Source organism: Corynebacterium vitaeruminis DSM 20294, assembly GCF_000550805.1.
GTDB classification, from domain to species: Bacteria; Actinomycetota; Actinomycetes; order Mycobacteriales; family Mycobacteriaceae; genus Corynebacterium; species Corynebacterium vitaeruminis.
In genome coordinates, this window is record NZ_CP004353.1 from 2,169,180 (window position 1) to 2,225,513 (window position 56,334).

Sequence of the window (56,334 nt, forward strand, 5' to 3'; positions counted from 1 at the left end):
GACGATCTTCTGCCCCTCGAACGGGCCCGAGCGCGGGACCCACGGCAGGCGGACGTTCTGCGCCTTGATGGTGATGCCGCGCTCGCGCTCGATGTCCATGTTGTCCAAGTACTGATCGCGCATGTCGCGCTCGTCGACGACCTTGGACAGCTGCAGGATGCGGTCCGCCAGGGTGGACTTGCCGTGGTCGATGTGGGCGATGATGCAGAAGTTACGGATCTGGGTGGTGTCCGTGAAGGTCGTCTCCGCGAAGTTCTTGGGGGCCATGCTCGCCATGAAAGTTCCTCAACACGCCTTTCTATTAGGAGTCCGTCTCACAGTACCGCATTCAGGCAGGAAACGGCACATGGCTCCGACGAAACCGTTGGCGCTGCTCAGCTAGCGGTCGAGGCCCCGATGAGATCTTGGCCCAGGTACTCGTCCGGGGAGGTGACGCCTGGCAACGCGAAGAAGTAGCCGCCGCCGTACGGGCGGATGTAGTCGGCGAGCGGTTCCCCCTCCAGCCGCTTCTGCACGGTGATGAACTGCCGCTCCACATCCTGCTGGAAGCAGACGAAAACGAGGCCCAGGTCTAAGGTGCCGTTTGCACGCACCCCGTTGTCGTAGTTGTAGGCGCGGCGGAGCATGAGCTGGTCGGCGGTCTCATCGGTGCGCGGGTTTGCGAGTCTGATGTGCGCGTCCGTGGGAATAACGTCGCCAGAGGCGTCATCGGAGTAGTCCGGCGCGGTCGACTCATCACCGCCGGACAGCGGGCCGCCCGTTGCTCGGTCGCGCCCAAAGATTTGCTCCTGCTCCGCGACCGAGATGCGGTCCCAGAACTCCGTGAACATCGAGATAAGCCGCACGACCATGTAGCTTCCGCCACGCGCCCAGTCCGGCTCGTCATCGCCGACCCACACCAGCCCGTCGTAGTCGCTGTCTGCGGGGTTGACGATGCCGTCCTTGAACCCCAGGTGGTTGCGCTGGGTGCCGCTGGGACGCGGGTCGTTTTGATAGCCGCTCTGGCGCCAACGGACCGAGACGAGTCCGCGCGAATTGCGGAGGATGTCGCGCAGCGCATGCAGGGTGGTATCCCGCTGGTCGGCGCAGATTTGCAGCAGGACATCGCCGTGGCACTGCTCAGGTTCGAGCGAGTCGTCGGCAAAGGGTTCCATCGCGTGGAGGCGTGCAGGCTTCGCTGCGGCCAGCCCGAAGCGATGATCGAAGACGCTCGCGCCGAGCGCGACGGTGATGCTGAGGTTGTCCGCGCTCGGCTCCGGCCCCAGCTCACCCGAGTCGTTGGCGGGAAAGGCGATCCCGTCGACTGCCGTCGGGCCGCCAGCACAAAGCAGCCGTGCGCGATCGGTGACGGCTCGCAGGAACTTCTCCAGCTGGTCTATCCCCGCGCCTTGCAGGTCGAGAGCGCAGTGCACGCTGTGCTTTTGCGGCGGCGTGACGATGCCCTGCTGGTGCTCGCCTTCGAAGGGCGCAACGCTTGTCGACGACCCGGCCGCCGCATCGGTTGCAGTACCAGTGGCGATCGCGGTGGTCCTTCCCGCCGCGCCCTTGACGCTGGCGGCGGCCGTCGCCGTCGCAGCGAGGGCGCCGAGGAACGTCCGGCGTGAATACTTGGCGTGCGCCATCGTTACATTCTCCTGATAACCGTCATCGTCGCCACCACGGCTAGCTCTTGGTTGAGCTCGGCGATCTGGCTCGATACCTTTTCTCGGTCGACTTGGTCCCACTGCGCAAACGCAACCCTCCCGCCGTAGGTCGAGTCCATGTCTCGTGCGGTTGCGCGAACGAGGTCCATTTGCGCACGGATGGCGGCGGTGTCGAGCCCACGCGCGGAGACCACCGGGTCGGTCTCGTCCAGCATCTGTTGTTCCGAATCAACGTCCGCAATGATCGCGGTCGGAAGGCTATGAGAGCCGAAGTCCCGCAGGTCCTGCAGGTCGAAGCGCTCGAGCTCCTCGATAACCTCGTGGGTGCGCAAGCCGTAGTCGGCCGAGGGCAGCGCGAAGCTGCCGCTTTCTAACGTGTCCGCAATTTCGTGCACCCCCGCGTTGAGGGTTTCGGCGTGCGTGGCGATCTCGGTCATCGGCTCGTCGTTCCACAGCCCCCACTCGACGCGGTGGTATCCCTCGACTTCGGGCGCGTCCTGCCCCGGAACCGTGCTACCGAAGTCGGCCAGGAAGGTGCCTGGCCACGAACCATTTGAGTCGTCGAAGGCGCGGTACGCGCCGTAGGCAGCAAGCCATGCCTGCCGTGCCTGCACGCGATCACCGCTGCGCACAGCGGAGAGCAGGGCGTCGTCAAGCGTTACCCACCGCGGCATCACCTGCCTTTGTTTGGCCGCGTGCGCGACGGAGGCGCTTGCCACCTCAGATTCGGTGACCGGCTTGATCGTAGGGGCATCGGCGACGCTCGAGCCGCTGACCTGGAAGGTCCCTCCGGCGATCGAGGAGGTGTTGCGGAACACGCACACGAGGTGGAAGGACCCGTCCTGCAGCTTCGGCGACCACGCCCGCCGGGCGGAGGAGCCGACCCGCTCGATGACCTGGTAGGCGTTGCCTTGGTCGTCGGCGACGTAGACCGCGACCACCGTGCCGCTGGTGTTGGCGACGGTCCACCGCGCCTGCGATCCGGTGACGTCAGCGGGCGTGGGGCAGGAATAGGTGTCGCGAACGGCGACGACCTCGCCGTCGTCTGTGGTGCCGCTTTCCGATCCTGCCTCCTGCGGCGCCGACGCACAACCACTGAGCACGAGGGCGAAGGCTGCGAGGAGGGGAAGAAGGCGGTGCATGGAGGGTTTTCTACCTAGGCTGAAAGGAGGGACAAGAAGGGCGGGGGCTACTTGGCGGAGCTGCTCTTCCTCCGGCTTGCCAACCACGCGATGACCCCGAGAACCACCACGACGCCGATGCCGACGCCTGCCCACAGACCCTTGCTGGAGGAGCCGGAGGTTTCAGCCTGGCTGCTCGCGCTGAGCATGACCTGCGGGGAGGTCCCCTGTTCCGTCACGGTGGGGTCGTTCATGCCGTCGGCGACGCTCTTTAGTCCCGTCGTCGCGCGGGAGGAATCATCGACCTTCTTGACTTCCTCGTAGGAGGAAGCAACCGTTCCGTCGGTCTCGTTGAGGAACACCTTCGGTGCGGTAGCGCCCGCCGCGAAATCGAACATGTTGTTGAGGACCCCGGCGCGGTCGTCGAAGGAGTTGCCGCCGAGGCGGCCCAGGTTCCAGTTGTCCTGGATGAACTTGGTGATGGAGGTCTGCTCCGTGTAGGTGCTGTCGACGTAGTTGACCTTGGAGTACGGCGAGATCACCAGGAGCGGCTGGCGGGTGCCCGGGCCGCACTGGCCGTTTGAGCCGCCCGCGACCCCCACGCTCTGCGCCGCCGAGGTGCAGATTTCCGCGTCGACCGGCGAGCCGGTCTCCTCATCGATCGTGGTGTCGTTGGATCCGTTGAGGATCTTCGGCGCTTGGTGGTCGTACCATCCGTCGGAGTCGTCGTAGGCGATGATAACGGCGGTGGAGTCCCACTCCTTCGAGTTCTGAAGCTCGTTGATGTAGTGGGTCATGAAGGCCTGCTCGTCATAGGGGTTCGAATAGCCGGCGTGGCCGTCCTGGTAATTGGCAGCCTTGAGGAAGCTCACCGCGGGGAGGTTTCCATTCTTCAGGGCGGTATCGAAGTCCGAGAGGTCGTACTGGTGGTTCGCCTGATCCGTCTGGCCGATCATAGAGTCGCTGCTCGGCGCGAGATGGTGCGGGTTGGCTGTAGAAGCGTAATACTGGAACGGCTCGTGGTGCGGGTTGTAATCGGCCTGGGTCTGCCCGGTGAGCGTCTTGTGCGCCGAGCCGCAGCGCGCGCGGGAGGAGTCGGTGGCCTGCTCCGTCGGTCGGAATCCGCCCTGGAACCATCCCCAGGTCACACCGTTTTCGTTCATCTGGTCGCCGATGTTCTTGTCGCTCAGCGCCGCCACCTTGTTGGTGGACGCGGACGAAGCGTTGGAGCAGTCGTCGTAGAGCGGATCGGGGTCACCGACCACGGTGGCGGTCTTCCCGTCGGCAGGCACCCCCGCGAGGGCGGATGACTTCCCCGGCTCAATAGTCGCTTGCTCGCCGGTGGCCGGATCGTGCATGGTGGCGTTGGCGACGGTTCCGGCGACGAGGTTGAGCGCGCCGGGGGTGGATGGCCCGAAGATCGTCGAGAAGCTGTTGTCGTTCATCGAGAAGTTCTGCGAGTAGTTCCACATCCCCGTCACGGTGTTTCCGTCGTAGTAGCCCATCGTCAGCCCCGGTGCCGCAAAGTAGCCGTTGGAAGACTTGTCCACGTCGGTGGACACGGTCTCGGGGAACTTGTCCATCGCGCCGTTGTTGGCGGCCTCCTGCTCGGCGGAGTACTCGTGGTTCTGGTCCGTGGTGGCGGCCTGGCCCGGGGTGAGGCGGAAGGGCTTGACCGAGTTCGGGTTCGCGTCTCCGAGCAGGTTGGCGGTTTCCAGGTTATTCACCTTCGGGGTGTCGGCCTTCGCGGTGAAACTCGGCGCGGGGGCGTTGCTTCCCTGCATGGTCTCTCCCGCAGTGTTGGCCGCGTTGGGGTAGGTGGCGAAGTAGTGGTCGAAGGAGATGTTCTCCGAGTAGATGACGACCACGTGCTTGATAGGTGTTGCGGTGGAATCCTCGGCCGAGGCAGCACCGGCTCCGGCGAGCATCGACGCCGCGCAGGTGGCGGCCGCCGCGCACAGCGAGAGTCCCTTACGGGAGGGGGAATGGGAGGACATGACTGTCTGGCACCTTTTCTCTTGGGGGAAGTGGCAAAAGCGTAGGTGGGCTTCGCAGCGGTTTCAGCCAAGGCATCGAGGATCATTCCGGTGTCCAACCGAATGTGGATGCGGAGTCGGCACGCTTTTCGATGAGCATCTAACTCCTCGAGCCGGAATCTCTCAATGTTGTTTTCACACTCCGGGTCCCGTTTCACATGCACACATCACCGCTGGTTAATACATCTTTTTCGATTCATCGCAAACTGCCCTTTTTGCGGAATTCACCAAGATTTCAGCCCGCGATCCCCGCACCGCCACTCGTTCGCCATGCCGCGTTCAATCGTCGTTTACGCAAGGCCCTGGGTACGACTTCTCAGCGGCCTCCCGTCGCCGACTACCGCCCCACGAGAACCATCCGCCGCCCAACCTTGGATGCTTTTGAAACTCGTTTCACAACGCCCCAGCTCCCGGGGCCACCGTGTCCCACGACACTCCGAAAACAAAGGTTCGCCTTAGGTAATATTATCGCGTAGAGTGCAGATAGAATTTGTGAGTATCTTAAGAAACTAGGCACAACGAGGGATCCCGCCGCCACTTGACGCGAAAAACCCCGCGTCACCAGCGGCGGGACCTGGGACGAAGATGAGTCACTGGTAAGTCATCATGGGCAGCACACAACGCGAGCGGATCAACCTGCGCGGGAAGATCGCCAAGCTCGTCACCGACCGGATTAACAAACACAAAAACCCGCTGGACGACGGACTCGCCCACTTGAACGACCGCCTCGGTCTCAAGGAGGCCCACCACCTCGTGCGCACGCGCCTGGATAGCCCCGAGTGCCACGTCGCCCCCTCGGCGGACTGCGCGCGCAGCATCTTCTACGCCCCCGACATGGACGGCCAGGTCGACCCCGGCGAGGTCGTGTGGTTCTGGGCGCCGCCGATGAACGCCGAGTCCACCCCCATGGAGCGCGCGCTCGTGGTCATCGGCCGCCACGGTTCCGACGTCCTGGGGCTCATCACCTCCCCCAACCCCGTGCACAAGAAGGAAGACTCCTGGCTCGACATCGGCGCCGGCCCCTGGGACGAGACAGGCCGCCAGTCCTGGGTGCGGTTGGACAAGGTCATCAAGCTGCCCGAGACCTCCATCCGCCGCCAGGGCGCGGTCATCCCCCAGTCCCGCTTCGAGCGCATCGCCAACCGCCTGCGCGCCGACTACGGCTGGGCCTAGCCCCTCCACCTTCACCTAAGTCCGACGCTGAGCCCCTGCAGACGATGCAGGGGCGTTTTGGTTTCCCCTCGGCGGAGCTGGTAGGGTGTTACCTCGTTGTCAATTCACGTTCACCGGCAACGACGTCTTTTCCCCTCATCGGTCAGGACCTTGGGATCGATAGGAAAGAGACCGACGAGATCGGCTCCTCACACCAGTCATCTCCGGGAAGTCATCGCCTGTGGCATTAGTAAGAGATAAGAGGCATCTGACATGGCAAACATCAAGTCCCAGAAGAAGCGCATTCTGACCAACGAGAAGGCTCGTCTGCGCAACCAGGCCGTCCGCTCCGCAGTCCGCACCGAGATCCGCAAGTTCCGTGCTGCCGTTGCTGCTGGCGACAAGGCCGCTGCTGAGGCTCAGCTCCGCGTTGCTTCCCGCGCGCTGGACAAGTCCGTTTCCAAGGGCGTGTTCCACCGCAACAACGCTGCTAACAAGAAGTCCAACATGGCCCGCGCGCTGAACAAGCTCGCTTAAAGCACTGTTGCTTCGCTCAAGGCGCCCGCCGTTTTTCGGTGGGCGCCTTTTGCTTGTCGACGCCTTCGGCACCGAAGGACGTCGACAAGCTAAGGCAGCATGGCCTCGAACCGCCCCCGATACATCTCGGGCATGCAGCGTGCCTCCACCACCCGTCGCGCGGCCTGCTTGTCGCCGGTGTTGGCGGCGAAGAGGGTGAACATGTCGACGTCGTGGTCGGGGCGGCCGACGAGCTCGATCGGATCGCCCGCGCGGATGACCCCGGGCTTGGCGACGCGGAAGTACGCGCCGCAGTGGCCGTGCCCGATGAAGGCCTTCAGCCACCCGGCCTCGCGCATCCACGCGCCGAACGTGCGGCACGGCTGGCGCGAGGTGGACACCTCCAGCTCGGCGGTGCCCACCCGCACTCGCTGGTTGATGAGCAGCGCCGCTAGGTCGATCCCCTCGGTGGTGAGGTTCTCTCCGAAGCTGCCGGGCGCGAGCTCGCGGCCCAGACGGTCTTGCCAGTAGTCGAGCTGCTCGCGGGAGAACGCGTACACGGCCTTCTGGGCGCCGCCGTGGTGCTTTACATCGCCGACGGTATCGCCCACCACCCCTGAGCCATCGCCGTAGTTGGGGCCCGGAGCGAACACCTCCAGCGAGTCGACCGGGCGCTTATCGATGCCGCTTTGGCGCTGCGAACCACCCGGGTCGAGCTGCGGGCGGCCGAGGTTCGTGGACAGGATGATCGCGTTCATGGGCACCCATTCTAGGCCCCGCTCCCCTGCCGCCTACGACGCAGCCTACACAAACTCCCGCACGCCGCTTAGGACAAGGAGCGTGCCCGCCACGAGGAAGAACACACCCGCGGCCAGGTCGATCCACTGCGACATCGCGAGGAAGCGCGAGCGCAGTCGCTCCGTGCTGATCGACAGCGACAACAGCCCGAAGCCGAAGATGTTGGAGGCCACCATCGCGGCGACGACCTCCACCCCGGTGAGCACGCTCGGCGAGGCCGGCAGCATCGGCGCGATGATCGCCGACAGGTAGATGACGACCTTGGGGTTCGACAGGTTGGTGGCCAGCCCGTGCCGGTAGCAGGTGGCGGGCGTGCCGAGCACGTCGACCGCATCCGCGCCCGCGACCGGCTGGCCCCACTGCGCCCGCGCCGCCTGCAGCATCCGCACGCCCATGTAGAAGATCCACCCGCCGCCTGCGACCTGGATGGCGCCGAGCAGCGCCGGGTAGGCCGTGAGCAGGGCAGCCGCGCCCATCACCGTGAGACTTACCCACACGAACAGCCCCGTCGCGATGCCGAACACGGCGGCGAGCGCGTGCCGCCGCGAGCGGGTCGCAAGCCTCGTCACGAGGAAGATGTCCGGGCCCGGGGTCATCATCCCCAGCAGGTTGATCCCCATGAGCGCCAGCAGCTGGCTAACGCCCACGAAGCGCCTCCAGTCGCGCGGCGAGCTCCTCCTGGCCGAACATGCGCGCGCACTCGATGGCGGTCGGGTGCCCGGCGTCGGGGTCGGCGCCCGCCGCAATCAGCTTGTCGACGACCTCCGGTTCCTTCTTGAAAATCGCGCCGGCAAGCGGCGACTGACCGCGATCGTTGAGGCGATTGACGTCGGCGCCCCGGGCGATGAGCACGTCGAGGGCCGCGACATTGCCCGAGTACGCGGCGAGCATGAGGAAGGTGTTGCCGTCCTGGTTCATGAGGTCGACGTTGACGCCCTGGTCGATGTAGGCGGCCAGCTCCGTCCCGTCGCTCGAGCGGGCGAGGTCGAAGAGCTTGCTGGCCAGCTGAGCTACGTCGTCGGGTGTTGCCATGGTGAATCTCCTTGTTGCTATCGTGCGAGCTCGGCGACGCGGCGTACCGCGTCCTCGATGGCGAACTTGTCGTCGCCGCCGGTCTGACCCTTGACGGCCGCGTCGAGGTCGGCCATGAGGATGACGGCACGGCTGACGGCGTCGCCGTTCCAGCGCCTGGCCACCTTCGCGGCCTTCTCCACCGCGAACGGCGGCATGCCGAGCGGTCCCGCCAGCGCCTGGGCGTTGATGCGGCCGCGGCTGGAATACAGCCGCGCGATGGCCGAGACCTTCATGCTCAGCGCCGCCGACAGCGCGACCGGGCTGATGCCGAGCTGGAGCGCGCGCCTCGTGGAGGCCACTGCGCGTTGGAGCTGCCCGGAGCAGGCGAGGTCGGCGATGTCGAAGCCCGAGACCTCGGCCACGCCGACGTAGTAGCGGCGCACGTCCTCGGCGGTGACGTTGCCGCCGGTGTCGGCGACGAGCTGGGCCACCGCGCTGGCGAGCTCGCGCAGGTCAGAGCCCACGCCCTCGAGCAGCGCGTTGACGACGTCCGGGGTGGGGCGCACGCCGTTGCGCTTGAACTCGGCCATCACCCACTGCGGGCGCTCGCTCGGGCGCATCTTGGGCACCTCGTGGACCTGGCAGAGCTTCTTGAGCTTGTCCACCACGGCCTTGGTGCGCCCGCCGCCCTTGTGGACGATGATCATGTAGATGCCGGGGCCGGGATCCTTGGCTGCGTTGACGACCAGGTCGATCGGTTCCTTGCCCGCGTCCTCGGCGTGGTTGAACACCACGATGCGGTCCTCGCCGAACAGCGAGGGCGAGAGCAGGTCGATGAGCTCAGGGCCCGTGACCTCGCCCGCGCGCAGGGTGCTTACCACGAGGTTCTCGCCCTCGGGGGACTGCTGCCGGATGGCGTCGACAAGGCCGAGGCGCGCGCGTTCGGCGAGGAACTCCTCCTCGCCGAGGATCAGGTGCGTCTGCGCTAGCGGTGAACTCATGTAGTCCATCGTGCCACACGCCGCGCGGGGTCACGCGGCTAGGCCACGGCGAAAACAAGCGCCAGCCCCGCGATGGCGGCGGCCAGCCTGGGGCGGGCGTCGACAAGCAACGCAACCACCCAACAGCTAAGCAAGACCACGAACCCCACGCCGACGGCGTCGTGGGGAACGGGGACGCTCGCCTGGGGCAGGCGCGCACCCCAGCGCGCGACGAGGCCGACGAAGCCGACGAGCGGGCTGGAAAGCCCGATGGCGATCTGTTCGAGGCCGCCGGGCAGGGCCGTGAGCACCAGCCCCACGAGGCCAATGACCGTGATCGGGGCGACGACGGGCGCCACCAGCACGTTCGCCGCAACACCCACGACGGAGACCTTGCCCGCCACCAGCGCGACCAGCGGCATGGTGGATACCTCCGCGGCGATCGCAACGGCCACCGCCTTGGTCAGTACGTCCGGCCAGGAAAGCTCGGCGAGCCCGCGGTGAAAAAACGGGGTCAGCGCGACGATCCCCGCCGTGGCCGCCACCGACAGCGCGAAGCCGAAGCTTGCGGCCAGGTCGCTGTCGTAGAGCACGAGCCCGATGACCGCGAGGCACAGCGCGTGGATCGGTGGGGCCTTCGTCGACGAGGCCATGGCGACGAGGCTGATCGCGCCGGTCGCCGACGCCCGCAGGATAGACGGCTCGAACCCCACGACCGCAACGAAGCCGACAAGCGCCAGACCCGCACCGGCAAGCCGCACCCGCGGCCCCGCGCCCAGGGCTGCGAGCACTACCACCGCGGCCGTGGTGACGATGGCGACGTTGCCGCCCGACACCGCGCTCAAGTGTGCCAGCCCCGTCGCGAGGTAGGCCTCCTTGTCCTGCGCCGACTGACCGCTGGTATCCCCCATCACCATCGCCGGCAAGAGCCCCGCGCCCGGCTGCCCGAGCAGCTCCGCCGCTTTGTCCGTAAACTCCGCCTTCAGCTCCCCCACCCAGCCTGCCCAACCCGCGGCCACGCGGTGCGCGTCGACGTGGTTCGCGACATAGAGCTTGCCGACGACCGAAGGCGCGTCGGCCTCTACTACCCCGCCCGAGACCACGACCTGGTCGCCCACCCGCACGCCCGCCAGGCCGTCGTCGCGGGAGAACACCGGCAGCGTCCCCGGGCTCCCCTCGACGCGGGTCCGCAGCACCCACCCGGAGCCGGTCTTCGTTGGTGGGCCCGCCGCGCGGGCGAGGATCCGGTCGGGCCACCGGATGGCGTCGGCAAGCGCGATGCGACGCTGCGCCACCGCCGTCGCGAGCGCGCCGAGAACCGCCACGAGGACGGCCTGCCCGCGGGCGCGGAAGAGAACGACCGCGGCGACGGCGCAGGTCAGCGCGCCCCACTGCCAGCCCCTGCCCCACACCACCGCCAGCGTCGCCGCCCACACCGCAAGCGCTGCGGGAAGCAGGCGCAGGTCCTTCACACCGTGACCTCCTCTTTGATAGCCGCGAGCTTGGCCGGGCCGATGCCCTGGATGTCGAGCAGCTGCTCGACCGAGCTAAACGAGCCGATCGCTTCCCGGTGCGCCACGATCGCCTCCGCGGTTTTCGGGCCGATCCCCTTGAGCGCCGTAAGCTGCTCGGCGGTGGCCTGGTTGAGGTTGAGCTTGCCCTCGCCGGGCGGGGCCTGGGCCACGGGCTCGCCGGGGAAGGGAACCCGGATCTGCGCGCCGTCGCTGAGCCGCTCAGCCAGGTTCAGCCCGCCCAGCTGGGGCGCGGTGAGGTCGATGCCTTCGCTCGCGGCGAGCAGGGCGTCGGCCACCCGCGCGCCAGGGGTGAGCGTGTGCAGGCCGGGAGTGGGGACATCGCCCACGACCGCCACCACCGGCGAGGCGAGGGTGCTCGGCTCCGCCTGCCCCGCGACGCCGACCTCCGCGGGCGCGACGACTTCTTCTGGACCGCCCGCGAAGAAATAGGCGACCCCCGCCAGGAGCGCGACGAACCCCGCGACCGCCACCTGCGCCCTGCTCAGCCGCAGCCGCGGGCGCTCGAGGCGGACGTGCATGAGGTCCTCCTCGCCCGTCGGCCGGGTAAGCTCCCCGATCCGCCCCGCGACGCCTTCTTTGATGTTTGCTGCGCCTAGTTTCTTGCCCATGTCCGACATGCTAAATCCCTCGCCACTTGTGGCAAGGGATGAAGGCCAAATCCTGTGGATAACTCGCGCGACCTGCGGAAACTAAGCTGTGGATAACTACTTAACCCCAACTTTCGTCTAGGTTGCGGCCTCCGGCGGCGGCGAGCTGAACACGGCCGAGACCCCCAGCGCGCCGGGGCCGCAGTGGATCGCGAGGGTCTCCTCCATGTCGGTGATCATGATGGAGGTGCGCTCGGCCAGCGCCTCCTGGAGCTGCTCCTCGAGCGCGCGGGCGGCCTCCTTGGCGTCGTACTGCTGAATGGCGATGAACGCCGGCTCGCCCTGGGCGCGGGCGCTGATGAGCTCGGTGAGCTTGGCCAGCGCCTTCGACTGCGTGCGGGTCTTTACGGCCAGCTCGATGCGGCCGCTATTTAGGTGCATGATCGGCTTGGTGGCAAGCGCCGTCGACAGCAGCGCCGTCGCCGCGGAGATGCGCCCGGACTTGCGCAGCTCGTCGATGCGGTGCAGGTAGAGCCAGGTCTCAGAGCGCAGAAGCGTGTCCTGGGCGAGGTCGACGCACTCGTCGAGGCCAGCCCCGTCGAGCGCCAGCCTAGCTGCCGCCATCGCCGCGGCACCCACCGCCATGCCGACGGAGTTGGTGTCGATGACCTGCACGGTCCCGTCGAACACACCCGCCGCGGTCACCGCGGCCGACCACGTCGAGGACAGCTCCTTCGACAGGTGCAGCGCCACCACCCCGTCGTCGGCGCCGCGCTCCAGCTGGCGGGCGTACGCCGCGGTCAGCTCGAGGGCGGACAGCCCGGAGGTGGACTGGTGGTCCCCCTCCTCGGAGACCAGGTGCAGGTCGACGACCGTGATGTCTAATTCCTTGACCACGTCCTCGGGCAGCCCCGAGGACGAGTCCGTGACGATTCGTACCGGCATGGGCCCCTACCTTCCTAGGGCCACACCCATGTTCCACCCGTCGAGGTACCACTGGGCACCGGCGACGTTGGAGGCGTCGAACATGGCAGAAGGCGGCACCTCGTCGCCCTGGCAGTCGGCGTCGTTGGAACCGACGAAGAACCGCGGGCGCGCCGTCAGCTGCGCCCAACAGGTGTTCCCCAGCCCGGAGAACATCGGGTACTGCCACACGCTCAGGTCGAGCAGGCTGGAGGTCAAGGCGCTGATCGTCCCGCCGTGGGCCACGACCAGCACGGTCGTGTTGTCCCACTCGTCGAAGGAGTGCATGAGCTCGTCGATGACCGAGCGCGCACGTCCCGCGACCTGCACCCGCGACTCGCCCTCCGGCGGGGCCCACGTGGCGTCGTGGCGCCAGGCGGCACGCGCCCCGGGGTACTCGGTGTCGACCTCCTGGTGGGTCTTGGCCTGCCACACGCCCAGGTTGGTTTCGCGCAGGCGGGGATCGATCTCGGGTTCGATCCCGACCGCGCGGCCGATGATCTCCGCGGTCACGCGCGCACGCGAGAGGTCGGAGCACAGGATCTTGCCGATCGGCTGGGTGGCCAGGTAGTCCGCCGCCATCTGCGCCTGCTCCACGCCGACCGCCGACAGCTCGGTGTCAAGGTGTCCTTGCATGCGTCGGGTGGCGTTGTAGTCGGTCTGTCCGTGGCGCAGCAACATTAAGCGGCGAGTCATGGCTTAGAGCTCGTCCTCCTCGGGCTCGGGCTCGGCGAGCGGGATCTCGTCGAGCGACTCGACAGCGCGGACATCGACGTCCTCGTCCCACTCGCCGGGGCGCTGCATCGTCTCCACGCCCTCCACCTCGAGCAGCGGGCAGTCGCGGTAGAGGCGGTCGAGGCCGTAGAAGTCGCGCTCGGTGTTGCGCTGGACGTGGATGACGAGCATGCCGTAGTCGAGCAGCACCCAGCGGTTCTCGCGGTTGCCCTCGCGGCGCTTCGGCTCCTCGCCGACGGCGGTGAGCTGGTCCTCGATCTCCTCGACGATGGCGCGCACCTGGCGCTCGTTGTCGGCGGAGGCGAGCACGAAGACCTCGGAGATCGCCATGACGTCGGAGACATCCAGCACGGCGATGTTGCTCGCCTGCTTTTCGTCGGCAGCCAGAGCAGCGATTTCAGCCAGCCGGATGGTGTCCTGAGATGCAGTCACAAATATGTCCTTATATGGGATCGATAGACAGACAAATAATACAGATTAAAGGCCATTTTCCCACGAATGGCGACGGGTTGCCTAACCGACGTGGGCAACATCGCCCAAATCGGGATCGGGGTCGCGCGCCTCGTCCACCCCACCCGGGTGGTACAGCCGCCGCTTGGCGATGTACTGCACGACCCCATCCGGCACGAGGTACCACACCGGCAGCCCCTCGCGGGCGCGCCGGCGGCAGCCGGTCGAGGAGATCGCCATCGCGGGGATCTCGATGAGCTCGACCTTCTCTCGCCGGTCGGCGGGCAGGAAGTCCTCGGTGAGCTCGTAGCCGGGCCGGGTCACGCCGACGAAGGTGGCCAGGTCCAGGACCTTCTCCCAGTCGCGCCAGCTTAAGATGCTCGACAGCGCGTCGGCGCCGGTGATGAAGAACAGCTCCGAGTCGGGGAACTGCCGCCGCAGGTCGACGAGCGTGTCGATCGTGTACGTCTCGCCGGGGCGGTCGATGTCGACGCGCGAGACCGTAAACCGCGGATTCGAGGCGGTGGCGATGACCGTCATGAGGTAGCGGTCCTCAGCAGAGGAGACCTCGCGGTCGGACTTCTGCCACGGGTTGCCGGTGGGCACGAACACCACGAGGTCGAGCGAGAAGCGCGCGGCCACCTCGCTCGCCGCCACGAGGTGACCGTGGTGGATCGGGTCGAAGGTGCCACCCATGATCCCCACGCGGCGCGGGGCTACAGTATTCATAGCCAAAAAGCCTAGCTTGTTGGCCACTTTGAGCGCCAACTTATTGCAGTTGCTTGTCGACGCCTACGGCCACCGACCTACGGGCGCGTCTGCCCCTGACCCTGCAGGATCCACTTGGTGGTGGTCAGCTCGGGCAGCGCCATGGGGCCGCGGGCGTGCAGCTTCTGCGTGGAGATGCCGATCTCCGCGCCCATGCCGTACTGCTCGCCGTCGGTAAACGCCGTGGAGGCGTTGATCATGACGGCGGCCGCGTCGACCTCGTCTGCGAAGCGCTGCGCGGTGGCGATTTTGCCGGTGGCGATCGCCTCGGTGTGCCCGGTGGTGTAGCGGCGGATGTGTGCCAGCGCCCCGTCGATGCCGTCGACAACCTTGGCGGCGATGTCGAAGGAGAGGTACTCGTCGGCCCAGTCCTGCTCCTCGGCCTGGACGACCTCGCTCGCGCCGAAGGCCTCGAGCTCGGCGACCTCCCCGTGGACGGTCACCCCGGCCTCCTGCAGGGCCTCGATGATCGCGAGCTTGTCGGAGTCCGCCAACGCAGCGTCAATAAGCACGGTCTCGGTGGCGTTGCACACCGAGCAGCGGCGCGTCTTGCCGTTGAGCAGCATGGCGATGCCCTGGCCTAGGTCCGCGACGTCGCGGTCGATGTAGAAGTGGCAGTTGCCGGTGCCGGTCTCGATGGTGGGCACGGTGGCACCCGTGACCACGGCCTCGATGAGCCCCGCGCCGCCGCGGGGGATGACCACGTCGACGAACCCGCGGGCGGTGATGAGGTCCTGGACGCTGTCGTGGCTATCGCAGGGAAGCAGCTGCACGGCCTCGGCGGGCAGGCCGTGGGCGGTGACCACGCGTTGCAAGATCTCGACGAGCTTCTCGTTCGAGGTGCGCGCCGACTTCGAGCCGCGCAGCAGCGCGACGTTGCCCGCCTTGAGCGCGAGCCCGAAGGCGTCGACGGTGACGTTGGGGCGCGCCTCATACACCATGCCCATCACGCCTAGGGGCACGCGCACCTGGCGCATCTGGATGCCGTTGGGCATGACGTGGCCCGCGACGACGACGCCGACGGGGTCGGCAAGGCCTGCCACCTGGCGCAGGCCGCCCGCGATCCCCTCGATGCGCCCCTCGTCGAGCTTGAGGCGGTCGATGAGCGACTCGCTCATGCCGCGGGCGCGGCCGGCGTCGATGTCGGCCTGGTTGGCGGCGATAATCTCCGCGGTGGCGCCCACGAGGGTCGCCGCCGCGTCCAGCAGGATCTCGTTTTTCTTATCGCTGGTGAGCTTGGCTAAAACGGGGGCCACGTCCTTGGCCGCGCGGGCCTTGGCCAAGACCTCCTCGCGCTCGGCCGCGCGCTCCGGGGAAAGTTCGCTAAATTGTTGATCAATCTTCATAACCCCCGAGTATAACCACCGGGGGTACCCGATCTACTCCCCGACCCAACCCCTAGGCGCGGGTGGCATAGTCGGAGAGGTAGTCGGCGTGCACCACCGGGCGCTGCATCCCCTCGGGCAGCTCGTCGCTGTGCTTGCCGAGCATCCCCTGCAGCACGTTCGAGTCGTAGTTGACCTCGCCGCGGCCGACGATCTGGCCGTCGGGATCGAGGATCTCCACGATCTCACCCGCGTGGAAGTCGCCGTCGATCTCCGTAATCCCCACCGCCAGCAGCGAGTGCCCGCTCGTGGTCACGGCCTTGACCGCGCCCGCGTCAATCCGCAGGCTACCCGTGGTGTCCGCCGCGTACAGCGCCCAGAACTTCCACGCAGACAGCCCGTTTTCCTTCGGGTGGAAGACCGTTCCCACGCTGGCGTCGTCAAGCGCCGCGCTGATGTTGCTTGCCGACGTCAACAGCACCGGAACCCCACCCCGCGACGCGAGCCTCGCGGAAGAGATCTTCGACCCCATCCCGCCGGTGCCCACGACGCCGCCGTCGCCGGCGACGACGCCCTTTAAGTCATTGCCGTCGCGGACCTGGGAGATAAACCGCGCGCCCGGCTCTGCGGGGTTCTTGTCGTAGAGCCCGTCGACGTCGGAGAGCAGGATGAGCGCGTCCGCGCCGACGAGGTTGGCGACGATCGCCGCCAGCCGGTCGTTGTCCCCGAAGCGCACCTCGGTGGTCGCGACCGTGTCGTTTTCGTTGATGATCGGCACCGCGCCCAGCTGGCGCAAGCGCTCGAGGGTGCGCTGGGCGTTGCGGGCACGCTCGCGCACGCCCGCGTCCGAGGCGGTGAGCAGCACCTGCGCGGTGACCACGCCGTAGTGCTTGAAGGACTCGCTCCACGTGTGCGCCAAGTGCACCTGCCCCACCGCCGCCGTGGCCTGCTTGGAGGCCAGGTCGGTCGGGCGCTTGTACAGCCCCAGCGGGCCCATGCCCGCGGCCACCGCGCCCGAGGAGACGACGATGAGGTCGCAGCCGCGCTCGATGCGCGCGTGCAGCGCGTCGACGATGCGGTTGATGCGCTGCGGGTCAACCCGGAAGTTCTTGCCCGTCAACGACGAGGACCCGATCTTGACCACGATCCGCCGCGCCTTCGAGATGTACTGGCGCAGCTCCTCCTCGGGCATGAACTGGCGGGCGGGGGCGGCAGGCGTTGCGGTCATAGACAGTTATCTTACAAGCGCGACCGCGCGCCACCCGCCGTAGGCGTCGGCAAGCGGCTAGCCCTGCCAGCGATCCTTGTTCGCGGACTCGCGGGTGATTTCCTGGTCGTCGCCGAAGTCGAACTCGTCGATGAGCCCGCGGCGCACCTGGGAGGCGCGCTTGCGTTCCTGGGCGGAGCGGCGGGTCGTGTGCGACAGGCGGATGTCCTGGCCGCGGCCGGTCAGCGTCGGGTCGACGCCCGCGGCCGTCATCGGCTCCCACTCGAAGGAGATCGGGCCGATGGAGACGGTGCAGCCCGCCTTCGCGCCCGCCTTGTAGAGCGCCTCCTCCACGCCGAGGCGGTTGAGGCGGTCGGCGAGGTAGCCCACGGCCTCGTCGTTTTCGAAGTCGGTCTGGAGGATCCAACGCTCCGGCTTCTCGCCCGAGACGATGAAGCCGCCCTCGATCTCCGGGTCCGGGGTGATGTCGAAGTCGTGGCCCTTGCCGCGCGCGTCGACGGCCTTCGGTCGCACGACGATCTTCTCCGCCTTCTGCTTCGGGCGCTTGCGGCGCGCCTCCTGCACGATCTCCAAGAGCTTGTAGCGCAGCGGGTCGAGCCCCTTACGGGCCACCGTGGAGATGATGAACACCGGCCAGCCGAACTGCTTCTCGAGGTCGTCCTTGACGAACTCCGCCAGCTCCTCGGCCTCCGGGATGTCCACCTTGTTGAGGATGATGATGCGCGGGCGGTCGCGCAGGTCGCCCAGGCCGGTGTCCTCGTCGAGCGCGCTCTGGTAGGCGGCCAGCTCGTTCTCGAGCGCCTCGATGTCGCTCGCCGGGTCGCGGCCGGGCTCCATCGTCGCGGTGTCCACCACGTGCGCGAGCACGGCGGTGCGCTCGATGTGCCGCAGGAAGTCCAGGCCCAGGCCCTTGCCCTCGGAGGCGCCGGGGATGAGCCCGGGCACGTCGGCGATGGTGAAGGTCTCGTGCCCCACCTCGACCACGCCGAGATTGGGCTGCAGGGTGGTAAACGGGTAGTCGCCGATCTTCGGCTTGGCGGCCGAGAGCACGGAGATGAGCGAGGACTTACCCGCCGACGGGAAGCCCACCAGGCCGACGTCGGCCATGGACTTCAGCTCGAGGACGATGTCATGCTGCTCCCCCGGCTCGCCCTTGAGCGCAAACCCGGGGGCCTTGCGGGCGGCCGACGCGAGCGCGGCGTTGCCGAGGCCGCCGAAGCCGCCCTTCGCGGCGATGAACTGCATGCCGACGGTGGTCAGGTCTGCGAGCGTCTCGCCCTGCTCGCTGAGCACCACGGTGCCCGCCGGAACCTCGAGGACCAGGTCCTCCCCGCGCGCGCCGTTGCGGTGGTCGCCCGCGCCGTTCGCCCCGCGCTGCGCCTTGATGTGCGGGCGGTAGTGCAGGTCGAGCAGGGTGTGGACCTGCGGGGAGACCTCCAAGACGATGTCTCCGCCGTGCCCGCCGTTGCCGCCGTCGGGGCCGCCGAGGGGCTTGAACTTCTCGCGGTGGATGGAGGCGCAGCCGTTGCCGCCGTCGCCTGCCGCCAGGTGCAAGACCACCCGGTCTACGAATCGTGCCATCTTTTCTTCCTCGTCACCTTCTGTCGGCCCGTCACCCGGCCTCGCGGGGTTCTCCCGCGTTTTTCTGTTTCATCCTACAGTCGTGTGGCAGCCGCCAAGCTGCGCAAACGCCCCCGAGTCCCGCACGCGGGTCCCGAGGGCGTTTATCTTAAGGCTTACAGCGAAGGCTTAGGCCTCGGCAGCCTCTGCAGCAGCCGGAACGATGTTCACGGTGCGACGGTTGCGCTTGATGGTGAACTCCACCGCGCCGTCGGCCAGTGCGAACAGGGTATCGTCGCCGCCACGGCCAACGTTCTCACCTGGGTGGAACTTGGTGCCGCGCTGACGGACGAGGATCTCGCCTGCGTTGACCTGCTGGCCACCGAAACGCTTAACACCAAGGCGCTTGGCGTTGGAATCGCGACCGTTGCTGGAGCTAGATGCACCCTTCTTGTGTGCCATTGGTTTTCCCTCCTCCGGGAATGATCTAGAAGGCTTAAGCCTTACTTGATACCGGTGATCTTGACCACGGTCAGCTGCTGACGGTGACCCTGACGCTTCTTGTAGCCGGTCTTGTTCTTGTACTTCATGATCTTGATCTTCGGGCCCTTAACGTGCTCGACGATCTCGCCCGCGACGCTCACCTTTGCGAGCTCCTCGGACTTAGAGGTTACATTTGCGCCATCGACGAGCAGAACCGGGGTGAGAGCCACGGAAGAACCCTGCTCACCCTCGATCTTCTCGACCTTGACGAGGTCACCTTCGGCAACCTTGTACTGCTTGCCGCCGGTCTTGACGATCGCGTACATACGAGGGCTACCCCTTATCTATTACTCGGGCCCGGGGCGCCAAGGGGCGCACCGAGCGGACGTAAAAACTTCTCTTAACTATTGCGTTTCAGGCGACGGTCCAGACCCCGCCTCGCACACACCGAAAACGGCTGCGGGCGAAAGGGATAGTCATCCTAAAACAGCGACTGTCAAAGACTACCCCTTTAGCACCGAAAAAGACAAACCGCGCTATCTTAGCCCCTTCGACGCACCGCGCGCCTGCGACCACGCCCGGAAGCGGGCTTGTCACTTACGTCACTGGTGTCCGCTTTCGCCACAGACGAGCGAGCGGAACTCTTCTTCACCTCGGTGTGTTCCTGCACCGCCGACCCGCCGCTGCGACGCACAGCGCGCCTGCGACCACGCGTTGGCTTTTCCTGCTTGTCGACGCCTACGGTTTCCGCCTCATTCACGATGGGCTGCGCCTCGGCCGCCGCCACCGGCTTGGTGGCGCGCTTCGCGCGGCGACGGCCGCGCGGGCGCTCGGGCTCCTCGGGGGTCTCCTGCGCCGGGGCCTCGTGGAAATCCTCGGGGCGCGGCGGGACGTCGGAAAGCGAATTGCCACGAACCTTGCGCTTGCGCCTGGGGCTCGCCTCGAACTCGGCGAGAGCGTCCTCGTAGGACTGGGACTTTCCTGCCTTCTCAACCTTTTCTTCGGCCGGCAGGTAGTCGGCGCCGCTAGGCTCGTCGGGGTCCTCCTCGTCGGCGCGCTCGACGGCGGCGTTGACGATGTCGAGCACCTCCGAGGTCTCCTCCTGCACCTCAGCTTCAACCTTGGCGCGGCGCGAGGAGCGCGACCCGCGGCGACGGCGACGCGGCGCGTGCTCGGTCTCCTCCGCGGGGGCCTCCTGCTCGACGACGACCGCCGCGGCGAGCTCCTCGATGCTCGGCTTGGCGGGCGCCTCCTCATGCTGCTCTGGCTCATCGTGGTGCATGGCCACCGCCGCCGGGTGCTGGGTGGGGTCCTGGTGACGAACCCCGTGCTGCTGCGCGGACTTGAACGGCGCGGCCTCGCGGTGCTCGACCGGGTCCTCGTGGATGATGACGCCGCGGCCCTCGCAGTGCTCGCACTCCGTGGAGAAGGTCTCAAGCAGGCCGGTGCCCAGGCGCTTGCGGGTCATCTGCACGAGCCCCAGCGACGTGACCTCGGAGATCTGGTGGCGGGTGCGGTCGCGGCCCAGGGTCTCCTTCAGGCGGCGGAGCACGAGGTCCTGATTCTCGGGCAGGACCATGTCGATGAAGTCGACGACGATCATGCCGCCCAGGTCGCGCAGGCGCATCTGGCGCACGATCTCCTCCGCGGCCTCGAGGTTGTTGCGGGTGACCGTCTCCTCCAGGTTGCCGCCGGAGCCGGTGAACTTGCCGGTGTTGACGTCGATGACGGTCATCGCCTCGGTGCGGTCGATGACCAAGGTGCCGCCGGACGGCAGCCACACTTTCCGCGACAGCGCCTTCTGGATCTGCTCGTTGACGCGGTGGACCTCAAACGCGTCGCGGCCATCGTGCTCCTCGCGGTCGAAGTGGGTCAGCCGCTCGACCAGCTCGGGTGCGACCGACTGGATGTAGGCGTGCACGGTGTTCCAGGCGCGCTTGCCGTCGACGATGAGCTCGCTGAAGTCCTCGTTGAACAGGTCACGGACGACCTTGACCAGCATGTTCGGCTCTTCGTACATGGTCACGGGCTTGGCGCCCTTGGAGCTGGTCTCCTTGGCCGTGCGCTCCTGGATCTGCTCCCACAGGGTGTGCAGGCGCCCGACGTCGGCCGCGATGGCCTCCTCGCTCACGCCCTCGGCGGCCGTGCGGATGATGACCCCGCCGTCGCCCGGGACGACCTTGCGCAGGATCTCCTTCAGACGCTTGCGCTCCGGCACGGGCAGCTTGCGGGAAATGCCCGCCGAGCGCCCGCCCGGGACGTAAACCAGGTAGCGGCCCGCGAGCGAGATCTGCGTGGTCAGGCGCGCGCCCTTGTGCCCGATCGGGTCCTTGGAGACCTGCACCAGCACCTGGTCGCCCGACTTCAACGCCTGCTCGATGCGGCGGTTCTTGCCGCCCAGACCAGCCTTGCGCCAGTTGACCTCGCCGGCGTAGAGCACGCCGTTGCGGCCCTTTCCGATGTCGATGAACGCCGCCTCCATGCTCGGCAGCACGTTCTGCACGCGGCCCAGGTAGATGTTGCCCACCATCGACGACTGCGTGTCCGAGGTGACGAAGTGCTCGACCAGCATGTCGTCCTCGAGCACGCCGACCTGGGTGACAAGACCCGGGTGGTCGATGCGCTCACGCTCGCGCACCACCATGGTGCGCTTGACGGACTCGCGGCGCGCCAAGAACTCGGCCTCGGAGACGACGTGGCGCTTCTTGCGGGACTCCTCGCGCAGCTCGACGCGGCGGCGGCGCTGCGCCTCCAGCCTCGTCGAGCCCTTGATCGCCAGCGGCTCCTCGATGGGGGCCTCTTCCTCGGCGTGCTCGGCCTCCTCGGCGCCGCGCCCGCGGCTGGTGCCTCGGCGACCGCGGCGGCGCTTGCGCGAAGAATCCTCGTCGGCGGGTTCTTCGTGCTCCTCGTCCTCGTCCGCGTAGTCGGAGGGCTCGTCGGCGGCCGGGGCCTCGACGACGGTCGGCGCGATAAACAGCGGGGTGGCGAAGCTCGTCTGGGCGGGCGCCGGGGTGATCTCCGGGGTCACGTCCTCGAGCGGCTCGGCGTCCTTTTCCTCCTCGACCTCCTCGAGGAACTCGGAGGCGACTCCCTCGGGTGCCTCGTCGGACTGGTCCTCGCTGAAGTCGAAGTCCTCGTCCGACTCCTCGGTGCCCACGAGCAGGCCGTTGCCGAGGCGCTCCTCGATGTCCTTGGCCACCTTCTCCTCGATCTGGTGGATCTCGTTCTCGACGTTCTTCTCCACGCGGTGACGCAGCTTGTCCTCGTCGACGGGGGCGTCCTCCTCAGGTGTTGCCTGCTGCAGCTCCCGGTTGACCTTTTCTTCGATCTGCGCGATCTCGTTGTCGACGTTCTTGCGCACGCGGTAGCGCAGCCGCTCCTCGTCCTGCGGCTCCGGGGCCTCCGAATCCTCGGCGGCGTAGGCGCCGAGGACCTTCTGCGCCTCCTCGAACGTGATGTTCGACTGCGCCACCTTGTTAATGCCCTGCTCCTTGAGCACGGAAACCACCTCGCGGGCGGTCACGCCCAGCTGCTTGGCGAGCGCGGACACGCGCATCTTCTCCGGCAGGTTTCCTGCGAGCTGCTCCAGCACGGGGCGCTCCACTGCGCTGCGCACGCTTTCCGACGCGGACGATTCAGCCACGGCCATCTCCCTATATTTATTTGTCCACCCCGCCTACTCCGGGCGCAGGCTGCGGATCGTTCAGGCAGCCGCCGCCACACGAAGTCAAGGGGTGAGACTCTCGTTGTGAACACTCTCAATTGCATAAGAGGGCGCAAGGTCCAGCGATCCAACACGCCGGCATAACCAGCATGGAGCGAACCGAACGCCCACTTGCGCCCATTGTCTCACACTTTGGCCCGACCTCGCGCCCACCCCCGGCGTGTCCGCCCCGCGCTGGGCGAGGCAGACGCCGCCGATAGGCGTCGGAAAGCTAGAGCAACTCGTTGAGGACCTCCGCGACGTGCTTGGCGCGCACGCCCGTACCCTGCTCGATCTGCGTGCGGCAGGAGAAGCCGTCCGCGATGACCTGGTCGCCGCGCGCGGCCGCCTCCCGGACCCGGGGGAACAGCTCGCGCTCGCCGAGGGCCAGCGACATCTCGGCGTGCCCCTTCTCGAAGCCCCAGTTTCCCGCCAGCCCGCAGCAACCGGTGGCGATCTGCTCCTCGTCGAAGCCGAGCGCCTCGAGGATCAGCCGGGAGTCCTCGTTGTGGCCGAGCGAGCGCTCGTGGCAGTGCACCTGGGTGAGCGCGCGGAAGTCGCCAGGGACGATTTCGCCGCGGTCGACCTTCTCCTTCAGCAGCGGCGCGACGAAGCCGGAGAAGCTCACCGTCGCCTTAGCCAGCCGCACCAGGTCCGGGTTGTCGTTGAGCTCGGTCATCTCCTTTTGGAGCATCACGGTGCAGCTCGGCTCGACGCCGACGACCGTGAGCCCGCGGTCGAGGTAGGGCTTCATCGCCTTCGCGGTGTGCTCGAGCACGCGCTTGGCCACGCCGAGTTGCCCGGTCGAATGCCAGGTCAGCCCGCAGCAGACGAATTCCTGCGGGATCTCTACCGTGTAGCCCAGCTTCTCGAGCACCTCCACCGCCGCCGTCGCGGGCGCGGTCCCCAGCGAGGAGTTGAAGGAGTCGGGCCACAGAACGACGGTCTTTTGCTTGTCGACGCCCGCGCTCGTATGCGTTTTATCCCACTTTCGCAGCGACGTATGCGCAAAGTGTATGAGCGGCCTGCGGGAATCCAGTCCGCCGACCCGCGCGATGAGCGTGGAGAGGTGCTTGGCCCCCATCGCCCAGTCGATGACCGTGGGCACGACCGGGATCTTGTGGGCGACGAACCCGGTCAGCGGCAGCCAACCCATCATGTAGTGCGCCATGGGGCGCACCTTGCCCTTGTAGTGCTCGTGGAGGAACTCCGCCTTGTAGGTGGCCATGTCGACGTTGACCGGGCACTCGCTCACGCACGCCTTGCACGACAGGCACAGGTCCAGCGACTCGGCCACCTCCTTCGAGGCGAAGCCGTCGGGAAGCGACTGCCCGCGGAACATCTCCGACAGCAGGCGTGCGCGGCCGCGGGTCGACAGCGTCTCGTCGCCGGTGATCTGGAAGCTCGGGCACATCGCCCCCTGCTCGGAGCGGCAGGCGGACACGCCCACGCAGCGGTTGACCGCGTTGACGAACGAGCCCTTGTCGCGCGGGAAGTGGTGCACCGGGGTGATCTCGTGGGCGCGCTGCCCCGGGCCCATGCGCAGGCCCTGGGTCACCGGGTCGGCCCAGACGAGCACGCCGGGGTTGAACACGCGCTCGGGGTCGAAGATGAGCTTGAAGCGCTCGAACAGCGCGCGCATCTTAGAGGAGTACATGCGGTCGAGCAGCTCGGAGCGGGCGCGCCCGTCGCCGTGCTCGCCGGACAGCGAGCCGTCATAGGAGGTGACCAGGTCGGCGGCGTCCTTCATGAAGGAGTAGAAGCGCTCCACTCCCTTGTCCGTGCCGAAGTCGAAGGAGATGCGCACGTGCACGCACCCCTCGCCGAAGTGCCCGAACGGGATGCCGCGCAGGCCGTAGCGGTCCATGAGCGCGTAGAGGTCGCGCAGGTAACTGGCGAGGTTCTCCGGCGGGACGGCGGAGTCCTCCCAGTTGGGCCAGGCCTCGCCGCCGTCGGGAAGCCTCGTCACGATGCCCGCCGACGCCTCGCGGATGCGCCACAACTCCCGCATCTCCTGCGGGTCGGTGACCACGATCGTATCGACCGTGGGCACCGCCTCCGCCACCTCGTGGGCCAGCCGCGTGGCCTCCTCGAGGTTGTCCGCGCCGACCTCGCAGTACAACCACCCGCCGGCGGGGATGCCCTTGCGGTTGCCGGGCAGGTTACCGCCCGCGGATTCCTGGCCGACCTTGCTGCGCAGCGCGTCGAGCAGGTCGCCGCCCATGCCCTCGATCGTGGCGACGTGGGGCAGGCGCAGCCTCGGCGCCGCGGCCGCCGCGTCGAAGACGGTGTCGAAGGCGAGCACGGCCAGCGCCTTGGCCTTAGGCACCTTGACGAGCTTGACGGTCAGCTGCGTGATGATCCCGAGCGTGCCCTCCGACCCGGCCACCGCCTTCGCGGCGTCGAAGCCGTGCTCGTCGAGCAGGTAGTGCAGCCCGTAGCCGGACACCTGCCGGGGAAAACGCCCCAGCTCCTGGCGGATGAGCTCCTCGTTGCCGCGGACCAGCCCGCGCAGGGCCTGGTCGATGTCGGGGTCGCTCGCGCCTCCCTTCGACAGCGTCACCGTACGGCCGTCGGCAAGCAAAAGCGTGACATCGACGAGGTTCTCCGCCGCCGTGCCCCACGCGACCGAGTGCGAGCCGCAGGCGTTGTTGGCCACCATGCCGCCCACGGTGCACCGCGAGTGCGTCGACGGGTCGGGCCCGTAGGTGAGCCCGTACTCGCTCACCGCGTCGCGCAGGGCGTCACAGACGACGCCGGGTTCCACCGTTGCCGTTTGCTTGTCGACGTCTATAGCCAGGATCCGCGAGAAGTAGCGGGAGGTATCGACGATGAGCCCCTCCCCGATCGCGTTGCCCGCCACCGAGGTGCCGCCGCCCCGGCCGACGATCGGCCACCCGTGCGCGCGGGCGACGTCAACGGCGTCGCGGACCTCCTCAAAAGTCTTGGGCTCCGCGACGGCCGCCGGCACGCGCCGGAAGATGGAGGCGTCGCTGACGTAGGCGGCGCGGGTGGTCATGTCGGTGCGCAGCCCGGCGCGCGCGTGCTTGGAGTAGACACTGGGGTCAAGGCGCGTGAACTGGGTCGTGTGCTCGATTGCTGGCTGGGAATTCATGGCGGGGCACCCACTCTCGAAAAGAACCGGTTACCTCTCAGCGTAGTAACTTCCTCGTTCCCCGGCGCCGGCTTGAGCTGGGAGTTTTCCTGAATCGTTTAGCCGAAGGTAAACGAGTAGAGGCTCAGCCCTCTCGAGGCCTCGATGGTGAGCACCTCGTCGATCTGGGTGTCCTGCTTGACCAGGTCGATGGTGCCGTCGCTAGTAACGTCGAAGGAGGGCTCGCTGCCGTCCGCCCGGCGTAGGGTGACGGTGCCGTGGCCGCTGACGACCAGCTGCACCCACTTGGCCTTGGCGGCGAGCAGGACCCGCGCGTCTTTCACCGCGGTGATGGACTCGCCGCCCAGGTTCCAGGTGCCAGCGAGCGAGTATTGGCCGTCGACCGGGGTGGTCTCGTCGAAGGTGACCTCACCGTCGCGGTACTGGTGCGGGCTGTGGGCGTAGTACTGGGCGCGCTTGGTGCCCAGGTAGGTCTCGGGGTTGCGCGACTGCGCCGGAGGTGAGGCCTGCACGCCGTCCTCGACGGGGTCTGGCAGCACGACGTGAGGGTTGGCCTGGGTGAGCAGCTCGCGCACGAGCGACTCGGTCTCCGCGTAGGCGCCCTCGCCCTCGTGGATCTGGCGCACCGCGCCGTGCGCGTCGACGAGGTAACGCGCCGGCCAGTAGCGGTCGTCGAAGTTGCGCCACGTGACGAACTCGTTGTCCTGAACCACCGGGTAGTGGATGCCCTGCTCGGCCATGGCGCGCTCGACGTTGGCGGTCTCGTGCTCGAAGGCGTACTCGGGGGAATGGATGCCGACGACGGTTAGGCCCGCGTCGCGGTACGCGTCGTAAAGCTTTGTCACGTGCTCGTTGGCGCGCTGGCAGTTGATGCACGCGTACGCCCAGAAGTCGACGAGCGTAACACCCGCGGTGCGCGGGTCGACCGGGCCGCCGCCCAGCCAGGTGCCCTCGGCAAGCGCGGGGACCGCGCCGCAGTCGCTGAGCCTCGAGGGGTCGGCCTTGCGGCAGTCCTTAAGCGACCCGCTCGCGGAAGGCGCGTCTACCTTCTCTCCCAGCGCCTCCTGCACGCCAGCGGTGTAGTCGGGAAGCGCCCGCTGGATGCGCTCGGGGGCGTTGGTGGCGATCGCCGCCGCCATGGCCAGCACCACCACGCCCGCGACGACTCGGAACGCGCGGTCGTGCCGGTGGAAGAAGTCGACCCGCTCCCCCACGCGATTACCGCCGACCGCGAAAGCGAGCAGGGGCACGGCCGCGCCCACGGCGAAGCCCAGCGTCATCGCAACCAGCCGCGCATCGACGCGGTCCGAGGCCGCCGCGACCGTGATCGCCGCGAGCACCGGCCCCGCGCACGGCACGTAGACCACGCCCATGGCCAGCCCCACGACGAACCCGCCCCTGCCGCGCGCCTTCTGCTGCAGGGAGCCGAAGCGGGGCAGCTTCTCGAACGGCGCCTCGAGCAGGCGGTAGAAGGAGGGCACGAGCATGCCGATGCCGACGAGCACGAGAAGCGCGATGCCCACCCAGCGCAGGGTATCCCGCGGCAGGCCGAGGGCGCTCAGTGCCGCGGCGCCGAGCAGGGTCGTCGCGGCGAAGCTCGTGACAAGGCCCGCGACGACGAGGTAGGGCCTGCTCCGGCTGCCGCCGGAGACCGCCAAGACGAGCGGGAGGACGGGCAGGATGCACGGCGAGATGCCGGTCACCGCCCCGCCGATGAGCCCCACGACGATTGCTTGCCACATGGTGTGTCTCCTTGAAGTTTCTCGTGCCAGGCGCTTTACCCGCATCGCTGCCGAGCCCGCGGCCTGGCGCCAACGTGTACAAGGTGTTTCGGCGCGGAGGGGCCCGCCGGATTGGAAACCGCTGCCGCTAGGCCGGCGCGGGCCCGCGCCTGCCCCCTCAAGCCGCCCCCTTAAGCTGGGGTGATGAAAAAGTTGATAACTTTCCCAATCCGATGACGCCGGTGGCTACGATGTTCTTTGTGACGCCGCGCCCCGCGCCGCGCACCGAAACATTCGCTCGGGCCGATCTCGTGATCACCCACACTTTTCTCGAGGAGAAGAATATGAAGAACGTCCGCATTGCCGCCGCTGCCCTGGCACTCGCCGTCGCTACCACCGGGCTTGCCGCGTGCTCCAACTCCCAGAAGGATTCCCAGACCGGCTCCGTCGACACCGCCACCTCCGCCAAGATGACGGCCACCAAGTCCTCCAGCGCCTCCGAGACCTCCGACGCCATGGAGTCCGACTCCATGATGAGCGACGAGATGTCCATGTCCGACTCCATGGAGCCCTCCAGCGCCATGATGATGAGCTCCGAAGCCGCCACCAACTAATCCATGGCCCCGCTCTCGTCCACCAGGCAGGTCGCTGATGGCCTCTTGGTCGAGGCCGGAAGGGGCAGCACCGAGGCTTTTAGCCAGCTTTACGACGCCTACGGCCCCCGCGCCATGGGCGTCGCTATGCATGTCTTGCGAAACCGCGAGCACGCCGAAGAGGTGGTCCAGGAGGTCTTCGTGGAGGTTTGGCGCAAGGCGCCTACCTACGATCCCGACAAGGGAAGCGCCGCGGGCTGGATCCTGCGGCTCGCTCACTCGCGCGCCATCGACCGGCTGCGGTCGATCATCGCCGCCGCGGAACGCGACGAGCGCGACGCGATGCTGGAGGCCACCACCCGGTTCACCGTCGTCGAGGACGACGCGCTCGGCAACGTTGAGGGCGAGCGGCTGCGCCGAGCGGTCGACTCCATCGGCGAGCCGCACCGCACGGCCGTCATGCTCGCCTTCTTCGCGGGCCTAAGCCACTCCGAGCTCGCCGAGCACACCGGCGTAGCACTCGGCACCGCGAAGACCCGCGTGCGCGACGTCCTGAAGAAGCTCAAGGCCCTGGTTGGGAAGGAGGCCCTGTCGTGAACAACGACGAAGCATACGACTTCGATCGCGAAAGCGCCGACGCCCTGCTCGGGGCGGTTCCCCCGGTCGCCCCCGCGAGGGGCTCAAGGACGAGATCATGGCCGCGGTCGCGGCCCCGCAGCACTCGGGCAGGGTGATCCCCTTCCCGCGGCGGCCCTTCGCCGCCGTTGCCGCTGCCGTCCTGCTCATCGCGGGCGGGCTCTCTCTGCCGCCGCTTCTCGATGACAACCAGCAGGCGCAGAACGCCGCCTCGGGCGAGGAGGCGATGCACGAGATCATGGGCGCCAGCGACGTCGTCAGTGCCAACCTCGACGCCTCCGGCGCATCGCTTTCCATCGTGTCCTCGACCTCGATGGACAAGGCGGGCGCCATGGTCGACGGCGAGCCCGCCCTTGCCGACGGCATGGGCGCCCAGGTCTGGAGCGTCGACGACCAAGGCGAGCTCACCTCCGCCGGGGTCATCGGCCAGGACCCGCACGAGGACGTGTGGATGCCCTTCGACTCCCACGGGTCACAGGTGATCGTCACCGAGGAGCCAGCGGCTGGCAGCACGCAGCCGACCGGGCGCGTGCTGGCCCAGGTGCGGCTGTAGGCCCCAGGCATAGCGAAAGCCCACGACCACTCGGTCGTGGGCTTTTACTATGGGCAGGTCGCCTTAGAGGTTCGGGAACCAGATGCCGATCTCGCGCTCGGCGGACTCAGGAGAGTCGGAGCCGTGGACGACGTTCTCGGCCACGTTCAGCGCGAAGTCGCCGCGGATGGTGCCGGGGGTCGCCTTGGCCACCGGATCCGTGCCGCCGGCCAGCTGACGCCAGGCGTCGATGGCGCGGTCGCCCTCGACGACGCCGGCGACGAGCGGCGCGGAGGTGATGAACTCGACCAGCTCGCCGAAGAACGGCTTGTCGGCGTGCTCGGCGTAGTGCTTCTCGGCGGTCTCGCGGTCGGCGACGCGCAGGTCCATGGCCACGAGCTTGAGGCCCTTGCGCTCGATGCGGGCGATGATCTCGCCGACGTGGCCGTTGGCGACGCCGTCCGGCTTGATAAGGATCAGGGTACGTTCAGTCATAGTGAGGTACTTTACAGTTTGCCTTTTCCCCGCGCACCCCAAGGGTTGTAGCGAGGCGCGGGTCACACCCGGCCGCTACACCTGCTAGAACGGGCGATCCTTGCCCGCCTCGCCGAGCTCGATGCCGTAGGCGTCGGCAAGCGCGGAAACCGCCTGGTGCGCCTGCTCGTCGGTGATCCCCCTGCACCACAGGTGCGTCTGCGTGATCGCGCCGCGCTCATCGCCCAGGCGCAGCATCGCGGCGATCTCCTCGCGCTGCTTGTCGGTGTAGCTCACCGAGTACTCGCCGTACTCCCTGCCACGCTGCACGAGCGCCAGCACTACCGCCGCGCAGGCCAAGAAGATGGCGATGAGCGCCGGGACGTCGAGCCCGGCAAGCTTTGCCGCCACCGCGAGCAGACACAAGACGGCGGCGAGCAGGAAGAGGGTTCTGGTACGCATGGGGCCTTTTGAAGTACAAAGAAACTATGGTCAACGTTGAGATTATCGCACCCCGCGACGTCCCGCTGGGCGGCCTTCGCTCCATGGAGGTGCGCCGCACGCTCCCGCACCGCGCCCGCCCCACCATCGGCGCGTGGTGCTTCATCGATCATTACGGCCCCGAGCGGCTCACCATGGACGTCGCGCCGCATCCACACAGCGGCCTGCAGACCGTTTCTTGGCTTTTCGACGGTCACATCTCGCACCACGATTCCGCGGGGCACCACCTGCCCGTGCGGCCCGGCGAGCTCGTGCTGATGACCGCGGGGAGAGGCATCAGTCACTCGGAGGTCGCCGTCGACCAGATGCTCCACGGCGCCCAGCTGTGGACCGCGCTTCCCGACGCCCACCGCTTCGATGCCCCGCGCGTCGACCGCTACCGCCCCGCCCCGGTGGAGGCCGACGGCGCGACGCTGCTGGTCTTCCTCGGCACGCTGGCCGGAAGCACCTCCCCGGTGCGCGCGGCGACGCCGCTGGTGGGCGCAGAGATTCGACTTCCGGCGGGCACGCGGCTTTCCCTGCCCGTCAACGAGTCCTTCGAGCACGGGGTACTCGTGGACTCGGGCCGTATGGCCGTCGAGAAGCGAAACGTGCACCCAGGAGAGCTCGCCTATACCGGCGTCGGCGCGAGCGAGCTGCTGTTGGAGGCGGAGACCGATTCGCGGGCGCTGCTGCTGGGCGGCGAGCCGTTTCAGGAGGAGTTCGTGATGTGGTGGAATTTCCTGGGGCGCACGCACGAGGAGGTCGCCGAGTATCAGCGGGAGTGGAACGCGGGCGGCGGGCGATTTGGCGTGACCGAGGGGTACGAGAACCCGCTCGGCGGGCTGGGGCGCATCCCCGCCCCGCAGCTGCCGACGGTGCGCATGCGCCCGCGCAGGCTTGCCGAGCCGGTGGCCCGCCTGCGCTAATGAATCTCCGGTCACCCCCGGCCTTTCTAAAACGATTTCTGCTATTTTCTTGGGGTAGCCTAAACTAATTTCGCTTGCGCCGCTCGGCGCTCGAATCCCCTGTCCCCCAAGGAATCCGAATGTCAATCACCAAGCGCGTGTGCGCGACCATCGCGGCGGTTGCCGCCATGTCCCTCGCCGCCTGCGGCGCCTCCGAGACCGTAACCGAGCCCACCTCGGCCGCCAGCGGCGAGGGCCACACCAGCTACCCGCTCACCATCGAGAACTGCGGCCAGAGCGTCACCTTCGACAAGGCCCCGGAGCGCACCGTCTCGCTCGACCAGGGAAGCACGGAGATCCTTCTCTCCCTGGGGCTCGAGGACAAGGTCGTCGGCACCGCGTCGTGGACCGACCCCATCCTCCCCAGCCTCGAGGAGGCGAACGCCGAGGTTCCGCGCCTTGCCGATAACGCCCCCACCTACGAGGTCGTGATGGGCACCGACCCCGACTTCGTGACCGCCTCCTTCGCGCGCCACTACAAGACCGAGGGCGGCGTTGCCTCCCGCGAGCGTTTCGCCGAGACGAACATCAATACCTTCCTCTCCCCCACCGACTGCGAAGGTTCCAAGACGATCAACGGCGGTGGCACCCGCTCCGTCGCGCTCACCGAGGACAAGGTCTACGAGGAGATCTCCACCCTGGCGGAGATCTTCGACGTGCAGTCCCGCGGCGAGGAGCTCATCAGCGAGCTCAAGTCGCGTGCCGACGCAGCCACCAAGGACATCAACGGCTCCGGCCAGACGGTCGCCTACTGGTTCGCCGACACCAAGACGCCGTATGTCGCCGGAGGCCTCGGCTCTGCGGCGATCCTGTCAAACAAGACGGGGCTTAAGAACGTCTTCGCGGACACCGCCGACGACTGGCCCGCAGTCGGCTGGGAAACCGTCGTGGAAAAGAACCCGCAGATCCTCGTGCTCGGCGATCTGCTTCGCGACCGTTTTCCCGGCGATCGACTCGACGACAAGGAAGAATTCCTGGCCAGCGACCCGCTGACCTCCACGATGGACGCGGTCAAGAACGAGCGATACATCGCTTTGCACGGCGCCGAGATGAACCCCTCCATCCGGTTCGTCGACGGGCTTGAGAAGATCTCCGCCTACCTCAAGGAACACCCCCAGAACTAGCCGGCTACCCAGCACCGCTAGAAGGAAGATTGTATCTCCTCCATGCTTGATACTCACGTACCAGAGTCCGCGACGACCGCACCGGCGGCCGCGTCGCGGTTTCCCCGCATCTCACCGTTTACCCTGATCGTCGTGGCCAGCTCGCTGGTGTTGCTCGCCTTCTCGGTCGGCGTGGCAATCACACTCGGCCCAGCGAGCGTTTCGCTTGTCAACGTCCGCGACATCGTGCTCAATCACTTAGCAGGAGCGGACATCCCCGTCAAAGCGTCGAAGGACGCAATCGTGTGGGAGGATCGCCTCCCGAGGGCACTCATCGCGGCCTGCTGCGGCGCTGGCCTTGCGCTCTGCGGCGTCATCATGCAGTCCCTTTTGAAGAACGCGCTTGCAGACCCTTACGTTCTGGGTATTTCCTCGGGCGCTTCGACCGGTGCCGTCGTCATCGGTGTCCTCGGGCTCGGCTCGGTGTCCTTGGGGCTCTCCGTCGGTGCTTTTGTCGGCGCTCTCGTCAGCTTCGCCGTGGTTCTGCTGCTTTCAAGGCTCTCCGGGGGTTCGTCCTCCAAGGTGATCCTCGCGGGCGTGGCGACGACACAGCTTTTCTCCGCACTGACCTCCCTCATCGTGTTTGCCTTCGCGGACTCTGATGAGACCCGGGGCGTCATGTTTTGGCTGTTGGGCTCGCTCGAAGGGGTTCGGTGGAACGACGTCGTCTTGTGCGTGGTGGTGGTCATTGCCGCGACCATCGTGTGCGTGTATTTCGCCTACGTGCTCGATGCGTTCACCTTCGGCGAGGAGGTAGCGCATTCGCTCGGCATCAACGTCGGCGCGGCCAGGATCGCATTTCTCACGTTGACTGCCCTGCTGACCGCCACCCTAGTGTCCGTGGCCGGAGCGATCGGATTCATCGGGCTCGTTCTCCCGCATGCCGGCCGCCTTGTCGTCGGCTCTGCCCACTCTCGACTCATTCCCGTGACCATTGTCTTCGGTGCGATATTCATGGTCTGGGTGGATGCATTCTCCCGCGTTTTGTTTTCTCCCACTCCCCTCCCGGCGGGCGTGGGAACGGCACTGATCGGTGTCCCCGTCTTCATCGCGTTGCTGATCCGCAAGAAGGGGGTGTGAGATGACCCTTCGCGCGAAGGATTTGGTGTGGGATCGAGGAGGAAATCTCGTGGTCAACGGGGTCAGCCTCGACCCTCACGACGGCGAAACCATCGGGTTGCTCGGGCCGAATGGCTCGGGCAAGTCCTCCCTCCTGCGGTTGATGGCGGGCATGGCACAACCTACGTCCGGTGAGGTTTTGTTTGCGGAGAAGCCTTTGGCGTCGACAAGCAAAAAGCAACGTGCTCGGGCGATCGCCGTGGTTTCGCAGCATGCGGACACCATCGTCGACATCAACGTCCTCGAGGCCGTGAAACTTGGGCGAATCCCCCACCGCGGGACTTTCGGCGGCGACCCGGTACGTGACGCCGAAGCGGTCGAGCGCGCGCTTGAACGCACGGGGCTCATCCAGCTCAAGGACAAGCCCTGGCACAAGCTCTCGGGCGGCGAAAGGCAGCGCGTCCAGATCGCACGCGCGCTCGCTCAGGAGCCCACCCAGTTGCTCCTGGATGAGCCGACCAATCACCTAGACATCAAGCACCAGCTCGAGCTGCTCCGGCTGGTTGTCGCGCTGCCGCTCACCTCCATCATCGCCATCCACGACCTCAATCTCGCGGCGCTGTTCTGCGACCGAGTCGTCGTCTTGCGTTCCGGCGAGCTGGTCGCCGCCGGCCGCCCCGCCGACGTGCTGACTCCCGCCCTCATTCGCGATGTCTACGAGGTGGAGGCCAGCGTCGAGCCGCTCGGGGCGGGTAGGGTGCGGATTAACTACGCGGTGTAGGCACCGTCGCCAGCGGCCCCTCCGGGAACGTCACGACTTCCTCCCCGTCGTGCAGGATCCAGGTGTCGACCCCGGCGGCGTCGATGGTGACGCTGACCTGGTTGCGTGTTTTCATGTTGTGGTGGTGCTGGCACAGGCAGTGCAGGTTGCGCGGGCTGGTCGCACCGCCCTCCCCGTGCGGGATGACGTGGTCGATCTGGCAGTGCTCGGCGTCCACCGAGCAGCCCGGGTAGCGGCAGCTCCCGTCGCGGCCCTTGACGAAGGCGCGCATGGTAGCGGGCGGCCCGTAGGTGTCCGACTCCGCGGTGGACATCGGCTTCACCTTCGTCACCAGCAGCTTCTTGGCCTGCGCGGGGCTAAGCCAGCCCACCTCCGGCAAGTAGGCGACCCCGTCCGGCGAGACGTAGAGGTTCAGGTGCGCCTTGGCCTTTTGCTCACCGGCTACGAGACGTCGGAACGCTTCTGCGAGATCGCAGGCGTGTTTGCGCATGAACGCTCTCAAGCCCTTGTGTATGAACGCACCCTCGATGTCGTCGAAGGAGAATGCGAAGCGGAATCGCTGGCGCTCGTCGATGCGCACGGACCCCGTCGGCTTCTTCTCCGGCGGCGCGAGCGGCTCCGCTTGATGCATGAGGATGATCTTTCTAATGCGGTTTCCTAGCGCCGCTGCCAGCACAAATGCCTCGCTGGGCACGCGTGGCCGAAGCATCGCCGCGCAGGCGCCGTCGACCTCGTTGCGCGCGTCGTCACTCACCCCGCGCAGCTTGTTGGCCATGGCTATGAGCCGATCGACGTCGATGTGACCGTGCTTGATCGCCTCCCCGATGACCTTGGGAAATCGCCGCAACACGATGAGTGCGTGAACGATTGCACGGATCCTCGCTTTCGATTTCACGACCTCCTTCTTGATGGCCGACACGATCTGCTCGGCGTTGCGCCCCTCTGCAAGCTGCTCCTCCACGAAGGGCAGCCACTCGGTCAGAAGCTTGCGGTTGTAGTCGGTATCCGTCTGCGCCAGCGCGACCGACGAGCGGCTCGCAGCAAAATATGCGTTATCCATTTCTTCCTTTTCGCTTATCGACGACCATGGTCGGTCGCCTCTTGCCCCAGAAGCTAACCCGGATTGTCAAGCCCGTCTACCCCACCCCTTCAAACCTGTGGATAACTTATACATAAATTAATTATCACGTTTTTGACCAGCCGTTTTGAGCCAAGGAGTTATCCACAGGGTTTGCCTTGAGTCTTCTGAACCGAAAGAAAATCCCCGCCGCGGTGCGTTGCGACGGGGATAATCGGGTGTGTTTTACATGTGCTGTGTCGTGAGCAAGCCCCTCTTCATTCGTTCGATGAGGTTCTTGCGCAGATACAGCAGGTATGCCCACACCAGAATGAAGAGGACAGCGATGAACAACGCGCTCGGGTGCACGAATGCGCCGCCCAGCGCAAAGACTTGCATGACGATGTCGGCTGGGATCGCCCACTTCGCAAACTGCAGGAACGCCAGGATCATCATGGCAACCCCCACGACGGTGATGTACACCCAGTTGAAGGTGGTCCAGTGCGAGCCCTCGTCGACGCGCAGGATCACCGTGAGCACCAGCAGGTAGCTGATCGACTCCATGCACATCGTGCCGCTCATCACGCCGCGCACGCCCTTGAGCGGGTCCTTGACAGGCGCCTGGCCCGGCCCCAGCGGGCCGTACTCGATTTCCTCGTCCTTGCTGCTCACGCGGGTTCCTTTCCAAACAGTGTGCGGGCCTCGCCGGCGGTGACGACCGATCCCGTGACGATGACGCCCGCGCCGGACTGCACGTCGGTGTCCTCGGCCAGCTCGACCGCCAGCTCGACGGCGCCGGGCAGGTTGTAGGCGACGTGTACGCGCTCGTCGCCGTAGATCTCTCGGGCGTATTCGGCCAGCTCCTCGGCGTCCATGGCGCGCGGGGAGCTGTTCGTGGTCACGACGATCTCCGACAGGTGCGGCTCGAGCGCGGCGAGCACCCCTCGAACGTCCTTGTCGCCCAGGCAGGCGACGACCCCGATGAGCCGGGAGAACTCGAAGTCGCGCTCGAGCGCGGCACCCAGTGCCTTGGCGCCATGCGGGTTGTGGGCGGCGTCGATAAACACCGTCGGGGTGGCGCGCACGCGCTCGAGGCGCCCGGGCGACTGCACCGTCGCAAAGCCAGCGCGAACGGTGTCGATGTCGAGCTGCCGCCCGGCACCGGCGCCGAAGAACGCCTCGACCGCGGCCAGCGCGCACGCGGCGTTTTGCGCCTGGTGCTCGCCGGACAACGGCAAGAAGATGTCCTCGTATTCGCCACCCAGGCCGCGGATGCTGACCTGCTGGCCGCCCACGGCGATCGACGAGGAGGTCACGCCGAACTCGACGCCGAAGCGCGCGACCTGCGCGTCGACCTTCACCGCCTGCTCGAGGATGACCCGCATCGCAGCGGGCTCCTGCTGGCCGATGATCGCGACGTTATCCGGCGGGGTGAGCAGGTCGTCGGTATCCCACCGGGACTTGATGATGCCCGCCTTCTCCCCCGCGATCTCCTCGATGGTGTCGCCGAGGAAGTCGGTGTGGTCCAGCCCGACCGGCATGACCACCACGACGTCGGAGTTGATGACGTTGGTGGCGTCCCAGCGTCCGCCCATGCCGACCTCGACGACGGCAACGTCGACGGGGGCGTCGGCAAACGCCGCATACGCCATCGCCGTGAGCACCTCGAACTTGCTCATCTTCGGCCCGCCCTTCTTGGCGGACTCGGCGTCGACCATCTCGACGTAGGGCTTGATCTCCTCCCACGTGCGCACGTAGTCGCGCGGGTGGATGGGGCGACCGTCGATGCCGATGCGCTCGGTGACCAGCTGCAGGTGCGGGCTGGTGGTGCGCCCGGTGCGGCGGTGGAAGGCGCGCAGCAGCGCCTCGATCATGCGCACCGTCGAGGTCTTGCCGTTCGTGCCCGCGACGTGGATCGACGGGAACGCCCGCTCGGGGTTGCCGAGCAGGTCCATGAGCAGCTCGATGCGCTCGAGGGTCGGGTCGATCTTGATTTCCGACCAGCGCTGATCCAGCTCCGCCTCGACCCTCGCAAGCGCTGCCAGGTCGTCCTCGGTGATTGTCGTGGGTAGCGCCTCCGGCTCCTCGTCACCGCCCGCAGCGACGTCGATAGGTAAAGACAGCACCGACTCGGACAGCTTGAGCTCGCCCAGCTCGAACCCCGGTTCTGGGGTGGAAAGCTCCGCGAAGGACTCCTCGTTGATGACGTCGTGCGAGCGCTCGGCGTCCTTGTTGTCAGACACCTACGCCAGCTCCTCGAGCCGCGCGGTGATGCGTGCGACCTCTTCTTGGGCGACCTTCTGGCGGTTGCGGATCTTCTCCACGACGGCCTCCGGCGCCTTGGCCAGGAAGTTCTCGTTGCCCAGCTTCTTCGCGGTGGTCTCCAGCTCCTTGTTGGCAGTGGCCAGGTCCTTCTCCAGGCGCTTGCGCTCCGCCGCCTTGTCGACGGTGCCAGAGGTATCGAGCGCAACGACCACCGTGGACGTCGACAAGCGAACCTCGATGCTGGCAGACGGGGCAAAGCCGCTGGCGGGAACCTCGACCTTGGCCAGCGAACGCACCAGCCCCTCCTGCTCGGCCAGATCGCAGGACGCGAAGTCCACGGCGGCCGGCACCTTCTGGGAGGGCTTCACACCCTGGTCGGAACGGAAGCGGCGGATCTCAGTAATAAGCTTTTCGACGTCCGCCATGCGGCGCGCGGCCTCCTCGTCGAGCGCAGCGCCGCCGTTGGTGAGCGCCTCGGTCGGCCACGCGGCGACGTTGAGGGACTCCTCGTCGGTGAGCGCCTTCCACAAAACCTCGGTGACGAACGGCATCGCCGGGTGCAGCAGCCTGAGTACGGCGTTGAGCACCTGCCCCAGGACGAGCTGGGTGTTCTCGCCGATGCGCTTCGCCTCCGGCTCGGCGGCCTCGAGGTCGCGCGGGATCTGCACCTTGGCGTACTCCAGGTACCAGTCGCAGAACTCGCCCCAGGCGAACTGGTAGAGCAGCTCGTTGGCCTTGGCGAACTGGTAGCGATCGAGGTACTCGTCGACGGCGACACGCACGGCCTCGAGGCGATCGAGGATCCAGCGGTCGGCATCGGTCAACTCCTCGCGGGCAGGCAGCTCGCCCACGCGCGCGCCGTTCATGAGCGCGAACTTGGTGGCGTTGTAGAGCTTTGTCGCGAAGTTGCGGGAGCTCTGCGCGGAGTCCTCGCCGATCGGCAGGTCCACGCCAGGGTTGGCGCCGCGGGCCAGGGTAAAGCGCAGGGCGTCGGCGCCGAAGCGCTCGACCCAGTCCATCGGGTCGATGCCGTTGCCCAGCGACTTGCTCATCTTGCGGCCGTGCTCGTCGCGGACGAGGCCGTGCAGGAACAGGTCGGTGAACGGGATCTGCGGGCGGCCGTCCTTGCCCTCGCCCAGGGTCTCCGGGGTCTGGCTCGCCGCAAACGTGCCGAACATCATCATGCGCGCCACCCAGAAGAACAGGATGTCGTAGGCGGTGACCAGCACGGACGTCGGGTAAAACTTCTCCAGCTCCGGGGTCTTGTCCGGCCAGCCCATGGTCGAGAACGGCCACAGGGCGGAGCTGAACCAGGTATCCAGCACGTCCGGGTCCTGGACGTAGCCCTCGGGCGCCTGCTCGTCAGGGCCGACGCAGACGATGTCTCGCTCGACCTCCCCGGACTCATTAGTCCGCTCCGGGCCGTACCAGATCGGGATGCGGTGACCCCACCACAGCTGGCGGGAGATGCACCAGTCGTGCATGTCGTCGACCCACTCGAAGTAGCGCGGCTCGCTCGACTTTGGATGGATGACGGTGTCGCCCTCGCGCACGGCGTCGCCGGCCATCTGCGCCAGCTTGTCCACCTTCACGAACCACTGCAGCGACAGGCGCGGTTCGACGGCCTCGCCGGAGCGCTCGGAGTGGCCGACCGAGTGCACGTAGGGGCGGATCTCCTTGACGATGCGGCCCTGTTCGGCGAGCGCCTCGCGGATCTTCACGCGCGCCTCGTAGCGGTCCATGCCGTCGAACTGGGTGCCGGTGCCCGCGATGTGGCCGGTGGAGTCCATGATGGTGGGCATCTCGAGGTTGTGGCGCTGGCCGAGCGCGTAGTCGTTGGGGTCGTGCGCCGGGGTGATCTTTACCGCGCCGGTGCCGAACTCGGGGTCGACGTAGTCGTCGGCGACGACGATCATCTGGCGATCGGGCAGGAACGGGTGCGGCAGCGTCGTGCCGACCAAGTCCTTGTAGCGCTCATCGTCCGGGTGGACGGCGACCGCGACGTCGCCGAGCATCGTCTCGACACGGGTGGTGGCGACGATGACGTGCGGCTCGTCGTCGTTCATGGAGCCGTAGCGGATGGAGACGAGCTCGCCCTCAACGTCCTTGTAGACGACCTCGATGTCGGAGACCGCGGTCTCCAGCACCGGCGACCAGTTGACCAGCCGGTTGGCCTGGTAGATCATGCCCTGGTCGTAGAGCTTCTTGAAGATGGTCTGCACCGCGCGCGACAGCCTCTCATCCAAGGTAAAGCGCTCGCGCGACCAGTCGACGGAGTCGCCGATGGCGCGCATCTGGGCGCCGATCGTGCCGCCAAACTTCTTCTTCCACTCCCAGACGTGCTCGATGAACTCCTCGCGCTCGTAGTCCCAGCGCTTCTTGCCCTCGGTCTCACGCAGCATCGCCTCGACCTTGGTCTGCGTGGCGATGCCCGCGTGATCCATGCCCGGCAGCCACAGCACCTCAAAGCCCTGCATGCGCTTGCGGCGCGCGATGGCGTCCATGAGCGTGTGGTCGAGCGCGTGACCCATGTGCAGCTGACCGGTCACGTTCGGCGGCGGCAGCACGATGCTAAAGGCCGGCTTCGTGCTCGCCGGGTCGGCGGTGAAGTAGCCCTTGTCCACCCACTCCTCGTAGAGGGCGGTCTCGTGGGACTTCGGGTCCCAGCTTGCTGGCAATTTGTCTGCGCGGTTTTGATCAGTCACGGCTAACCATCTTAGCCCAAAGCCCGACGCAGCTAACCATTGCTTTTGCTTTTCGACGCCCAACCTCACGGCCGGCGGCCGCTAACCCTTCCCGTGGACGGTGATGACGTAGCCGTCGGGGTCGCGGAAGCTGAAGGTTCGGCCAGACGGGCCGTCCGTCGGCTCGGCGACGATGGCCACGGCCCCGCGCAGCGTCACGACGTTGTCGATCTAGAACCCTAAGGAGACGCCAACCCCCGGGCCAACCCCGAGGTCGACCCCCGGTAGTGGCTCGCGCACCGCGAACGGGATGGGGGCGGGGCCGAAGACGGCGGCGCCCTGTGGGCTGTGGCCGAGGCCGGTGGATGGAATTACGTTCTCGGGACTCCCACGCTGGATCCCGCCACTGGGGCCACGCGCGCAAACGCCCCGCCGAGGCGGTGGGTCACCGGCCTTGGCGGGGCGTCGAAAAGCGAAAATGCGTTAGGCGAGCAGGTCCTTGACCGCCTCGCGCTCCTCCTGGAGCTCCTTGACGTTGGCGTCGATGCGGGCGCGCTGGAAGTCGTTGAGCTCGAGGCCCTCGACGACCTCCCAGGCACCGTTCTTGGACACGGTCGGCAGGCCGATGACGATGCCTTCCGGGATGCCGTAGGCGCCGGTGGACGGGATGGCCGCGCTGGCCCAGTCCTCGGTGCCGTTGATCCAGTCGTGCATGTGGTCGACGGCCGAGGATGCGGCGGAGGCGGCCGACGACTTGCCGCGGACCTCGATGATCTCGGCGCCGCGCTTGGCCACGCGCGGGATGAACTCCTCGGTGTACCAGTGGTGATCGAGCTCGTTGAAGATCTCCTTGCCACTGACGGTGGTGAAGGTGAGATCTGGGAACTGGGTGGCGGAGTGGTTGCCCCACACGACGATCTTGGCCAGCTCGGTCTTCTCCACGCCGAGCTTCTCGGACAGCTGGGAGACGGAGCGGTTGTGGTCAAGGCGCATCATGGCGTTGAAGCGCTCGTTCGGGACGTCCTTGGCGGCGCTCATAGCGATGAGCGCATTGGTGTTGGCCGGGTTGCCCACGACGAGCACGCGGATGTCATCGGCGGCGTTGTCGTTGATGGCCTTGCCCTGCGGGCCGAAGATCTTGCCGTTGGCGGCGAGCAGGTCGGAGCGCTCCTCGCCCTTGCCGCGCGGCTTCGCGCCGACCAAGAAGGCGGCGTTGGTGCCGTCGAAGGCCTTGTTGACGTCGTCGGTGACCACGATGTTCTTCAGCAGCGGGAAGGCGGAGTCATTGAGCTCCATGGCAACGCCCTCGGCGCCGCCGATGGCCTGCGGGATCTCGAGCAGCTGCAGCTCGATGGGCTGGTCCTTGCCGTAGACGTCGCCGTTGGCGATGCGCCACAGCAGGGAGTAGGCGATCTGGCCGGCCGCGCCGGTGACTGCGATCTTTTTAACCGACTTGCTCATAAAGTTTTCGCTCCTTTGGAAACGACAACCGCGGCCTCGTGCGGCCCCAGTTGGGAGGTGTGTGGTCTATGGATGCGTCCCACTCCAAGATTTGTGAGCTGCATCAAATCCTTTGTAACTCCTCCCACCTTAGCGCGAAACCCACAATGTCCGCACGGGCAAAATCCAAAATTACTGGTCATTTCGGTTTGTCGTTTGTCACATGTGACAGTTTTCTCATTCAATAACGAATCGGCCCTAAAGAAGGCGCAATACCACGCAAACAGGAATATTCACCCAAACGGGAAGCCGCCGCTCACGAGGCCCCACACCTTAAGGGCAGCCCATGCACGGTTGGATTTCCGAACGGACCTTTTCCACCCCCGATGGAGCGTAGAAATAGTTCCGATCCCCTTGTATCCGGTTTTTACTTCGGAGATTTCGGTATCTTGTGAAGCAGTGAACCGACGGGTTATAACCGGCTGCCCCGGTCAAACGCGAAGGATCACACCAGCAAGTTGGCCTGCATCAGTTCCTTCGTCACGCCTTGCATAACTGAATCGAGCCTTGCGATTTCCTCGCCCGCACCGCACACGCGGTGTGGACCCGATTCCTTACTTGTTTTGTTATTCCTAGGCGATGCGAACGCTGAAGCAGCCTCAGCGCACGTAGGGCCACCTCTTTGCCGCACGATCACCCCTCGAGCGGCATCGGGAATGAAGTGTAAGTAACAAGCAGAACACTAGGATTTTTGAGGAGCAGCATCGTGAAGGATCTCATCAGCGACGAGCGTGAGCCACAGGCGGAAAGCGCGGCGAGCACCGAGATAGATCACAACGAGGTCTGCCCCGACACCGTCTTAGACATCGCCATGCAGCACTTCGCCGCCGACGGCTTCGCGGACACCAAGCTGGAGAACATCGCCAAGGAATCGGGCATGTCCAAGCGCATGATCCACTACCACTTCGGCGACAAGCGGGGCCTCTACAACCGTTGTCTGGCCAAGGCCGTCACCTACCTGCGCCCCACCCAGGAGGAGGTGCAGCTCGACACCACCGTCCCCGTCGAGGGCATCCGACAGATCGTGGAGGCGCTGTTCCGCTGCTTCGTCGTCCACCCCGAGGCCGTGCGGCTGCTCGTCATGGAGAACCTGCACCACTTCGGCAAGGTGACCGACCGCCGGATCTTGAGCGACAAGTCCGAGGTGATCCTGCAGCTGGACAAGCTGCTCATGAAGGGTCAGGACTCCGGCGCCTTCCGCCCGGGCATTTCCGCCCAGGACGTGTTCACCCTCATCGTCTCGATCGCGGTGTTTAGGATCTCCAACCGCTCGATCACGATGAACCTCTACGGGGTCGACACCATGGACGAGGAAAACACCGCCGGCATGGCGCGCCTCGCCAGCGACGCCACCCTCGCCTTCCTCACGAGCAACCTGAAGTCCACCTCGGACGCGGTCAGCTACCTGACCGTCAGCCTCGGCACCGAGACCGAGCTCATCGACGAGTCCGACTCGACCTACGACATCTCAGGCACGGTGTTCGAGTAAGAAGGGTGCCCCTAGCGGGCAAGCATGACGCCCGGGCGCAGCAGCTGGTTGCGGACCAGCACCACCATGAGCCCGATGGTGACCGCCTGCACGGCGTAGGCCGCCACCAGCACCGCGACGAATCCCGGTGAGCCAGCCGCCACGATGCCGTTCTTCATGAGCCCGACGTTGAGGAAGAAAAAGCTCAAGACGCCCAGCGCCACTCCCGGGCATACGAGCGTGAACGCCGCCGGGGACTGCTCCTGCGTGGTGAACACGAAGCGGCGATAGAAGCCGTTCGACGCCATGGCGCGGTGCCCCATGAACAGGAACGCCAGCTGCGCCATGAGCATGACCGCGAGCAGCAGAAACACGAGCGTCGAGCTTGGCGGGTGCTTGGTGTCGCTGGTCAGGCTGGCGATCGACTGCAGGCCGTGGCGGGAGCGCAGGCCGGTGATCGCCCACAGGGTAAGGATCGGCACGCCCAGCCACAGCGTGGCGGAGTTACCGAGGTTGAGGCCGTAGCGCAGCATGCTCATGACCCCCATCGGCAAGAAGATGAGGAACAGCAGCCCGGAGATCACCCCGAAGAAGGCGGCGCCCATCAGGCCCGCGACGACGGTGGCGGTCACGTGGCTCATCGCGGCTGGCGCGGCGAAGCCGACCGCCACCATCGAGAAGGCGAAGGCGCTGAGCAGCTGATTGAGCCCGCCGTTGGCTTTGAAGTCGAAGCCGTTGTGCAGCACCCGGTTCATGTAGCGCCCCATGTATACCAGCGCCAAGACGCCGACGAGGCCGTAGCCAATCAGCGCTGCCGGGAAGAGGTACTCGACGATGCCCCACAGGCCGGGGATCGCGATGGCCGCGACGATGAACAGCCCGTTGATCGTCATGCCGAGGGTCAGCGGGATGGCGAGCAGGGTCACCTCGGCATTGCTCCTGACCACCGCCTGGTAGTTCTCGGTCCGCTTCCACGCCCGCAGCTGCCGGAGGTTCCACGCCAGCAGGACGAGGTGGATCGCGAAGAACATCGCGATGCCGATGTAGGCCACGGCGATCATGGTGCGGATCAGACCGCCGCCAGCATTCCACGCCGCGGACACCGACTCGAAGGTGGGGATGGCGGTCTTCGGGTGTGGGGTCAGGTGCATGAGGTTCATGAAGAAGAGCACCGACATGCCGCCGAAACCGAGGGAGGAAAGGAAGTAGAGGGGCGAATACTTCTCGCCCAGGGTGTTTTTCATCAAAGCTCCAAATGATAGGCACTCCGCGTTATCGACACGCGGTTTCACCACCATAGACATACCCCACCGGGTATATGAAATTTATACCCCCTGGGGTATTTTTATCCCCTCGACGCCGAAGGCCCAAGACCAATCCGGTCTTGGGCCTTTTGAATGCGGGCGCGGCGGCGTAGCCGTCGACAAGCGAATGCTTAAGCGGTCTTTTCCTCCTCGTCGCGGGCGACGAGCTGCGGTTCCGCCTCGCCGCGGACGACCTCGGCGGTGATGACGACCTGGGAGATGTCCTCGCGATCGGGGATGTCGTACATGACCGGCACGAGCAGCTCCTCCATGATGGCGCGCAGTCCTCGGGCGCCGGTGCCCCGCTCGATGGCGCGATCGGCGATCTCCTGGAGCGAGTCCTCCTCGAAGACGAGCTCGACCCCGTCCATCTCGAACAGGCGCTGGTACTGCTTGACCAGCGAGTTCTTCGGCTCGGTGAGCACGCGCACGAGCGAGTCCCAGTCGAGGTTACCCACGGTGGCAACGATCGGCAGGCGCCCGATAAACTCCGGGATGAGGCCGAACTTGACCAGATCCTCCGGGCGGACGTCCTTGAACACGTCGACCTCGTCGCGGTCCTCCTTGCCCACCAGCTCGGCGCCGAAGCCCAGGCCCTTCTTGCCGCGGCGCTCCTCGATGACCTTCTCCAGGCCCGCGAAGGCGCCCGCGACGATGAACAGGATGTTCGAGGTGTCGAGCTGGATGAAGTCCTGGTTGGGGTGCTTGCGCCCGCCCTGCGGCGGGATCGAGGCGACGGTGCCCTCGAGGATCTTCAGCAACGCCTGCTGCACGCCCTCGCCGGAGACGTCTCGGGTGATCGACGGGTTGTCCGACTTGCGCGAGATCTTGTCCACCTCGTCGACGTAGATGATGCCGCGCTGGGCGCGCTGGACGTCGAAGTCGGCGGCCTGCAGCAGCTTGAGCAGGATGTTCTCCACGTCCTCGCCGACGTAACCAGCCTCGGTGAGGCTCGTGGCGTCCGCGATGGCAAAGGGCACGTCCAGCAGGCGGGCGAGCGTCTGGGCGAGGTAGGTCTTGCCCGAGCCGGTGGGGCCCAGCATCAAGATGTTGGACTTTTGCAGCTCGGTCTCGTCGTCCTTGTTCTTGCGCGGGCTTAGGGTGCGGGCCTCCTCGGCGCGCACGCGCTTGTAGTGGTTGTAGACGGCCACCGACAGGATGCGCTTGGCGTCGTCCTGCCCGATGACGTACTTGTCCAGGAACGCCGAGATCTCCGAGGGGCGCGGGAGGCGGTCGCCGCCCTCCTTGGCGGCCTCGTTGGCCTGACCGAGCTCTTCCTCAATGATCTCGTTGCACAGCTCGATGCATTCGTCGCAGATGTACACCCCGCCGCCGGCGATGAGCTTTTTCACCTGCTTCTGGCTCTTGCCACAGAATGAGCATTTGAGCAGATCAGCGCTTTCTTGCATGCGTGCCATTTAAGGTCGATCGTCTCTTTCTTCTTCCTCGTTGAAGCCTGCCCACGACTCGCGCGCGGCGCCTCGGGGCGAAGCCTACCGTGACTTCCCACTGTAGCCCCCGCACGCCGCCCGGCGCACGTACGCCACGGCGCGTGTGCGGGAGGCTGCGGGCAGGACCACAGACACTACACTGAAGCAATGATTATCGCAGCCGCCCGCCCCGATCAGGTCGACGAGATCGTCGCGCTGTGGGAGAAGTGCCACCTTACAGAAGAAGGCGACGATCCGTCGCTCGACGCCCAGCAGATCATGGATTCGCCCATGTCGATCCTCATGGTCGCCGAGGCCGACGACGACCCGCGCGTCGTGGGCACGGCGGTCGCGGGCTTCGACGGCCACCGCGGCAACATTTACTACCTGGCTACCTCGCCCGAGCAGCCTCGCGTCGCACAGGAGCTGATGCAGACCGCCTGCGACTGGCTCGCCGATCGCGGCGCCGCGGCCGTCACGGTACTCGCCAGCGAGGCGTCGCTCGGCTTCTTCGAGGAGCGCGGCTTTAAGCGTTCGCCGTCGATCGCCGTCAGCAGGTCGCTTATCGACGGCTAAAGCGCGCGACCCCGGTCAGAGGTTCTGGCGCAGATTGTTGCCAGCCGTCTCCCCGCCGTCGATGGCGATGCTTGCCCCGTTGACGAAGCGGGACTCGTCGCTTGCCAGGTAGACGATGAGCTGGCTGATCTCCTCCGGCTCCGCGGCGCGCCCGGCGGGGATCTGCCCGTAGCCGCGCTCGAGGTTGGCCGTGAGCGGGGTGTTGACGCTGCCCGGGTGCACGGAGTTGACCCGCACCCCGAACTCGCCGAAGTCCAGCGCCGAGGTCTTGGTCAGCCCCAGCACGCCCCACTTGGCGGCGGAGTAGGCGGCGCGGCCCTTAAACCCGGTCAGCCCCGCGATGGAGGAGATGTTGATGATCGAGCTGGTCTCGTTCTTCTTCAGCTCCGGGAGGGCCGCGCGCATGCCGTAGAACGTACCGTTGAGGTCGATGTCGATGGTCAGCCGCCAGTCCTCGAGCGTGGTGGTCTCGGCGGTGCCCGGCCGGTAGATGCCCGCGTTATTGACGAGCACGTCGAGCGTGCCGAAGGCCGCCACCGTGGCGGCCACCGCCTGCTCCCAGGATTCGATGTCCGTGACGTTCAAGTAGACGGACGCAGCGGCCTTGCGGCCGAGCTCCTCGTTGATCGAGGCCGCGACGGACTCCGCGAGTTCGGCCTACAGGTCGGCGATCATGACGCTGGCCCCCTCGCGGGCGAGCGCGCGGGCGTGGGAGGCGCCCATGCCCTGGGCGCCTCCGGAGATGAGTGCAACTTTGCCGGGAACGCGCCCGGCCGGTGTGGTGTTCATACCCTCCACACTAGGCCGCGACGGTGAGGGCGTCGGATACCGCGAAGTCGGCCTCGGTGATCTCTCGCACGCCCTCGATGGTTTCGCCCTCGGCGAGCTCGACCAACGTGAGCCCCTTTTCCTTGTCGACACTGAACACCGCGTGGTTGGTGATGATAAGGTCGACGCACGCGGCACCGGTCAGCGGCAGCGAACACTGGTTCTTCAGCTTCGACTCCCCCTTCTTGTTGGTGTGCTCCATCATGACGATGATGCGCTTGGCCCAAACGCTTCGGGAGCCACGCCATGACCACCTCCCCCAACCGCATCCGCGCGATCCACCAGTCCCTCGTCGACCGGCTTTCCACCCTCTCGCCCGGCTCGAGCTTCATCGCGCTGGTCCGCGGCGCCCAGGGATCGGGCAAGACGCAGGTCATCCGCGACATCACGGCGAACCTCACCGGCTGGAACGTGGCGAGCGCCTCGGCGACACCGTCCTCCTCCCGCTCCTTTTGTGGAGCGGGGTGACCTCCGCCCTCTACCGCGGCGACCGGCAGCTGACGCGCTTCTACCTCTCCCGCATGAGCCTGCCCCACGACAGCCTCGCCATCCAGCGCGTCCCCGCCCTCATGAGCCAGATACTTGCAGCCTCCATGGCCAACTACGTCCCCGCGGCTCTGCGGATCGGCGCTTCGCTTCTGGACTACGACGCCACCCACGACATCTCCCACCCCGGCTTCTGGCCGTGGCAGGACGTCTACGCGCAGCAGCTGCTTCTCGCGGGATTGGACGACCAGGCCCGGGAGCTCGTCGACGTCACGATGGATCGTACCGCCCTATCCCCGATACAGTCCCTGATGGCGAAGCTGGGGGTTCCGCTCGCCAACATCCTCATCCACCGCGGCGAGGTGACCCGCGGGATGCGGTACTTTGAGGAGGCCGTCGAGCAGATCTCCCCACTTGGGCTCCCCGCCTACGAGTCGCGGATCCTCTACGAGTACGGCCGCGTGCTCCGGCGATTGGGCAGGCGCCGGGAGGCCGAGGGCGTCTTCGCCCGCGCCGAAGAGGTCTTCGCGGCGATGGGGGCGGCGGAGTTCGTGGAGCGCTGCCGCAGGGAACGCCGCGTCGGCGGCCTGACTCCACACGCCCCGAAGGACCCGCTCACCGCGCAAGAGCGCGAGATCGCCACCCGCGTAGCCCAGGGTGCCATCAACCGCGAGGTCGCCTCCGACCTCTTCCTCTCCACGAAAACGGTGGAGTACCACCTCACCAACATCTACAAAAAGCTCGGCGTGCGCAACCGCAAGGAGCTGCGCGAGAAGTTCGCCCGATAACGCCCGAGAGCCAAAAAAGGGCGGCCCACCCGTAGGTGAGCCGCCTTAACTAAGAAGCGCTAGCCGTTGAGCTTGCGGTACTCGAAGACCTGGTCCACGATGCCGTACTCCAGGGCCTCCTGGGCCGTGAGGATCTTGTCGCGGTCGGTGTCCTCGCGAACCTGCTGCGGGGTCTTGCCAGTGTGGCGGGCCAGTGTCTCGTCCATGAGCGTACGCATGCGCTCGATCTCGCGGGCCTGAATCTCCAGGTCGGAGACCTGGCCGCGCGCACCCTCGGTCGCGGGCTGGTGGATGAGCACGCGGGCGTTGGGCAGCATGGCGCGCTTGCCGGGGGCACCGGCGGCCAGCAGCACGGCGGCGGCCGACGCCGCCTGGCCAAGGCAAACGGTGCGCACGTCGGGGCGCACGTACTGCATGGTGTCGTAGATCGCCATGAGCGAGGTAAACGAGCCGCCGGGCGAGTTGATGTACATGGTGATCTCGCGATCGGGGTCGAGGCCCTCGAGCACGAGCAGCTGCGCCATGATGTCGTTGGCGGTCACGTCGTCGACCTGGTTGGCCAGGAAGATGATGCGCTCTTCGAACAGCTTGTTGTACGGGTCGGTGGTCTTGGTGCCGTAGGCGGACTGCTCGACGAACTGCGGAAGCACGTAACGAGCAGAAGGCATAACCATTCCGTTGTCATTCATGGGGTGATTCTCCTCTGGTTTCTAATCTCTGTTACGCGCTTAGTTGGCGATCGGGCCCTCGGCCAGCGTGATCACGTGATCGACCAAGCCATATTCCTTGGCCTGCTGGGCGGTGAACCAGCGGTCGCGGTCGGAGTCCTTGGTGATCTGCTCGAAGGTCTGGCCGGTGTGCTCGGCGATGAGCTCGGCCATCTCGCGCTTGGTCTGGGCGAACTGCTCGGCCTGGATGGCGATGTCGGCCGCGGTGCCGCCGACGCCAGCGGACGGCTGGTGCATCATGATGCGCGCGTGCGGCAGGGCGTAGCGCTTGCCTTTGGTGCCGCCGGAGAGCAAGAACTGGCCCATGGAGGCGGCAAGACCCATGCCATAGGTGGCGATGTCGCACGGCGAGTACTTCATGGTGTCGTAGATAGCCATGCCCGCGGTGACCGAGCCGCCGGGGGAGTTAATGTACAGCGAGATATCGCGGGTGGGATCCTCTGCGGTCAGCAGCAGGATCTGGGCGCAGAGCTTGTTGGCGATTTCGTCATCGACCTGGGTGCCTAGGAAGATGATGCGCTCGCGCAGGAGGCGCTCGTAGACGCTATCGCTCAGGTTCATGCCGCTACCGGCCGCCATGCGGATGAGATCGCTCATGAATGTTCTCTCCTTGATTTAAGTGATGTTCACGGCACCCTGGCACTTACATGCCTTGAGTGCTTAATGCTCACCACGATACATGGCGCACGCAACAAAGCGCCGCCTTGTTCGCTCATAGCGTTGCGGCCGCCAGCCGAAGGCTATGCGTCGGCAAGCAAATGCCAAAAGACCCGGCCACCGCGATGGGTGCCGGGTCTGAAAAGGAGAAGAACTAGTTCTCCTCTGCCTCGTCCTCTTCCAGGCCGAAGTACTCGTTGGCGTCGACGTCGTTGCCCTCGGTGTCCTTGACCGTGGTGCGAACGATCGCGGAGGCCAGGGCCTTGCCGCGGCGGACGTCGGAGAACAGCTGGGCAATCTGGCCGGACTGCTGCAGCTGGACGATGAACTGGTTCGGGTCCATGCCGTAGGACTGCGCGGTGAACAGGATGTGGTCGGTCAGCTCCTGCTGGGAGACCTCCGGGTCCTCCTGCTCGGCGAGAACGTCGAGGAACAGCTGGGTGCGAACGGCCTCGGAGGCGGCCTCGCGGGTGTTCTTATCGAACTCCTCGCGGGTGGTGCCCTGCGCCTCAAGCAGCGCGTTGAGCGCGTCCTCGTCGTGGGCCAGCTGGCCCAGGATCTGGTGCTGCTGGGCGTGCACCTGCTCGTCGACAACGCCCTGCGGCAGCTCGAACTCGGACTGAGCCAGGGCCGCCTTGAGCACCTCGTCGCGGATCTGGGACGCCTGGGCGGTCTTGGCGTTGGCCTCGACCTGCTCGGTCATGGACGCGCGCAGCTCCTCGACGGTGTCGAACTCGGACGCCATCTGGACGAACTCCTCGTCCAGCTCCGGCAGCTTGCGCTCCTTGGTCTGGGCGACGGTGACGGTGACATTGGCCTCCTCGCCAGCGTGCTCGCCGTTTTGCAGCTTGGTGGTGAACTCGGCGGACTCGCCGGTCTTCAGGCCGCGCAGGGCGGTGTCGAGGCCATCGATGAGGTCGCCGGCGCCGACCTTGTAGGACAGGCCCTCGGCCTTAGCCTCCTCGATCTCCTTGCCATCGACGGTGGCGGACAGATCGATGACGGCGAAGTCGTTGGTCTTCAGCTTGCGCTTGGTGTCCTTGAGCTCGCCGAAGCGCTCGCGCAGGCGGTCGATCTCGGCGTCGACGGCCTCGTCGTCCGCCTTGATCGGGTCGACGGTGACCTCGATGGCGGAGAAATCCGGAACGGTGATCTCGGGGCGGACATCGACCTCGGCGGTGAACTCGACGAGCTCGCCGTCCTCAAGCTTGGTGATGTCGATGGTGGGCTGGCCCAGAACGATCAGCTCGTTCTCCTCGCAGGCCTGCTGGTAACGGGTGGGCAGCATGTCGTTGACGACCTGCTCCAGGACCGGACCGCGGCCGATGCGAGCATCGATGAGCTGACGCGGTGCCTTGCCCTTGCGGAAACCAGGAATGGTTACCTGCTGTGCCAAAGCCTTGTAAGCCTGGTCGATCTCACCCTGGAGTTCCTCGAAGGGAACCTCGACAGTGAGCTTCACGCGGGTCGCGCTCAGCTTATCGACGGAAGTCTTCAACTTCAGTCACTCTCCTGATCATGTAATGGAATAAAAGTGGACTAGATAAAACTAACACCCCCACCCAAAAAACTATTGGATGAGGGTGTTAATTCTTGTCGGGACGACAGGATTTGAACCTGCGACCCCCTGCTCCCAAAGCAGGTGCGCTACCAAACTGCGCCACGTCCCGGAATGCGTACCCACAAGCTGATTTCTCACTTGTCCCGCCGCGCGCACGCGGGGTACGCAGCTACTTTAGCCGCGCGCCGAGGAAAACTCCAAATCCTTGTTGCTTTCGCTTTCCGACGCCTACGGCACCCACCCCCGGGACGCGAGAAGCCGCCGGGATGCACCCAGCGGCCTGCGAAAACTTGGAGGGAATGACGGGAATCGAACCCGCGTTATCAGTTTGGTAATCCCCTGGAAACGCGATGCGTTCATCATGCTGTGGAGTTCTACGACATTCTGAAAGCCCCCAATGACACTTGCTTAAGAATTCCATTTGCTTCATCGGGTGCCATCGTTGCACCACAAGAATCGTTTACGCAGGTTGAGACCCATGGGATCGAAAACTGATACTTTGTCAGGCTGAAATCTCGTGGGTAGCATTTCCGCCATGAATACAACTACAAACAACTCTTTTGGGGCGCTAGTCCGCGCCGGACGCAATAAACTCGATATCACCCAGCAGCAGCTCGCCGACATGGTCGGCCGCTCCCGAAAATGGATGGTGCAGGTCGAGAAGGGCGAACGTTACGATACCTCGGAAGACATGCGTATCGATCCGGATATGGTGGTAAAAATCGCTCTCATCTTAGACATTGATCCAGTAGAGGCTCTTTATGCAGTCGGCGCACCGAAAGATACGTGGCCCGACTTCTCGCATTTACGTTTGGCCAGCGACAATGTCAGAGTCGTTGACATCACCTCACTCACGCCAGAACAAACAAAGCTCGTCGAAGGGATGATAGACGAGTTTAGGAAGCTCAATCGTAAGGTCGAACAATAAAAGAGCTGAACCACAGGTTGAAAGTTCCCTCTATTTTGTGAGGTGGTATTTCATGCGCACGCTACCGAGAAACGGTTGGTCCACATTCAGGCCAACGTTTCCTGTGGAGGCGTGTTCTGCCTGGGCATGCAAAAGCGCCTAAACTGCTTTCTTACCTGCATGTTTAGGCGCTCCACTGTGGAGGGAATGACGGGAATCGAACCCGCGTTATCAGTTTGGAAGACTGAAGTATTAGCCACTATACGACATTCCCACTGCGAAAGAACCGACGCAAAAGTAGCGCGTCCCTTTCTGCACCCTTACCATAGCCCAGCTCGTCAAAAACTGGCAAATGCCCCGTTCACGGGCTTCGGCGGTCGGATAGACTGCAAGGCATGCACCCAAAGATCATCGACACCGACACCGGCCACGAGCTGTGGACCGCCAGCGAGTGCGCCGAGCTCTCCGGGACGGCACGCGGGACGTTTACCAGCTACGCTGGCCGCGGGCGCGCACCGGAGCCCGTGGCCAAGCTGCACGGGCTCACGCTGTGGGACGCCGAGGAGATTAGAGAGTGGATCAGCTCGCGGGCGAGCAAGAAGGCCCCCGACCATGGCCGTCGATAAGCGGGCGCGGGAACTATCAGGCTGCGCGTACCGTTAAGCAGTCGGTTTATTTATAAGGAAGAAGAAAGTAGTCCCCCATGGGTTTGTTGCTCATCCTCCTGGTCGTCGGAGGCCTCGTTTTCGCCCTGTCCCGAATGAACGGCGGCAAGAGCCAGAAGCAGGTCGAGCAGACCAACTTCGACGACGCGGTCGCCGATGCCCGCCGCTGGATCGACCGGCTCGGCTCGCAGGTGCTCACCCTGTCGGGCACCGACGCCGCCTCCACCCAGGCCATCGCGGACGCCTCCGAGCGCTTCAACGCGGCGAGCTCACAGATCTCCCAGGCCACGACGGTGCGCCAGGCGCAGCTCGCGCGCGAGTCCGCGCTCGAGGGCCTGCACTACGTCAACGCTGCGCGCGAGATCATGGGGCTCCCGGCGGGGCCCCAGCTGCCGCCGCTGGAGGGCCAGCGCGCGGCTGGGCGCGTGACCGAGACCCGCACCGTCACGCAGGACGGGCAGACGATCACCGCCTCGCCCGTGGCCACCGACGCGACCCCGAACTACTACCCCGGCGGCACCGTCGCCGGCCGCCCGGTTCCGGCCGGCTGGTACTCGCGCCCGTGGTGGGCCGAGGCCATGGTCTCCGGCGTGTGGACGGGCCTGTCCGTGGCCATGTTCAGCTCGCTGTTCCACGGCATGTCCGGCATTGGCTACAGCGCGGACGCGTGGGAGCACGGCTACGGTGACGGCTACGCCGATGGGCTAGAGGCCGCGGGTGCGGATGCTGGCGACATGGGCGATGGCGGCGACTTCGGTGGCGATGGCGGGGATGCCGGTGACGGCGGCGGGTTCTTCGACAACCTCTTCGGCGGCGACTCCGGCGACTCCGGTGGCGACGGCGGCGACGGCGGCGACGGCTTCCTCGGCGGCCTGTTCGGCGGCGACGGGGACGGCGGCTTCGACTTCGACTTCTAGCCTCGCCTTTCCTTAACTATTCCCGCGGGCTGGGAACCGCTTCGGCGGTTCCCGGCCTCTTTTGCGCCTTTTACGCTCGGGTCCGCGCCCCCTTTAGGCAAACGAGCGCTTCTTTGACAAGCTGCAGATCTGACCACCTGCGGTTTTCCGGGCGCCTACGTGTCAAACGCGCGCATTTTTGACCCGCGGCCCCAGCACCGCCCCCGAATCCGCGCATCTACGGTGCTGCAGATCTGACCACCTGCGGATTTAGGCTCGGGAGGGGACCAAACGCGCGGCGATTGGTACGCGTTCCCCGAAAAGCGACGAGGGGCCGGGACCGCTTGGGCAAAAGCGGTCCCGGCCCCTCGTCTTTGGTGCGTGTTAGGCCTGCTCGGGAACCTCCGGCGCAATGCCGGTGCGCTCGTAGTCGGAGAGGATATCGATGCGGCGCTGGTGGCGCTCCGCCTTGGACCACTCCTGGTCAAGGAAGGCGTCGACGATGGCGAGGGCCTCCTCCTCGGAGTGCATGCGGCCGCCCAGGCCGATGAGCTGTGCGTTGTTGTGCTCGCGGGCGAGGCGGGCGGTCTCCTCGGACCACGCCAGGGCGCAGCGAGCGCCCTTGACCTTGTTGGCAGCGATCTGCTCGCCGTTACCAGAACCACCCAGAACGATTCCGAGGGAGCCCGGGTCGTTGACGACGCGGCTGGCGGCCTCGATGCAGTAGGCCGGGTAGTCGTCGTTGGCGTCGTATTCGTGTGCACCGCAGTCGATGACCTCGTGGCCCTGATCCTGAAGGTGCTTGGCAATGATGTTCTTCATGTCGAACCCAGCATGGTCCGCTCCAAGGTAAACGCGCATGGTCGTTAGTCTAACGCATGACTTCGCGCTTCACCCCCTTAAAAAGCACCCGCCTTCCAGGCCCACAAAAGTGAGGCTTCCTTTATTTGCGTATCCATGCAATAATGCAAGCATGTTGAGCGCGCTTCGCTATCCCACCTACCTCAAGCTGTTCGGCTCGCAGATCGCCTCGCTTATAGGCTCCGGCCTGCTGCTCGTGGCACTGTCGCTCACGGCCTACGACATCGCGCCGGAAAAGGCCAGCTCTGTGCTGGGGCTCATCTTCACCATCAAGATCGTGGCCTACGTGGTCTTCTCCCCCTTCGTGAAGGCGGCCCTGCACCGGCTGCCCGACAAGGCAGTGCTCATCGGCGCGGACCTCCTGCGCACTGCCATCGCGATGTCGATCCCCTTCAGCCATAGCCTTACGCTCATCCTCGTCGAAGTCTTCGTGCTGCAGCTGGCCTCCGCCGTCTACACCCCGACCTATCAGGCGCTGCCCCCCCGCGTCCTCACGGTCAAGGACGACTACACCGGCGCGCTGTCGCTCGCGCGCATCGCCGAGGACCTCGAGGCCATCGCCTCCCCGCTGCTTGCCGCAGCGCTCCTGCTCGTTATGTCGACCGATCACCTCTACTACGGCACCGCGCTGGGCTTCGCATTCTCCGCAGGGCTGGTGGCGCTCTGCCAGCTGTCAGTGCGCGGAGCAACCACCAGTGAAGACCATGGGCCGGGCTTCCTCCGTCGCAGCCTCGCGGGCGTCACCCTCTCCGTGGGCAACAAGGGGCTTCGCCCGCTGCTCGGGTTCGGCCTCGCCGAGGCCATGCTCTGGTCTTATCCCCTCGTGCTCACCGTCGTGCTGGTCAGGCGGGACCTCGGCCTCGACGAGAAGTGGGTCGCCGTGCTGCTCGCCTGCTTCGGCGCGGGCAGCATCGCCTCCGCCAGCGCCGTTCCCGCGGCGCTAAAGAAGTTCGAGACTAAGACCTGGATGTTCGCCGGCATGGCAGTGGCGATCGCCGCCATGCTCGGCATTGCCGTGGCACTGAGCACCGACCTGCCTGTGGGCGTCGGCAAGCTCGGCCTGCTGTGGGCGCTGCTCGGCGCCGGGCTGGCCGCGGCAAGCACCCCCATCGGGCGCGTGATCACCGAAGCGGTGCTCGAGGAACAGCTCGATGACGCCTTCGCCGGGCAGTTCGTCACCTCCCACGCGTGGTGGCTCATGGCCTATCCGCTGGCAGGTGCTTTGGGCAACGGCAGCCTCGCTGTGGCAGCATGGGTCTCAGCGGGGACCGCTTGCGTGGCGATGGCGGGCGCCGCGCTACTGTGGAGAAAACCGTTTGCAACAAAGGAGCTACTCGTGCCCGCAACCCCGCCCGTCGAAAACGCCGAGACCGCAGCCGAAGCGCTGAAGCTTCTCGCCGAGCCGACGCGGCTGTCCATCCTCGCGCTCCTCAAGGACAACGAGATGGCGGTGGGCGCGATCGCCGAGGAGCTCGGGCGCCCCACGCCCGCGATCTCCCAGCACCTGGCAAAGCTGCGAGCGGCCAAGCTGGTCACCTTCCGCAAGGAAGGCAC

At 66.2% G+C, this 56,334-nt stretch carries 52 protein-coding genes, 2 tRNA genes and 2 pseudogenes (2 of these 56 running past the window's edge); 17 read left to right on the plus strand and 39 right to left on the minus strand.

Going from position 1 to position 56,334, the window contains the following annotated elements; translation table 11 throughout:
* The 4 genes from lepA to B843_RS09860 form a co-directional block, all read right to left on the minus strand.
* A protein-coding gene (lepA, locus tag B843_RS09845) for a translation elongation factor 4 (RefSeq protein WP_025253344.1) crosses the window boundary here: on the minus strand, positions 1–267 show its beginning. 1,584 nt of this gene lie to the left of the window's left edge; 267 of the gene's 1,851 nt are visible here — the first part of the coding sequence; it begins with the start codon at positions 265–267; its stop codon lies beyond the left edge, outside the window.
* Between the two features lie 107 nt (positions 268–374).
* Positions 375–1,622: an iron uptake transporter deferrochelatase/peroxidase subunit gene (efeB, locus tag B843_RS09850; protein WP_025253345.1), complete on the minus strand. Its 1,248-nt coding sequence runs from the start codon at positions 1,620–1,622 to the stop codon at positions 375–377.
* 2 nt (positions 1,623–1,624) lie between these two features.
* Positions 1,625–2,785 carry an EfeM/EfeO family lipoprotein gene (locus B843_RS09855; RefSeq protein ID WP_025253346.1) on the minus strand — a complete coding sequence of 387 codons (1,161 nt, stop codon included), beginning with the start codon at positions 2,783–2,785 and terminating at the stop codon, positions 1,625–1,627.
* 47 nt (positions 2,786–2,832) lie between these two features.
* Positions 2,833–4,761, minus strand: a complete 1,929-nt coding sequence (locus B843_RS09860; RefSeq protein ID WP_025253347.1) for a phospholipase C — start codon at positions 4,759–4,761, stop codon at positions 2,833–2,835.
* 645 nt (positions 4,762–5,406) lie between these two features.
* Between B843_RS09860 and B843_RS09865 the strand changes: the two genes are divergently transcribed.
* A complete protein-coding gene (locus B843_RS09865; RefSeq protein WP_025253348.1) occupies positions 5,407–5,973 on the plus strand; it encodes a type II toxin-antitoxin system PemK/MazF family toxin in 567 nt (188 codons plus the stop codon).
* Between the two features lie 252 nt (positions 5,974–6,225).
* Complete coding sequence (gene rpsT, locus B843_RS09870; protein ID WP_025253349.1) at positions 6,226–6,489, plus strand: 30S ribosomal protein S20; 264 nt, start codon at positions 6,226–6,228, stop codon at positions 6,487–6,489.
* Positions 6,490–6,578: 89 nt separating this feature from the next.
* On the opposite strand, the gene B843_RS09875 is transcribed toward rpsT, so the two are convergent.
* The 18 genes from B843_RS09875 to B843_RS09960 all read right to left on the minus strand — a co-directional run bounded on the left by B843_RS09875 (position 6,579) and on the right by B843_RS09960 (position 27,454).
* The gene (locus B843_RS09875) at positions 6,579–7,226 is read right to left on the minus strand and encodes an MOSC domain-containing protein (protein ID WP_025253350.1); all 648 of its coding nucleotides are present in this window, start codon (positions 7,224–7,226) and stop codon (positions 6,579–6,581) included.
* A 45-nt stretch (positions 7,227–7,271) separates the two neighbouring features.
* Positions 7,272–7,913: a LysE family translocator gene (locus B843_RS09880; RefSeq protein WP_025253351.1), complete on the minus strand. Its 642-nt coding sequence runs from the start codon at positions 7,911–7,913 to the stop codon at positions 7,272–7,274.
* Entirely contained in the window at positions 7,903–8,298 is a 396-nt protein-coding gene (locus tag B843_RS09885; protein ID WP_025253352.1) for an ankyrin repeat domain-containing protein, read from the minus strand. Before B843_RS09885 ends, B843_RS09880 begins: the two co-directional genes overlap by 11 nt.
* Before the next feature lie 17 nt (positions 8,299–8,315).
* On the minus strand, positions 8,316–9,281 hold the full coding sequence (gene holA / locus B843_RS09890; RefSeq protein ID WP_025253353.1) for a DNA polymerase III subunit delta: 966 nt from the start codon (positions 9,279–9,281) through the stop codon (positions 8,316–8,318).
* Positions 9,282–9,319: 38 nt separating this feature from the next.
* Positions 9,320–10,732 (minus strand): ComEC/Rec2 family competence protein, encoded by a 1,413-nt coding sequence (locus tag B843_RS09895; RefSeq protein WP_025253354.1) that lies wholly within the window; start codon positions 10,730–10,732, stop codon positions 9,320–9,322.
* Positions 10,729–11,403, minus strand: a complete 675-nt coding sequence (locus tag B843_RS09900; RefSeq protein ID WP_081751651.1) for a ComEA family DNA-binding protein — start codon at positions 11,401–11,403, stop codon at positions 10,729–10,731. Before B843_RS09900 ends, B843_RS09895 begins: the two co-directional genes overlap by 4 nt.
* Before the next feature lie 117 nt (positions 11,404–11,520).
* Positions 11,521–12,327: a DegV family protein gene (locus B843_RS09905; protein WP_038595456.1), complete on the minus strand. Its 807-nt coding sequence runs from the start codon at positions 12,325–12,327 to the stop codon at positions 11,521–11,523.
* Positions 12,328–12,333: 6 nt separating this feature from the next.
* On the minus strand, positions 12,334–13,041 hold the full coding sequence (locus B843_RS09910) for a histidine phosphatase family protein (RefSeq protein WP_025253356.1): 708 nt from the start codon (positions 13,039–13,041) through the stop codon (positions 12,334–12,336).
* A gap of 3 nt (positions 13,042–13,044) precedes the next feature.
* On the minus strand, positions 13,045–13,512 hold the full coding sequence (gene rsfS / locus B843_RS09915; protein WP_025253357.1) for a ribosome silencing factor: 468 nt from the start codon (positions 13,510–13,512) through the stop codon (positions 13,045–13,047).
* Between the two features lie 81 nt (positions 13,513–13,593).
* Complete coding sequence (gene nadD, locus B843_RS09920) at positions 13,594–14,259, minus strand: nicotinate-nucleotide adenylyltransferase (protein ID WP_025253358.1); 666 nt, start codon at positions 14,257–14,259, stop codon at positions 13,594–13,596.
* Between the two features lie 77 nt (positions 14,260–14,336).
* The gene (locus B843_RS09925; RefSeq protein ID WP_025253359.1) at positions 14,337–15,644 is read right to left on the minus strand and encodes a glutamate-5-semialdehyde dehydrogenase; all 1,308 of its coding nucleotides are present in this window, start codon (positions 15,642–15,644) and stop codon (positions 14,337–14,339) included.
* Positions 15,645–15,696: 52 nt separating this feature from the next.
* Positions 15,697–16,815 (minus strand): glutamate 5-kinase, encoded by a 1,119-nt coding sequence (gene proB / locus B843_RS09930; protein ID WP_034649666.1) that lies wholly within the window; start codon positions 16,813–16,815, stop codon positions 15,697–15,699.
* 93 nt (positions 16,816–16,908) lie between these two features.
* Complete coding sequence (gene obgE / locus B843_RS09935; RefSeq protein ID WP_025253361.1) at positions 16,909–18,432, minus strand: GTPase ObgE; 1,524 nt, start codon at positions 18,430–18,432, stop codon at positions 16,909–16,911.
* Between the two features lie 168 nt (positions 18,433–18,600).
* Entirely contained in the window at positions 18,601–18,873 is a 273-nt protein-coding gene (rpmA, locus tag B843_RS09940; protein WP_025253362.1) for a 50S ribosomal protein L27, read from the minus strand.
* Between the two features lie 41 nt (positions 18,874–18,914).
* Positions 18,915–19,220, minus strand: coding sequence for a 50S ribosomal protein L21 (rplU, locus tag B843_RS09945; protein WP_025253363.1), 306 nt, complete (start codon positions 19,218–19,220; stop codon positions 18,915–18,917).
* Positions 19,221–19,435: 215 nt separating this feature from the next.
* Positions 19,436–22,543, minus strand: a complete 3,108-nt coding sequence (locus B843_RS09950) for a translation initiation factor IF-2 N-terminal domain-containing protein (RefSeq protein ID WP_081751562.1) — start codon at positions 22,541–22,543, stop codon at positions 19,436–19,438.
* A 286-nt stretch (positions 22,544–22,829) separates the two neighbouring features.
* Entirely contained in the window at positions 22,830–25,694 is a 2,865-nt protein-coding gene (locus tag B843_RS09955; RefSeq protein ID WP_038596140.1) for an FAD-binding and (Fe-S)-binding domain-containing protein, read from the minus strand.
* Between the two features lie 116 nt (positions 25,695–25,810).
* The gene (locus B843_RS09960; protein WP_025253365.1) at positions 25,811–27,454 is read right to left on the minus strand and encodes a cytochrome c biogenesis protein CcdA; all 1,644 of its coding nucleotides are present in this window, start codon (positions 27,452–27,454) and stop codon (positions 25,811–25,813) included.
* A 323-nt stretch (positions 27,455–27,777) separates the two neighbouring features.
* Between B843_RS09960 and B843_RS09965 the strand changes: the two genes are divergently transcribed.
* The 3 genes from B843_RS09965 (at position 27,778) to B843_RS09975 (ending at position 29,215) form a co-directional block, all read left to right on the plus strand.
* The gene (locus B843_RS09965) at positions 27,778–28,047 is read left to right on the plus strand and encodes a hypothetical protein (RefSeq protein WP_155895142.1); all 270 of its coding nucleotides are present in this window, start codon (positions 27,778–27,780) and stop codon (positions 28,045–28,047) included.
* A 3-nt stretch (positions 28,048–28,050) separates the two neighbouring features.
* Positions 28,051–28,623 carry a sigma-70 family RNA polymerase sigma factor gene (locus B843_RS09970; protein ID WP_034649501.1) on the plus strand — a complete coding sequence of 191 codons (573 nt, stop codon included), beginning with the start codon at positions 28,051–28,053 and terminating at the stop codon, positions 28,621–28,623.
* 97 nt (positions 28,624–28,720) lie between these two features.
* Entirely contained in the window at positions 28,721–29,215 is a 495-nt protein-coding gene (locus B843_RS09975) for an anti-sigma factor (protein WP_155895143.1), read from the plus strand.
* A gap of 63 nt (positions 29,216–29,278) precedes the next feature.
* Here the strand turns inward: B843_RS09975 and ndk are convergent, their stop codons facing one another.
* Together ndk and B843_RS09985 are read right to left on the minus strand one after the other, a co-directional pair.
* Entirely contained in the window at positions 29,279–29,689 is a 411-nt protein-coding gene (gene ndk, locus B843_RS09980) for a nucleoside-diphosphate kinase (RefSeq protein WP_025253366.1), read from the minus strand.
* An 84-nt stretch (positions 29,690–29,773) separates the two neighbouring features.
* A complete protein-coding gene (locus tag B843_RS09985) occupies positions 29,774–30,130 on the minus strand; it encodes a hypothetical protein (RefSeq protein WP_025253367.1) in 357 nt (118 codons plus the stop codon).
* Positions 30,131–30,156: 26 nt separating this feature from the next.
* Between B843_RS09985 and B843_RS09990 the strand changes: the two genes are divergently transcribed.
* The 4 genes from B843_RS09990 to B843_RS10005 all read left to right on the plus strand — a co-directional run bounded on the left by B843_RS09990 (position 30,157) and on the right by B843_RS10005 (position 34,119).
* A complete protein-coding gene (locus B843_RS09990) occupies positions 30,157–31,077 on the plus strand; it encodes a pirin family protein (protein WP_025253368.1) in 921 nt (306 codons plus the stop codon).
* A 119-nt stretch (positions 31,078–31,196) separates the two neighbouring features.
* A complete protein-coding gene (locus B843_RS09995; protein ID WP_025253369.1) occupies positions 31,197–32,240 on the plus strand; it encodes an ABC transporter substrate-binding protein in 1,044 nt (347 codons plus the stop codon).
* 42 nt (positions 32,241–32,282) lie between these two features.
* On the plus strand, positions 32,283–33,359 hold the full coding sequence (locus B843_RS10000) for a FecCD family ABC transporter permease (protein WP_081751563.1): 1,077 nt from the start codon (positions 32,283–32,285) through the stop codon (positions 33,357–33,359).
* Between the two features lies 1 nt (position 33,360).
* Positions 33,361–34,119, plus strand: coding sequence for an ABC transporter ATP-binding protein (locus tag B843_RS10005; RefSeq protein ID WP_025253371.1), 759 nt, complete (start codon positions 33,361–33,363; stop codon positions 34,117–34,119).
* Here B843_RS10005 and B843_RS13295 read toward each other — a convergent pair.
* The 5 genes from B843_RS13295 to B843_RS10035 all read right to left on the minus strand — a co-directional run bounded on the left by B843_RS13295 (position 34,103) and on the right by B843_RS10035 (position 41,586).
* Complete coding sequence (locus B843_RS13295; RefSeq protein ID WP_025253372.1) at positions 34,103–35,179, minus strand: HNH endonuclease signature motif containing protein; 1,077 nt, start codon at positions 35,177–35,179, stop codon at positions 34,103–34,105. The genes B843_RS10005 and B843_RS13295 overlap by 17 nt on opposite strands.
* 243 nt (positions 35,180–35,422) lie before the next feature.
* Positions 35,423–35,848, minus strand: coding sequence for a DUF4233 domain-containing protein (locus B843_RS10015; RefSeq protein WP_025253373.1), 426 nt, complete (start codon positions 35,846–35,848; stop codon positions 35,423–35,425).
* Complete coding sequence (folC, locus tag B843_RS10020; protein WP_051483582.1) at positions 35,845–37,380, minus strand: bifunctional tetrahydrofolate synthase/dihydrofolate synthase; 1,536 nt, start codon at positions 37,378–37,380, stop codon at positions 35,845–35,847. Before folC ends, B843_RS10015 begins: the two co-directional genes overlap by 4 nt.
* A 39-nt stretch (positions 37,381–37,419) precedes the next feature.
* Positions 37,420–40,146, minus strand: coding sequence for a valine--tRNA ligase (locus B843_RS10025; RefSeq protein WP_025253375.1), 2,727 nt, complete (start codon positions 40,144–40,146; stop codon positions 37,420–37,422).
* Between the two features lie 462 nt (positions 40,147–40,608).
* Positions 40,609–41,586 carry a malate dehydrogenase gene (locus B843_RS10035; protein WP_025253376.1) on the minus strand — a complete coding sequence of 326 codons (978 nt, stop codon included), beginning with the start codon at positions 41,584–41,586 and terminating at the stop codon, positions 40,609–40,611.
* Between the two features lie 805 nt (positions 41,587–42,391).
* On the opposite strand from B843_RS10035, the gene B843_RS10040 reads away from it, so the two are divergent.
* Complete coding sequence (locus B843_RS10040; RefSeq protein ID WP_038596144.1) at positions 42,392–43,114, plus strand: TetR/AcrR family transcriptional regulator; 723 nt, start codon at positions 42,392–42,394, stop codon at positions 43,112–43,114.
* Between the two features lie 11 nt (positions 43,115–43,125).
* Here B843_RS10040 and B843_RS10045 read toward each other — a convergent pair whose 3' ends face one another.
* Together B843_RS10045 and clpX are read right to left on the minus strand one after the other, a co-directional pair.
* The gene (locus B843_RS10045; RefSeq protein WP_051483491.1) at positions 43,126–44,337 is read right to left on the minus strand and encodes a TsoY family (seleno)protein; all 1,212 of its coding nucleotides are present in this window, start codon (positions 44,335–44,337) and stop codon (positions 43,126–43,128) included.
* Between the two features lie 191 nt (positions 44,338–44,528).
* Positions 44,529–45,815: an ATP-dependent Clp protease ATP-binding subunit ClpX gene (gene clpX, locus B843_RS10050; protein ID WP_025253379.1), complete on the minus strand. Its 1,287-nt coding sequence runs from the start codon at positions 45,813–45,815 to the stop codon at positions 44,529–44,531.
* A gap of 180 nt (positions 45,816–45,995) precedes the next feature.
* Between clpX and B843_RS10055 the strand changes: the two genes are divergently transcribed.
* Entirely contained in the window at positions 45,996–46,403 is a 408-nt protein-coding gene (locus tag B843_RS10055) for a GNAT family N-acetyltransferase (protein WP_025253380.1), read from the plus strand.
* A gap of 15 nt (positions 46,404–46,418) precedes the next feature.
* Here the strand turns inward: B843_RS10055 and B843_RS10060 are convergent.
* Together B843_RS10060 and B843_RS13855 are read right to left on the minus strand one after the other, a co-directional pair.
* Positions 46,419–47,192, minus strand: a pseudogene (locus B843_RS10060) (SDR family oxidoreductase).
* Positions 47,193–47,202: 10 nt separating this feature from the next.
* A pseudogene (locus B843_RS13855) lies at positions 47,203–47,454 on the minus strand (succinyl-CoA--3-ketoacid-CoA transferase); the annotation flags it as partial.
* 23 nt (positions 47,455–47,477) lie between these two features.
* Here B843_RS13855 and B843_RS13940 point away from each other — a divergent pair.
* Together B843_RS13940 and B843_RS10070 are read left to right on the plus strand one after the other, a co-directional pair.
* Positions 47,478–47,699 carry a hypothetical protein gene (locus B843_RS13940; protein ID WP_051483492.1) on the plus strand — a complete coding sequence of 74 codons (222 nt, stop codon included), beginning with the start codon at positions 47,478–47,480 and terminating at the stop codon, positions 47,697–47,699.
* Positions 47,696–48,505 carry a helix-turn-helix domain-containing protein gene (locus tag B843_RS10070; protein ID WP_051483493.1) on the plus strand — a complete coding sequence of 270 codons (810 nt, stop codon included), beginning with the start codon at positions 47,696–47,698 and terminating at the stop codon, positions 48,503–48,505. The genes B843_RS13940 and B843_RS10070 overlap by 4 nt, the downstream gene beginning before the upstream one ends.
* A gap of 59 nt (positions 48,506–48,564) precedes the next feature.
* Here B843_RS10070 and B843_RS10075 read toward each other — a convergent pair whose 3' ends face one another.
* The 4 genes from B843_RS10075 to B843_RS10090 form a co-directional block, all read right to left on the minus strand.
* On the minus strand, positions 48,565–49,194 hold the full coding sequence (locus B843_RS10075; RefSeq protein WP_025253383.1) for an ATP-dependent Clp protease proteolytic subunit: 630 nt from the start codon (positions 49,192–49,194) through the stop codon (positions 48,565–48,567).
* A 39-nt stretch (positions 49,195–49,233) separates the two neighbouring features.
* The gene (locus B843_RS10080; RefSeq protein WP_025253384.1) at positions 49,234–49,830 is read right to left on the minus strand and encodes an ATP-dependent Clp protease proteolytic subunit; all 597 of its coding nucleotides are present in this window, start codon (positions 49,828–49,830) and stop codon (positions 49,234–49,236) included.
* Positions 49,831–50,044: 214 nt separating this feature from the next.
* A complete protein-coding gene (gene tig, locus B843_RS10085; protein ID WP_025253385.1) occupies positions 50,045–51,388 on the minus strand; it encodes a trigger factor in 1,344 nt (447 codons plus the stop codon).
* 98 nt (positions 51,389–51,486) lie between these two features.
* Positions 51,487–51,560: transfer RNA gene (locus B843_RS10090), tRNA-Pro, on the minus strand.
* Between the two features lie 426 nt (positions 51,561–51,986).
* Here B843_RS10090 and B843_RS10095 point away from each other — a divergent pair.
* Positions 51,987–52,379, plus strand: a complete 393-nt coding sequence (locus B843_RS10095; protein WP_025253386.1) for a helix-turn-helix domain-containing protein — start codon at positions 51,987–51,989, stop codon at positions 52,377–52,379.
* 178 nt (positions 52,380–52,557) lie between these two features.
* Here B843_RS10095 and B843_RS10100 read toward each other — a convergent pair.
* Positions 52,558–52,632: transfer RNA gene (locus B843_RS10100), tRNA-Gly, on the minus strand.
* A gap of 121 nt (positions 52,633–52,753) precedes the next feature.
* Here B843_RS10100 and B843_RS10105 point away from each other — a divergent pair.
* Complete coding sequence (locus tag B843_RS10105; protein ID WP_025253387.1) at positions 52,754–52,984, plus strand: helix-turn-helix transcriptional regulator; 231 nt, start codon at positions 52,754–52,756, stop codon at positions 52,982–52,984.
* A gap of 77 nt (positions 52,985–53,061) precedes the next feature.
* Complete coding sequence (locus B843_RS10110; RefSeq protein ID WP_025253388.1) at positions 53,062–53,940, plus strand: hypothetical protein; 879 nt, start codon at positions 53,062–53,064, stop codon at positions 53,938–53,940.
* Between the two features lie 363 nt (positions 53,941–54,303).
* On the opposite strand, the gene B843_RS10115 is transcribed toward B843_RS10110, so the two are convergent.
* The gene (locus B843_RS10115) at positions 54,304–54,780 is read right to left on the minus strand and encodes a ribose-5-phosphate isomerase (protein WP_025253389.1); all 477 of its coding nucleotides are present in this window, start codon (positions 54,778–54,780) and stop codon (positions 54,304–54,306) included.
* Positions 54,781–54,892: 112 nt separating this feature from the next.
* Between B843_RS10115 and B843_RS10120 the strand changes: the two genes are divergently transcribed.
* Positions 54,893–56,334, plus strand: the 5' portion of a protein-coding gene (locus B843_RS10120; RefSeq protein ID WP_025253390.1) for a metalloregulator ArsR/SmtB family transcription factor. Its footprint extends 106 nt past the window's final position; the window shows 1,442 of its 1,548 coding nt (coding positions 1–1,442); its start codon is at positions 54,893–54,895; its stop codon lies off the right edge, out of view.

Coding starts and splice junctions, on each gene's coding strand:
- B843_RS09860 (WP_025253347.1), bottom strand. CDS start 4,761: ATGTCCTCCCATTCCCCCTCCCGTAAGGGACTCTCGCTGTGCGCGGCG.
- B843_RS13295 (WP_025253372.1), bottom strand. CDS start 35,179: ATGGATAACGCATATTTTGCTGCGAGCCGCTCGTCGGTCGCGCTGGCG.
- B843_RS10005 (WP_025253371.1), top strand. CDS start 33,361: ATGACCCTTCGCGCGAAGGATTTGGTGTGGGATCGAGGAGGAAATCTC.
- proB (WP_034649666.1), bottom strand. CDS start 16,815: ATGCCCGAGGAGGAGCTGCGCCAGTACATCTCGAAGGCGCGGCGGATC.
- B843_RS09855 (WP_025253346.1), bottom strand. CDS start 2,785: ATGCACCGCCTTCTTCCCCTCCTCGCAGCCTTCGCCCTCGTGCTCAGT.
- rplU (WP_025253363.1), bottom strand. CDS start 19,220: ATGTACGCGATCGTCAAGACCGGCGGCAAGCAGTACAAGGTTGCCGAA.
- B843_RS09865 (WP_025253348.1), top strand. CDS start 5,407: ATGGGCAGCACACAACGCGAGCGGATCAACCTGCGCGGGAAGATCGCC.
- B843_RS10105 (WP_025253387.1), top strand. CDS start 52,754: ATGCACCCAAAGATCATCGACACCGACACCGGCCACGAGCTGTGGACC.
- B843_RS10055 (WP_025253380.1), top strand. CDS start 45,996: ATGATTATCGCAGCCGCCCGCCCCGATCAGGTCGACGAGATCGTCGCG.
- B843_RS09975 (WP_155895143.1), top strand. CDS start 28,721: ATGGCCGCGGTCGCGGCCCCGCAGCACTCGGGCAGGGTGATCCCCTTC.
- B843_RS13940 (WP_051483492.1), top strand. CDS start 47,478: ATGACCACCTCCCCCAACCGCATCCGCGCGATCCACCAGTCCCTCGTC.
- B843_RS10045 (WP_051483491.1), bottom strand. CDS start 44,337: ATGAAAAACACCCTGGGCGAGAAGTATTCGCCCCTCTACTTCCTTTCC.
- B843_RS09900 (WP_081751651.1), bottom strand. CDS start 11,403: ATGGGCAAGAAACTAGGCGCAGCAAACATCAAAGAAGGCGTCGCGGGG.
- B843_RS09990 (WP_025253368.1), top strand. CDS start 30,157: ATGGTCAACGTTGAGATTATCGCACCCCGCGACGTCCCGCTGGGCGGC.
- B843_RS09950 (WP_081751562.1), bottom strand. CDS start 22,543: ATGGCCGTGGCTGAATCGTCCGCGTCGGAAAGCGTGCGCAGCGCAGTG.
- B843_RS09995 (WP_025253369.1), top strand. CDS start 31,197: ATGTCAATCACCAAGCGCGTGTGCGCGACCATCGCGGCGGTTGCCGCC.
- B843_RS09985 (WP_025253367.1), bottom strand. CDS start 30,130: ATGCGTACCAGAACCCTCTTCCTGCTCGCCGCCGTCTTGTGTCTGCTC.
- B843_RS10080 (WP_025253384.1), bottom strand. CDS start 49,830: ATGAGCGATCTCATCCGCATGGCGGCCGGTAGCGGCATGAACCTGAGC.
- B843_RS10075 (WP_025253383.1), bottom strand. CDS start 49,194: ATGAATGACAACGGAATGGTTATGCCTTCTGCTCGTTACGTGCTTCCG.
- B843_RS09885 (WP_025253352.1), bottom strand. CDS start 8,298: ATGGCAACACCCGACGACGTAGCTCAGCTGGCCAGCAAGCTCTTCGAC.
- B843_RS09905 (WP_038595456.1), bottom strand. CDS start 12,327: ATGCCGGTACGAATCGTCACGGACTCGTCCTCGGGGCTGCCCGAGGAC.
- B843_RS10110 (WP_025253388.1), top strand. CDS start 53,062: ATGGGTTTGTTGCTCATCCTCCTGGTCGTCGGAGGCCTCGTTTTCGCC.
- holA (WP_025253353.1), bottom strand. CDS start 9,281: ATGAGTTCACCGCTAGCGCAGACGCACCTGATCCTCGGCGAGGAGGAG.
- B843_RS10035 (WP_025253376.1), bottom strand. CDS start 41,586: ATGAGCAAGTCGGTTAAAAAGATCGCAGTCACCGGCGCGGCCGGCCAG.
- nadD (WP_025253358.1), bottom strand. CDS start 14,259: ATGAATACTGTAGCCCCGCGCCGCGTGGGGATCATGGGTGGCACCTTC.
- efeB (WP_025253345.1), bottom strand. CDS start 1,622: ATGGCGCACGCCAAGTATTCACGCCGGACGTTCCTCGGCGCCCTCGCT.
- B843_RS10095 (WP_025253386.1), top strand. CDS start 51,987: ATGAATACAACTACAAACAACTCTTTTGGGGCGCTAGTCCGCGCCGGA.
- B843_RS10000 (WP_081751563.1), top strand. CDS start 32,283: ATGCTTGATACTCACGTACCAGAGTCCGCGACGACCGCACCGGCGGCC.
- B843_RS09910 (WP_025253356.1), bottom strand. CDS start 13,041: ATGACTCGCCGCTTAATGTTGCTGCGCCACGGACAGACCGACTACAAC.
- B843_RS09965 (WP_155895142.1), top strand. CDS start 27,778: ATGAAGAACGTCCGCATTGCCGCCGCTGCCCTGGCACTCGCCGTCGCT.
- B843_RS09875 (WP_025253350.1), bottom strand. CDS start 7,226: ATGAACGCGATCATCCTGTCCACGAACCTCGGCCGCCCGCAGCTCGAC.
- rpsT (WP_025253349.1), top strand. CDS start 6,226: ATGGCAAACATCAAGTCCCAGAAGAAGCGCATTCTGACCAACGAGAAG.
- B843_RS09970 (WP_034649501.1), top strand. CDS start 28,051: ATGGCCCCGCTCTCGTCCACCAGGCAGGTCGCTGATGGCCTCTTGGTC.
- ndk (WP_025253366.1), bottom strand. CDS start 29,689: ATGACTGAACGTACCCTGATCCTTATCAAGCCGGACGGCGTCGCCAAC.
- rpmA (WP_025253362.1), bottom strand. CDS start 18,873: ATGGCACACAAGAAGGGTGCATCTAGCTCCAGCAACGGTCGCGATTCC.
- B843_RS10115 (WP_025253389.1), bottom strand. CDS start 54,780: ATGCGCGTTTACCTTGGAGCGGACCATGCTGGGTTCGACATGAAGAAC.
- B843_RS09960 (WP_025253365.1), bottom strand. CDS start 27,454: ATGTGGCAAGCAATCGTCGTGGGGCTCATCGGCGGGGCGGTGACCGGC.
- obgE (WP_025253361.1), bottom strand. CDS start 18,432: ATGGCACGATTCGTAGACCGGGTGGTCTTGCACCTGGCGGCAGGCGAC.
- clpX (WP_025253379.1), bottom strand. CDS start 45,815: ATGGCACGCATGCAAGAAAGCGCTGATCTGCTCAAATGCTCATTCTGT.
- B843_RS09925 (WP_025253359.1), bottom strand. CDS start 15,644: ATGAAGATTGATCAACAATTTAGCGAACTTTCCCCGGAGCGCGCGGCC.